This window comes from Rhizobium sp. BK418 (genome assembly GCF_004341105.1).
Lineage (GTDB): Bacteria > Pseudomonadota > Alphaproteobacteria > Rhizobiales > Rhizobiaceae > Rhizobium.
This window is the reverse complement of sequence record NZ_SLZK01000006.1, coordinates 57672-114063: the sequence shown is the minus strand read 5'-3', so window position 1 is coordinate 114063 and position 56392 is coordinate 57672. Positions and strand designations below refer to the sequence as shown.

General features: G+C 60.4%; 56 protein-coding genes (2 of these 56 only partly in view). 20 read left to right on the top strand and 36 right to left on the bottom strand.

The genetic code is table 11. The features are described 5' to 3' along the window. The 3 genes from EV281_RS22665 to EV281_RS22655 all read right to left on the bottom strand — a co-directional run. Window positions 1-957: the 5' portion of a sugar ABC transporter ATP-binding protein gene (locus tag EV281_RS22665; RefSeq protein ID WP_132656499.1), read on the bottom strand. 597 nt of this gene lie to the left of the window's left edge; the window shows 957 of its 1554 coding nt (coding positions 1-957); it begins with the start codon at window positions 955-957; the stop codon falls past the left edge of the window. A gap of 99 nt (window positions 958-1056) precedes the next feature. Beyond that, window positions 1057-2067, bottom strand: a complete 1011-nt coding sequence (locus EV281_RS22660; protein WP_132656497.1) for a substrate-binding domain-containing protein — start codon at window positions 2065-2067, stop codon at window positions 1057-1059. A gap of 31 nt (window positions 2068-2098) precedes the next feature. Next, window positions 2099-3124, bottom strand: a complete 1026-nt coding sequence (locus EV281_RS22655) for an ABC transporter permease (RefSeq protein WP_132656495.1) — start codon at window positions 3122-3124, stop codon at window positions 2099-2101. 196 nt (window positions 3125-3320) lie between these two features. Here EV281_RS22655 and EV281_RS22650 point away from each other — a divergent pair, with 196 nt between their 5' ends. Beyond that, window positions 3321-4400: a LacI family DNA-binding transcriptional regulator gene (locus EV281_RS22650; protein WP_132656493.1), complete on the top strand. Its 1080-nt coding sequence runs from the start codon at window positions 3321-3323 to the stop codon at window positions 4398-4400. A 246-nt stretch (window positions 4401-4646) separates the two neighbouring features. Further along, window positions 4647-5624 (top strand): L,D-transpeptidase, encoded by a 978-nt coding sequence (locus EV281_RS22645; protein WP_132656491.1) that lies wholly within the window; start codon window positions 4647-4649, stop codon window positions 5622-5624. A gap of 13 nt (window positions 5625-5637) precedes the next feature. Here EV281_RS22645 and EV281_RS22640 read toward each other — a convergent pair whose 3' ends face one another. After that, the gene (locus tag EV281_RS22640) at window positions 5638-6255 is read right to left on the bottom strand and encodes a TetR/AcrR family transcriptional regulator (RefSeq protein ID WP_132656489.1); all 618 of its coding nucleotides are present in this window, start codon (window positions 6253-6255) and stop codon (window positions 5638-5640) included. Between the two features lie 118 nt (window positions 6256-6373). Between EV281_RS22640 and EV281_RS22635 the strand changes: the two genes are divergently transcribed. Next, window positions 6374-7117: an SDR family oxidoreductase gene (locus EV281_RS22635; protein ID WP_132656487.1), complete on the top strand. Its 744-nt coding sequence runs from the start codon at window positions 6374-6376 to the stop codon at window positions 7115-7117. 55 nt (window positions 7118-7172) lie between these two features. Here EV281_RS22635 and EV281_RS22630 read toward each other — a convergent pair whose 3' ends face one another. The 7 genes from EV281_RS22630 to EV281_RS22600 form a co-directional block, all read right to left on the bottom strand. Then, the gene (locus EV281_RS22630; protein WP_132656836.1) at window positions 7173-9113 is read right to left on the bottom strand and encodes a nucleoside-diphosphate sugar epimerase/dehydratase; all 1941 of its coding nucleotides are present in this window, start codon (window positions 9111-9113) and stop codon (window positions 7173-7175) included. Between the two features lie 172 nt (window positions 9114-9285). Further along, window positions 9286-9846 carry a sugar transferase gene (locus EV281_RS22625; protein ID WP_132656485.1) on the bottom strand — a complete coding sequence of 187 codons (561 nt, stop codon included), beginning with the start codon at window positions 9844-9846 and terminating at the stop codon, window positions 9286-9288. Between the two features lie 371 nt (window positions 9847-10217). Then, window positions 10218-11423, bottom strand: a complete 1206-nt coding sequence (repC, locus tag EV281_RS22620; RefSeq protein ID WP_132656483.1) for a plasmid replication protein RepC — start codon at window positions 11421-11423, stop codon at window positions 10218-10220. A 206-nt stretch (window positions 11424-11629) separates the two neighbouring features. Beyond that, entirely contained in the window at window positions 11630-12622 is a 993-nt protein-coding gene (gene repB / locus EV281_RS22615; protein WP_132656481.1) for a plasmid partitioning protein RepB, read from the bottom strand. 190 nt (window positions 12623-12812) lie between these two features. Next, window positions 12813-14033 carry a plasmid partitioning protein RepA gene (gene repA, locus EV281_RS22610; protein WP_132656479.1) on the bottom strand — a complete coding sequence of 407 codons (1221 nt, stop codon included), beginning with the start codon at window positions 14031-14033 and terminating at the stop codon, window positions 12813-12815. 765 nt (window positions 14034-14798) lie between these two features. Further along, window positions 14799-16076 carry an L-fuconate dehydratase gene (locus EV281_RS22605; RefSeq protein WP_132656477.1) on the bottom strand — a complete coding sequence of 426 codons (1278 nt, stop codon included), beginning with the start codon at window positions 16074-16076 and terminating at the stop codon, window positions 14799-14801. Window positions 16077-16136: 60 nt separating this feature from the next. Beyond that, window positions 16137-16871 (bottom strand): SDR family oxidoreductase, encoded by a 735-nt coding sequence (locus EV281_RS22600; protein ID WP_132656475.1) that lies wholly within the window; start codon window positions 16869-16871, stop codon window positions 16137-16139. Window positions 16872-17236: 365 nt separating this feature from the next. On the opposite strand from EV281_RS22600, the gene EV281_RS22595 reads away from it, so the two are divergent. The 3 genes from EV281_RS22595 to EV281_RS22585 all read left to right on the top strand — a co-directional run bounded on the left by EV281_RS22595 (window position 17237) and on the right by EV281_RS22585 (window position 19648). Next, entirely contained in the window at window positions 17237-18022 is a 786-nt protein-coding gene (locus EV281_RS22595) for an IclR family transcriptional regulator (RefSeq protein ID WP_132656473.1), read from the top strand. A 163-nt stretch (window positions 18023-18185) separates the two neighbouring features. Next, complete coding sequence (locus tag EV281_RS22590; protein ID WP_132656471.1) at window positions 18186-19010, top strand: amidohydrolase; 825 nt, start codon at window positions 18186-18188, stop codon at window positions 19008-19010. Window positions 19011-19240: 230 nt separating this feature from the next. Next, window positions 19241-19648: a helix-turn-helix transcriptional regulator gene (locus EV281_RS22585; RefSeq protein WP_132656469.1), complete on the top strand. Its 408-nt coding sequence runs from the start codon at window positions 19241-19243 to the stop codon at window positions 19646-19648. 46 nt (window positions 19649-19694) lie between these two features. Here EV281_RS22585 and EV281_RS22580 read toward each other — a convergent pair whose 3' ends face one another. From EV281_RS22580 to EV281_RS22545, 9 genes are all read right to left on the bottom strand, one after another. After that, window positions 19695-19961 carry a hypothetical protein gene (locus EV281_RS22580; protein ID WP_132656467.1) on the bottom strand — a complete coding sequence of 89 codons (267 nt, stop codon included), beginning with the start codon at window positions 19959-19961 and terminating at the stop codon, window positions 19695-19697. A 60-nt stretch (window positions 19962-20021) separates the two neighbouring features. Further along, window positions 20022-20768 (bottom strand): TfuA-like protein, encoded by a 747-nt coding sequence (locus EV281_RS22575; RefSeq protein WP_132656465.1) that lies wholly within the window; start codon window positions 20766-20768, stop codon window positions 20022-20024. Beyond that, complete coding sequence (locus EV281_RS22570; protein WP_132656463.1) at window positions 20765-22027, bottom strand: YcaO-like family protein; 1263 nt, start codon at window positions 22025-22027, stop codon at window positions 20765-20767. The genes EV281_RS22575 and EV281_RS22570 overlap by 4 nt, the downstream gene beginning before the upstream one ends. A 13-nt stretch (window positions 22028-22040) precedes the next feature. Further along, a complete protein-coding gene (locus tag EV281_RS31255; protein WP_165911944.1) occupies window positions 22041-22184 on the bottom strand; it encodes a hypothetical protein in 144 nt (47 codons plus the stop codon). 102 nt (window positions 22185-22286) lie between these two features. Next, on the bottom strand, window positions 22287-24239 hold the full coding sequence (locus EV281_RS22565) for a BTAD domain-containing putative transcriptional regulator (protein WP_132656835.1): 1953 nt from the start codon (window positions 24237-24239) through the stop codon (window positions 22287-22289). Between the two features lie 319 nt (window positions 24240-24558). Further along, on the bottom strand, window positions 24559-25317 hold the full coding sequence (locus EV281_RS22560) for a sugar phosphate isomerase/epimerase (protein WP_132656461.1): 759 nt from the start codon (window positions 25315-25317) through the stop codon (window positions 24559-24561). 44 nt (window positions 25318-25361) lie between these two features. Next, window positions 25362-26381: a LacI family DNA-binding transcriptional regulator gene (locus EV281_RS22555; protein ID WP_132656459.1), complete on the bottom strand. Its 1020-nt coding sequence runs from the start codon at window positions 26379-26381 to the stop codon at window positions 25362-25364. A 104-nt stretch (window positions 26382-26485) separates the two neighbouring features. Beyond that, on the bottom strand, window positions 26486-26926 hold the full coding sequence (locus EV281_RS22550; protein WP_132656457.1) for a VOC family protein: 441 nt from the start codon (window positions 26924-26926) through the stop codon (window positions 26486-26488). 132 nt (window positions 26927-27058) lie between these two features. Beyond that, entirely contained in the window at window positions 27059-27871 is an 813-nt protein-coding gene (locus tag EV281_RS22545; protein WP_132656455.1) for an aldo/keto reductase, read from the bottom strand. A gap of 180 nt (window positions 27872-28051) precedes the next feature. Here EV281_RS22545 and EV281_RS22540 point away from each other — a divergent pair, with 180 nt between their 5' ends. The 5 genes from EV281_RS22540 to EV281_RS22520 all read left to right on the top strand — a co-directional run bounded on the left by EV281_RS22540 (window position 28052) and on the right by EV281_RS22520 (window position 32830). Next, a complete protein-coding gene (locus EV281_RS22540; RefSeq protein ID WP_132656453.1) occupies window positions 28052-28948 on the top strand; it encodes a sugar ABC transporter permease in 897 nt (298 codons plus the stop codon). Further along, window positions 28945-29883: a carbohydrate ABC transporter permease gene (locus EV281_RS22535; RefSeq protein ID WP_132656451.1), complete on the top strand. Its 939-nt coding sequence runs from the start codon at window positions 28945-28947 to the stop codon at window positions 29881-29883. Before EV281_RS22540 ends, EV281_RS22535 begins: the two co-directional genes overlap by 4 nt. A gap of 3 nt (window positions 29884-29886) precedes the next feature. Further along, a complete protein-coding gene (locus tag EV281_RS22530) occupies window positions 29887-30987 on the top strand; it encodes an ABC transporter ATP-binding protein (protein ID WP_132656449.1) in 1101 nt (366 codons plus the stop codon). 26 nt (window positions 30988-31013) lie between these two features. Then, window positions 31014-32261, top strand: coding sequence for an ABC transporter substrate-binding protein (locus tag EV281_RS22525; RefSeq protein ID WP_132656447.1), 1248 nt, complete (start codon window positions 31014-31016; stop codon window positions 32259-32261). A gap of 74 nt (window positions 32262-32335) precedes the next feature. Beyond that, window positions 32336-32830 (top strand): VOC family protein, encoded by a 495-nt coding sequence (locus EV281_RS22520; RefSeq protein WP_132656445.1) that lies wholly within the window; start codon window positions 32336-32338, stop codon window positions 32828-32830. A 20-nt stretch (window positions 32831-32850) separates the two neighbouring features. Here the strand turns inward: EV281_RS22520 and nadC are convergent, their stop codons facing one another. The 4 genes from nadC to EV281_RS22500 all read right to left on the bottom strand — a co-directional run bounded on the left by nadC (window position 32851) and on the right by EV281_RS22500 (window position 37232). Further along, window positions 32851-33750 (bottom strand): carboxylating nicotinate-nucleotide diphosphorylase, encoded by a 900-nt coding sequence (nadC, locus tag EV281_RS22515; RefSeq protein WP_132656443.1) that lies wholly within the window; start codon window positions 33748-33750, stop codon window positions 32851-32853. Between the two features lies 1 nt (window position 33751). Then, the gene (locus EV281_RS22510) at window positions 33752-35296 is read right to left on the bottom strand and encodes an L-aspartate oxidase (RefSeq protein ID WP_132656441.1); all 1545 of its coding nucleotides are present in this window, start codon (window positions 35294-35296) and stop codon (window positions 33752-33754) included. Next, complete coding sequence (nadA, locus tag EV281_RS22505) at window positions 35293-36264, bottom strand: quinolinate synthase NadA (RefSeq protein ID WP_132656439.1); 972 nt, start codon at window positions 36262-36264, stop codon at window positions 35293-35295. Before nadA ends, EV281_RS22510 begins: the two co-directional genes overlap by 4 nt. 71 nt (window positions 36265-36335) lie before the next feature. Then, complete coding sequence (locus EV281_RS22500; protein ID WP_132656437.1) at window positions 36336-37232, bottom strand: hypothetical protein; 897 nt, start codon at window positions 37230-37232, stop codon at window positions 36336-36338. Window positions 37233-37389: 157 nt separating this feature from the next. Here EV281_RS22500 and EV281_RS22495 point away from each other — a divergent pair, with 157 nt between their 5' ends. Both EV281_RS22495 and EV281_RS22490 read left to right on the top strand, forming a co-directional pair. After that, window positions 37390-37635, top strand: coding sequence for a type II toxin-antitoxin system ParD family antitoxin (locus tag EV281_RS22495; RefSeq protein WP_132656435.1), 246 nt, complete (start codon window positions 37390-37392; stop codon window positions 37633-37635). Next, window positions 37632-37805 (top strand): type II toxin-antitoxin system RelE/ParE family toxin, encoded by a 174-nt coding sequence (locus tag EV281_RS22490; RefSeq protein WP_132656433.1) that lies wholly within the window; start codon window positions 37632-37634, stop codon window positions 37803-37805. Before EV281_RS22495 ends, EV281_RS22490 begins: the two co-directional genes overlap by 4 nt. Before the next feature lie 170 nt (window positions 37806-37975). Here the strand turns inward: EV281_RS22490 and EV281_RS22485 are convergent, their stop codons facing one another. From EV281_RS22485 to EV281_RS22470, 4 genes are read right to left on the bottom strand one after another with little or no spacing between them, the layout of a single operon-like run. Then, the gene (locus EV281_RS22485; RefSeq protein WP_132656431.1) at window positions 37976-38779 is read right to left on the bottom strand and encodes a 3-methyl-2-oxobutanoate hydroxymethyltransferase; all 804 of its coding nucleotides are present in this window, start codon (window positions 38777-38779) and stop codon (window positions 37976-37978) included. A gap of 33 nt (window positions 38780-38812) precedes the next feature. After that, entirely contained in the window at window positions 38813-40039 is a 1227-nt protein-coding gene (locus EV281_RS22480; RefSeq protein WP_132656429.1) for an FAD-dependent oxidoreductase, read from the bottom strand. 8 nt (window positions 40040-40047) lie between these two features. Next, window positions 40048-40362 carry a MocE family 2Fe-2S type ferredoxin gene (locus tag EV281_RS22475; protein ID WP_132656427.1) on the bottom strand — a complete coding sequence of 105 codons (315 nt, stop codon included), beginning with the start codon at window positions 40360-40362 and terminating at the stop codon, window positions 40048-40050. 34 nt (window positions 40363-40396) lie between these two features. Beyond that, entirely contained in the window at window positions 40397-41485 is a 1089-nt protein-coding gene (locus tag EV281_RS22470) for a fatty acid desaturase family protein (protein WP_132656425.1), read from the bottom strand. A gap of 134 nt (window positions 41486-41619) precedes the next feature. Between EV281_RS22470 and EV281_RS22465 the strand changes: the two genes are divergently transcribed. Together EV281_RS22465 and EV281_RS22460 are read left to right on the top strand one after the other, a co-directional pair. Continuing rightward, entirely contained in the window at window positions 41620-42648 is a 1029-nt protein-coding gene (locus EV281_RS22465; protein ID WP_132656423.1) for a LacI family DNA-binding transcriptional regulator, read from the top strand. Window positions 42649-42804: 156 nt separating this feature from the next. Continuing rightward, entirely contained in the window at window positions 42805-43617 is an 813-nt protein-coding gene (locus tag EV281_RS22460; protein ID WP_132656421.1) for a TIM barrel protein, read from the top strand. Between the two features lie 7 nt (window positions 43618-43624). Here the strand turns inward: EV281_RS22460 and cobM are convergent, their stop codons facing one another. Continuing rightward, the gene (cobM, locus tag EV281_RS22455; protein WP_132656419.1) at window positions 43625-44383 is read right to left on the bottom strand and encodes a precorrin-4 C(11)-methyltransferase; all 759 of its coding nucleotides are present in this window, start codon (window positions 44381-44383) and stop codon (window positions 43625-43627) included. Window positions 44384-44386: 3 nt separating this feature from the next. Beyond that, window positions 44387-45616, bottom strand: a complete 1230-nt coding sequence (gene cbiE, locus EV281_RS22450; protein ID WP_132656417.1) for a precorrin-6y C5,15-methyltransferase (decarboxylating) subunit CbiE — start codon at window positions 45614-45616, stop codon at window positions 44387-44389. On the opposite strand from cbiE, the gene EV281_RS22445 reads away from it, so the two are divergent. Further along, entirely contained in the window at window positions 45615-46385 is a 771-nt protein-coding gene (locus EV281_RS22445) for a cobalt-precorrin-6A reductase (RefSeq protein WP_132656415.1), read from the top strand. The two genes, cbiE and EV281_RS22445, sit on opposite strands and share 2 nt — an antisense overlap. Here the strand turns inward: EV281_RS22445 and EV281_RS22440 are convergent. The 5 genes from EV281_RS22440 to cobF all read right to left on the bottom strand — a co-directional run bounded on the left by EV281_RS22440 (window position 46349) and on the right by cobF (window position 50670). After that, on the bottom strand, window positions 46349-47113 hold the full coding sequence (locus EV281_RS22440; RefSeq protein WP_132656413.1) for a precorrin-3B C(17)-methyltransferase: 765 nt from the start codon (window positions 47111-47113) through the stop codon (window positions 46349-46351). The genes EV281_RS22445 and EV281_RS22440 overlap by 37 nt on opposite strands. Continuing rightward, window positions 47110-47835 (bottom strand): precorrin-2 C(20)-methyltransferase, encoded by a 726-nt coding sequence (locus tag EV281_RS22435; protein ID WP_132656411.1) that lies wholly within the window; start codon window positions 47833-47835, stop codon window positions 47110-47112. Before EV281_RS22435 ends, EV281_RS22440 begins: the two co-directional genes overlap by 4 nt. Then, window positions 47832-48464, bottom strand: coding sequence for a precorrin-8X methylmutase (locus EV281_RS22430; protein WP_132656409.1), 633 nt, complete (start codon window positions 48462-48464; stop codon window positions 47832-47834). The genes EV281_RS22435 and EV281_RS22430 overlap by 4 nt, the downstream gene beginning before the upstream one ends. Window positions 48465-48466: 2 nt before the next feature. Next, the gene (gene cobG / locus EV281_RS22425; RefSeq protein ID WP_132656407.1) at window positions 48467-49828 is read right to left on the bottom strand and encodes a precorrin-3B synthase; all 1362 of its coding nucleotides are present in this window, start codon (window positions 49826-49828) and stop codon (window positions 48467-48469) included. Between the two features lie 77 nt (window positions 49829-49905). Next, window positions 49906-50670 (bottom strand): precorrin-6A synthase (deacetylating), encoded by a 765-nt coding sequence (gene cobF, locus EV281_RS22420; RefSeq protein ID WP_132656405.1) that lies wholly within the window; start codon window positions 50668-50670, stop codon window positions 49906-49908. 198 nt (window positions 50671-50868) lie between these two features. On the opposite strand from cobF, the gene repA (EV281_RS22415) reads away from it, so the two are divergent. From repA (EV281_RS22415) to EV281_RS22405, 3 genes are all read left to right on the top strand, one after another. Then, a complete protein-coding gene (gene repA, locus EV281_RS22415) occupies window positions 50869-52065 on the top strand; it encodes a plasmid partitioning protein RepA (protein WP_132656403.1) in 1197 nt (398 codons plus the stop codon). Continuing rightward, window positions 52062-53060 (top strand): plasmid partitioning protein RepB, encoded by a 999-nt coding sequence (repB, locus tag EV281_RS22410; protein ID WP_132656401.1) that lies wholly within the window; start codon window positions 52062-52064, stop codon window positions 53058-53060. Before repA (EV281_RS22415) ends, repB (EV281_RS22410) begins: the two co-directional genes overlap by 4 nt. Before the next feature lie 246 nt (window positions 53061-53306). Then, window positions 53307-54437 (top strand): RHE_PE00001 family protein, encoded by a 1131-nt coding sequence (locus EV281_RS22405; RefSeq protein WP_132656399.1) that lies wholly within the window; start codon window positions 53307-53309, stop codon window positions 54435-54437. Here the strand turns inward: EV281_RS22405 and EV281_RS22400 are convergent. Beyond that, on the bottom strand, window positions 54413-55333 hold the full coding sequence (locus tag EV281_RS22400; RefSeq protein WP_132656397.1) for a LysR family transcriptional regulator: 921 nt from the start codon (window positions 55331-55333) through the stop codon (window positions 54413-54415). The genes EV281_RS22405 and EV281_RS22400 overlap by 25 nt on opposite strands. 216 nt (window positions 55334-55549) lie before the next feature. On the opposite strand from EV281_RS22400, the gene EV281_RS22395 reads away from it, so the two are divergent. Then, window positions 55550-56392 carry the 5' portion of an ABC transporter permease gene (locus tag EV281_RS22395; protein WP_132656395.1) on the top strand. The gene runs 132 nt beyond the window's last position, so 843 of the gene's 975 nt are visible here — the first part of the coding sequence; it begins with the start codon at window positions 55550-55552; the stop codon falls past the right edge of the window.

Here is a 56392-nt window from a genome sequence, read left to right as displayed (position 1 = left end):
CTGCACGCCTGTGATGGCCATGGCGAGTTGGTTACGGCCAGAATCGGCAAGACCCGTAATGCCGAGGATCTCGCCCCTGCGAAGCGTAAGGCTGACGCCATGAAGACCGGGGGCCGCAAGACGATCGAGCTTGAAGAGTTCATCTTCTACCGGATTTGCCGTGCGATAGCGCTGCGCGTCGATCGAGCGGCCGGTCATCAGTTCGGCGAGTTGCTTCTTGCTATATGTCGCAATCGGGCCCTGAGCGACGCATTGGCCGTCGCGAAAGACGATCGCCTGGCCGCCGATGCGGTAACATTCGTCGAGCTTGTGGGTGACGAAGAGCACGGCGACATTCTCCGAGCGCAGCCGTTCGACAACGCGGATCAGATTGTCGACTTCGCGCCGGGTCAGCGAGGTCGTCGGTTCGTCCATGATGACGAGCTTGGCGCGCGTTGCGATGGCGCGCGCGATTGCCACGAGCTGGCGAGCGGCGAGCGGCAGATCGGACACGATGGTGTTCAGGAAGGCGCGGTCGGTCGGAAGACCGACGGTCGCCAGCGCCTTTTCGGCTGTCTCACGCAGCCGGGTTCTGTCGAACAGTCTGGCAAGCCTGCCGCAAGCACTGACAAGCTGCTCGTTCAGCGCAACGTTCTCGGCCACCGTGAGGTTCGGAATCAGCGACAGGTCCTGATAGACCGTCTCGATGCCGGCAGCGAGCGACTGGATTGGTGAGAGCGACGTAAGGATCTTGCCGTCGAGCACGATCTCGCCCTCACTTGGCGGATGTGCCCCGGACATGATCTTGATCACGGTACTCTTGCCGCAACCATTCTCGCCGAGCAGATGATAGGCCTCACCCAAATCAAGCGCCAGGTCGATGCCACGAAGCGCGTGCACGCCACCAAACCGCTTATGGATGTTGCGCAGCTCCAGAAATCGGCGGCCGGCGCCGCCAGTAGTCAATTCGTCCGTCATCTCGTCTGCATCCTTCCAACATCATCGTGCGCAAACGCACGGCAGTCGCGGCCGGAACAGCCCCACGCGGTGCTGTTCCGGCCGGTCCTGGGAGAATGTCTAGAAGAGGTGTTCCTTGTAGTTGGCCTTGTCAGCCAGAACCATGCCGTTACCGACCACGAGTAGTCCTGTTCCCGGACCCTTCTTGACCGACACCTTGGAATAGCCCTCGACGCCAAGATCCATGCCGTCGGTGACTTCCTTCTTTTCAAGAAGCAGCTTGGCGATCGCGTTCATCGCCATGCCGGCCTTCTGCGGATCCCAGAAGCCGATTGCCGTAATGGCGCCGGATTCCAGGAGATCGGCAGACGGGTTCGGCAGACCGGTGCCGACAAGGCACACCTTGCCGCTGAGGCCCGCTTCGTCGATTGCGCGACCGACACCGAGCACGTCGTTGCCGGCAGAGGTCTGGAAGCCCTTGATGTCGGGGTGCTTGCGCAGGATTTCCTTGGCCTTCTCATATGTGGCATTCGCATCGTCGAAAGACTCGTTGTTCGGATCGACGAGCTGCATCTCAGGATATTGCTTGGCGTTTTCTTCGCCGGCACCGACCCATTGCATATGCGTGCGGCTGCCGAGCGAGCCGACGAAAGTCGTCCATTTGCCCTTGTTGCCCATGCATTGTGCCAGGCGCGCGTTGAGAGCTTTGCCGTAATCGGCATTGTCGAAGGCTTCGACATCGACATTGGTATTCGACTGGTTATCGGCTTCGTGGGTGACCACGACGATACCGCGATCGATCGCGCGCTTTAATGTTCCTTCAAGCACGGCAGGGTCCATCGGCACGACGGCGAGTGCATTGACGCCCTTCGCGATAAGGTCCTGGATGATCTGGAGCTGCTGAGCAGCATCGGCCGTTGCCGGACCGCTCTGGGTCGCGACCACATCGGCATTCGCCTTCTGGAACGCTTCGACACCGGTGTTCATGCGATCGAACCACGGGATGCCGCTGATCTTGACGACGGTCGCGATGACCGGCTTGTCTTGCGCCGCCAACGTGCCGGCGAAAACGCCCACCAGGGATGCTGCAATCGCCGAACCGGCAAGAAGCTTCTTCACGTTGTTTGTCATGTTTTCCTCCTCAGTATTATTCCCTCAATCCTCATCTTCCGGTGCTCGAGGGAGTGGCACCCGAATTGCTGGACGCCCGCCGCCTGGGGGCGATGAAGCCTGTCAGGTCGTAGCGACCGACGGCAAGAAAGGCCAAGAGCAGCGCGCCCCAGGCGAGGTCACGCACGAAGTTGGACAGGCCACCGAAGTTCAGCAGGCTCGACATCAACTGCAGCGCAATGGCGCTGAGGACGACGCAGACGACGCGCCCATAACCGCCTTCCGGCCGCACGCCGGCCATCACCGCAATCAGGATGGCGATCAGCAGATAGGAGCTTCCATAGTCGAACTTCACATTGACGTTGCGCGCGGCAATGATGACGCCCGCAAGACCTGACAATGTGCCGCTCACTGCATAAGTGGCGATCAACACGCCGGTCTTCGGAAAACCCGCGTAAACGGCAGCCTTTTGGTTGGTGCCGAGCAACATCAGCCAAAGTCCATAAGGCGTGAATTTCAGGGCGGCTGCAATGAGCCCGGCCACGAGAATGAAGATCACGAAGCTGATCGGAACACCCGCGATCATATCGTTGCCGAGGCTCGACAGGAGGTCCGGACTGCCGACGGTCACAGCCTTGCCGCCCGACACCACGACGGCAAGACCGGTAAACGCCATCTGCGTGCCAAGCGTGCACAGGATGGGCGTGATGTTGAGCTTTGATATGAAGAGCCCGTTGACGAGGCCGCCGGCAAGGCCGGCAAGTAGCGCGACCAGGATGAAGGCGAGGCTGTAAGCTGCCTGATTGTCCGTGCTTGAAATCACCGATGAGACGATCACCGCCGAAACAACGCCCGAGAGGTTGGCGAGCGCAATGCCGGAGAGGTCGATGCCACCGTTGCCGGCGCACATCGCCAGCATGACGCCGATCGCCAGGAGACCGATCTCCGGCAACTGGCTCGCCATCGATTGAATGTTGAACAGCGAGAGGAAAGAGCCCCCCGAGATCACCGCGCCAGCAATGAGCAGTGCCGCGTTGATAACGAGCAGCATCGTCAGCTGGGCTCCAGTCCTCCGCATGGTCTCCTCCTACCACGTTTAGTAAACATAACGCCTATTCACTAAATGATTGAACGAAGCTTTTCCCGTGTCAAGGGCGTAATCGCGGTAATTTTATCGTTGCGGACACGAGATTTTTGGCATAGGCGTTGAAGATCAAAGTCCGACGTTTACTAAACGCTTTTGCTGACGCCCCTTTTGAAAGCTATCTGCAGCCATGAAGAAGAAGCTCACCATCCGGGATATTGCCGCCCAGGCGGGTGTCTCGCCGGCGACCGTCTCGCTGGTGTTAAACGGCAAGGGCGAGATTACCAGCGAGACGAGGACACGGGTTCTAGAAGCGGTCGCCCGCCTGGAATACACGCCCCGTGCGGCGAAGACCGCCACGGATGACACTGAGACCCTGCGCTTCCTCAAGATCGCCAAGCACGGACATACCGTTAACCGCGATCATAGCGTGTTCATTTCCGATTATATCGACGGAATGTCCTTGGAGGCGAGCAGGCGCAAGTACAAGCTCGAGGTGGTGAGCTTCGAGGGCCAACCCATCAGCCAGATCGCCGAAAGCCTGACCGGCTCTGCTGTAAGCGGGGTCATCGCGCTCGGGACGGAACTGTCCGAGCAGGACATTCGCCTGATCCAGGCGGTCGGTCTGCCGACGGTCTTCATCGACACCTATTACGACGTAATAGACGCCAATTTCGTCGACATGAACAACGAGGATGCGGTCTTCAAGGTCTTGTCCCGCTTCAAGCAGTCGGGATTCGAACGCATCGGCTTTGTTGCCAGCTATGTCGAAACGACGAACTTCAAGCTGCGCCGCGATGCCTATTTCAAGAATATGGCGCGCCTCGGTTTAACGCCACGTGACGAAGACGTGTTGTCGATCGAATCGACCTACGAAGGCGCTTACAGCGATATGGTGGAACTGCTGCGCTCAGGAATCGATCTGGCGCCGTGCTATTTCTGCACGAATGACGTCATAGCTTATGGCGTGATCCGTGCGCTGAGAGAATTTAATGTTCGCATCCCGCAGGAGGTTTCAGTCATCGGTTTCGACAACCTGCCGCAGAGCGCGACCATGGAACCGTCGCTGACGACGATAGAGGTTTCCAAGCGCAAGATCGGCAATCTGGCGGTTACTGTCCTCGACGACATAGTCAAATCCTCTGACCGCCAACCTCCGGTCAAAGTCCTGGTCGGCGCGGAACTGATCGTGCGCGCGAGCGACGTACCGCCTCCCGTTCCTTCAGCCAAAACCGGTTCGAAATCGAAAATCAAAGTGCCTGCAGTCTAGCCTCGAGGCAGGCCGATCTCCGCGAATGACGCGATATTCCAGAATTGACGGCCGCCGCCGCTCCACTCTTGCCTAACAGCAGGCGCACAATGCGTGCCGAGGCCGTAGCCAGATCACGAAATACATGATCGCCGGGATTCGGCGGCTGGCCGAGCGTCACGCTGTTGACGTGACTCGCGCCGGACCATATCGGCGCGTTACAAAAGGCGCCGGAGGAACTTTTTTGTCTGCCGTTATTTAATCAGCATGATCAAATCCATGCTCGTCAGCGGCTTCATATGGCTCGCAATCTACGGTGCCGGGAACGCCCAGCAACTTGCGGCCGAGACTATTAACAACGCTTCGATCGGCGACATCTCTCCGGTCCCCTCTACAGGAAAATCGGCGACGCCTGATCCGGCAATCATCCATCTTCAGGTTCTGCTTGATCGCGCCGGCTCGTCACCCGGCGTGATCGACGGCATTTACGGTGACAATGTCCTCAAGGCGATCGCTGGCTTCGAGATCATGCGGGGTCTCCCGGTCGACGGCAAAGTCGATCCGCAGATGCTGTCTCTGCTGCAGGACGACAAACAGGTGATCGGTGCCTATGTCATTACGCCGAACGATACCTCCGATCTCGTCGAGAGCATTCCAAGAGATTATGCCAAGCAAGCTAAGATGAAACATCTTGGCTACACGAGCGTTGCCGAGCGGGTGGCTGAGCGCTTTCATATGGACATAGACCTTTTGAAGACATTGAACCCACGTGCCCGGTTCTCTCCCGGCGAAACGATTGCGGTTGCGGTCGTTGGCGCGCCACAAACGGGGACGGTCAAGCGCATCGAGGCCCGCCGGAAGACCGGTCAGGTCCTGGCCTTTGCTGACGACGGATCTGTTCGCGCAGTCTATCCGGCGACCATCGGCAGCGAGGACAACCCTTCGCCGACAGGTCAGCACAAGGTCAACGGCGTCGCACGTAATCCCAAATACATCTACAACCCCAGGATCAATTTTCAGCAGGGCCATAACAAAAAGCTACTGAAGCTGCCGAGCGGCCCCAACAACCCCGTTGGCACCGTCTGGATAGATCTCTCAGAGCCCACCTACGGTATCCACGGAACACCGGAACCTTCGCTGATCGACAAGGCTGGTTCCCATGGCTGCGTACGGCTGACCAATTGGGATGTCGAGGAACTTGCCGGCATGGTGAAGCCCGGCGTTATCGTCGATTTCGTCGACTAACCGATGCTACAGTTCAACCGCGGCGATGGCTGCCGATCATGCCTTCAAGGGCAGGGCCTCCTGCACGGGCAACTGCCATCAGAGCCGCTTCTCCGCCGCCGTCGCGGGCAAGCAGCGACATGCCGTTCTGCAGTGTGGCGAAGAAGACGGCAGCGGCCTCGCAGTCGAAGGCGGCAGCGAGCTCGCCTTCGCTGACGGCCCGCTCGAATCTTTTCTTAAGCTGGCTGATATTCTCGGCCCGGCGAAGGCGCAGATCCTCGCCGATTGCTTCGATTTCGCTGGCGGCCGGATTGGAGCCGAGCACGATCATGCAGCCAGCCGGCTGATCCGGACGGCTATAGGCGCGGGCGGTATTGAGGAGGAAGCCTTCGATCGCTGCGGCAATCGTCTCACCCTCATCGAGCGCGGCCCAGATCTCGTTGTTGACCGTCGCCTGATAGAGGTCGAGTGCTTCGGTAAAGAGCGCCTCCTTGGAGCCGAAGGCGGCATAGAGGCTGGGCGGCGCGATGCCCATGGCCTGCGTCAGATCGCTCATCGAGGTCTCTTCGAAACCCTTTTGCCAGAAGAGATGCATGGCGCGCGACAGCGCCTGCTGCCGGTCGAAGCTTCTCGGGCGTCCGCGTTCGCTCATCTGGGGCCTTCCTTTTGCGGTCGGATCTAAATTCTGTATCGGTCAATACATAAATCGCTTGACGGTTCATTTCAATCGCAGCATGAATTCTATATCAATCGCTACAGAAAGGAATGTCATGTCTGTTCTCAATGGAAAAGTGGCTTTCGTGACCGGCGGTAGCCGCGGCATTGGTGCGGCGATCGCCAAGAGGCTCGCAGCCGATGGCGCGAGGGTCGTGCTGACTTATGTGAATGGGGTAGAAGCGGCCGCCGGCGTGGTCAGAGCGATCGAGGCTGCAGGCGGGATGGCGCTTGCCGTCAGGGCCGACGCATCTGACGCTGTCGATGTCGAGGCGGCTGTTGCGACCGCGGCCGAGACCTTCGGCCGCATCGATATCCTCGTCAACAATGCCGGGATCTTTCAGGCAGCACCGATCGAGACCCTGTCGCTTGACGATTTCGATGCGACCTTCTCGATCAATGTCCGCTCGGCCTTCGTAGCGTCGAAAGCCGCCTTGGCCTTCATGCCGGATGGCGGGCGCATCATTTCGATCGGCAGCAATCTCGCCGTGCGCGCCACCTCCCCCGGCCTCAGCCTCTATACGGCGAGCAAGGCGGCGATTGCCGGCCTGTCGCAGGCGCTCGCCCGCGAGCTCGGCCCGCGCCGCATCACGGTCAATACAGTGCATCCCGGCTCGACCGATACCGACATGAACCCGGCAGATGGCCCGCATGCGGGTGAACAGAAGGGGCGCATGTCCAATCCGGCAGGTTTTGCGGATCCCGGCGAGATTGCCGATGTCGTCGCCTATCTCGCCTCGCCGGCTGCGCGCTCGGTCACCGGTGCGGCCTGGACGGTCGACAATGGCGCCAATGCCTGAAGGGGCAAATGTCCGAAACACAAAGAGAAAAGCCCGGCGCAAAACCGGGCTTTGATCAGGCGGCCGTATTGGCCTCGGCAGCGCTCAGCGCCAGATCGGTCACCTCGCCGGTCGAGGCATAGCCGGAGACGAGTTCGGCGAGCAACAGGCGGGCGGCCGGTATGTCGTTGCGGTCGAGCGCGGCATCGAGAACCTTCAGGCGCTTGGAGAGCTCCGGCCAAAAGAGGAAATCCTCGCGCGCCTTCATGATGCGCGGATGCTGCGTCGTCTCGGGATTGTCGCCGATCAACAGCTCTTCGTAGAGCTTTTCACCGGGGCGGAGGCCCGTGACCGAAAGCTCGATATCGCCCTCGGGGTTGTCGTCGCTGCGCAGCGTCAGACCGGAAAGATCGATCATCCGGCGGGCCAGATCGGCAATACGCACCGGCTCGCCCATATCGAGCAGGAAGACATCGCCGCCGTCGGCCATGGCACCAGCTTGGATGACGAGCTGCGAGGCCTCGGAGATCGTCATGAAATAGCGGGTGATATCGGGATGAGTCAGCGTCACCGGGCCGCCATCCTTGATCTGCTGGCGAAACAGCGGCACGACTGATCCGGAGGATCCGAGCACATTGCCGAAGCGGACCATGGAGAAATTGGTGTGCGCGCGGCCGGCCGTACGTTCCGAAGCGAGCGCCTGCAGCACCATTTCGGCAAGCCGCTTGCTGGCGCCCATGACATTGGTCGGACGGACAGCCTTGTCGGTGCTGATCAGCACGAAATTCGATACGCCGTATTTTTCGGCCGCCTGCGCTGTGATCAGCGTGCCCATCACATTGTTCTTGATGCCTTCGACGGCATTCTGCTCGACGAGTGGCACATGCTTGTAGGCCGCAGCATGGTAAAGCGCCTGCGGCCGCCAGCTCTTGATGATATGTTCCATGCGGTCGCGGTCGCGCACCGAACAGAGGATCGGCACGATCTGCACGGTCGGCTGTTCATAAAGTTCCGACAGCTTCAGCAGCTCGCCATGGATCGCATAAAGGGCGTATTCGTTCTGCTCGACGAGGATGAGATGCGTCGGGCCGCTGCGCAGGATCTGGCGGCAGAGCTCGCTGCCGATCGAGCCACCCGCACCTGTCACCATCACCACCTTGCCAAGCGTCGCCTTATCGAGCAACTCCTGGCGCGGCGCCACGGCCTCGCGGCCGAGCAGGTCTTCGATTTCGAGTTCGCGGATATCGGAAACGGCGATGCGACCCTGCGCGAGCGCCGTCATATCCGGCAGCGTGCGGACATTGACCCTGGACTTGCGGATCTGTTCTAGGATCTCGTTGCGACGCTGGCGCGATGCCGATGGCAGGGCAAGAAGCACGTGATGGACATCAAGCGTCTGTACGAGCATCGTCAGATCGGAAGGATCATAGATCGGCAGGCCGCCCATGATGCCGCCCTTGAGCTTCGGATCGTCATCGAGATAACCGACGACGTTGAGTTCAGCGCTGTTTGTTAGCGCGGCGGCAAGCTGCCGGCCGGAACTACCTGCGCCATAGATCAACACCTTTGCCAGCGTCCCCTTATGGAGGATGCGCTGATAGGTGTCACCCAGCCAGTAACGGATGCCGAGGCGTGAAAGACCGATCGCGATCAACAGAAGGAAGGGCTGCAGGATGCCGACCGTGCGCGGGATACCGGGAACGCTGAGCGCTGTGAAGATCGTGGCGAAGGCAACGCCGTAGATCGCAATCGCCTTCAGCACCGCGAGGAAGGCGGCAATGCCGGCATAGCGGAAGATCGCCCGGTACATGCCCATGACGATGAAGATCGGCAGCGCCAGACACAACGACACCAGAACGGCAAGCCACTGCACGCCCGTCAGCACAGTCCATTCATTGAGACGGAAACAATAGGCAAGCCAGATGGTAAGGACACAGAAGCTCGAATCGACGATCAGCGCAAGAATACGTTTGGCCGGACGCGGCATCGCCAAAAGCGGTCCGACCCATGCCTGCATCGACATCCAGGACCGGCTGGCCTTTGATCCGTCACTGGAGGGATCATCATGCATTTTTATAGTGTCCACCCATCATTCCAGCCTGACTTCTTCTTGTCCTTTTCGATCTCAAGTGCAACCGAAATAATCGGCGGTCGCGTCAGCAATCTGTTCATAACCTTGGGTGGTAGCCTCAATGGGTGATGCCCTTGCTGCCCAATACCTTGCCGACGGTCATTGCCAGAATGCGCATATCCATGAAAAAAGAGCGGCGCTTGAGATATTCAACGTCGAACTTCACCTTCTCCGGGATCGGCAGCTCGTCGCGACCGTTGATCTGCGCCCAGCCCGTCAACCCCGGCAGCAGCGCGTCGACGCCTTCGGCCGTGCGTAGAGCGATCAGGTCGTCCTGATTATAGAGGGCCGGGCGCGGACCGACGAAGCTCATCTCGCCCTTCAGGATGCACCAGAGCTGCGGCAGTTCATCGAGGCTCGACTTGCGCAGGAAGCCACCGATCGGCGTCAGGTAACGGGAGGGCTCGTCGAGCAGATGTGTGGCGACCGTCGGTGTGTCGATGCGCATGCTGCGGAATTTCGGCATCCGGAAGATCGCGTTGCGCCGCCCCACACGGTTCGACCAATAGAGCGCGGGGCCAGGTGACGTCAGGCGCACACAGAGAGCCACGATTGCGATCGGTATGATCAGTATCAGGGATGCCACCAGAGCCAGGAAAATATCCACTGCCCGCTTCACGTCCGTCCTCGCCTTTCGCCCACACTTCCCGGCCGTCTAAGCCTGCCTTGCCCTATCGTCTCCGGCCAATTCACGTCAATGACCCTTTCCCGCTTCCGGTCGCTTTATGCCTTGTTTCTCAGGGATTTGCGGCAATTCAGCCACCACCTTTTGAAACGATGCGTCAATCAAACCATTGAATTAAATCGGCTTCTATGTCATTACGGAAACTAATAGCCATTTCGTTTCCGACAGCAGTCCTCCTCGGCAAGAAGGCGGGTCTTCCTATTCACTTAATTAGGCGATGAAAAACGTTGCTTATAGTCAGCAACCGCTCATCTTCGCTCAGATGAAGGCTCATCGTACCGATTATCGACCTCGCCTGAGCGTTTTCAGACCCTGCGCGCGACCGGACTGTTTTGCCTTACGAGTGCCATCAGCATCGGCCCCAGCGAAAACTCTCCATGCGCCCCCTTGTGGGTCAGGTGACGCAGATAGCCGCCCGGTGAGTTAATATGCGTTGCCCGCTCCAGCATGCAGGCGATGACGACCGCGGCATGTTCCCGGCCGAGAATGTCGCAAGCAGCCTGATAAGTCTCAGGTGTAATACCAAGCATGGAACGTACGGTGACGGCTGCGGCCAGGAGATCTCGCCATCCCTTCACTGATCCTCCCTGAGCATAGTCGGCAATTTGAGGGCAAGCCTGGAGGATCAGGGCGAGCGGGAAGATTTTGTTGGCGCCGTTAGTCCGGCTTGCTTCGTCAGTCGTCGAAGACGCTTCCGCTGTCGCTGAAGATTCTAATTCAAGATAATCTGTATCTGAATTCTGTATGTGCGGTTCATTTTGAACCACACTGGCGCTCGTTTTTCTTAAATTATCGAAGCTGGTCAACAGATTAACGATATCAGCGCGGAGGTGTTCGAGCTTCAGACGCACGCCGTCCAGATCGCGAGCCTCGGGATTGCGCGGCAGGCCTGCGAGATGATGCATATAGGCAGCCTCGATATCGTCCCAGTTGCCGGGAACGCCTTCGTCGATGGCGGCATCGATCAGCTTGCGCACATCGCGGCGGCAGATCGTCAGACGCTCACGGGCACGCCGAAGTGCTAACCTATCGGCTTCGATCTTTTGCGCCATGGCGGCCAGCTCCTCGCTGCGGGCAAGAAGTGGTACCAGGCTGAAGCCATAGGCGTCCTCCAGTTCGCCGGAAGTCTTGCGGCGGGCAAAGCGTTTGCCGTTGGCGCTGTCCTTGCGGATGATCAGTCCGACCTCCACCAGAGCCGCCAGATGCCGGCGCAGCGTGGTGACTGCGATACCGTGCGCCCGCACCATGAGCTGCCGGTTGGACGGAAAGACAACCATGTTCGCCTGACTGGAGAGATGGTTCTCGGGATAGAAGGAGAGAAGGGCATTCAACACCGCAAGTGTGCGGTCGGAGATGTCGAGCAGCGGACGTGCTTCGCAGACATCGCGAAACACCTTCCATTTGTCGACTGACTTGTCTGGCTTAACTGATTCGGCCTGAAGCTGACCTCTCATCAAGGCAAGCGACATCGGCCGGCGCCCGAAAGGCGTCGTTACGAGTCCCGTATCCATTGTGGTTCACCTTATACAAAGGCAAATCATCAGCGCCCGCCAAAACGGCGTTCAAAAACCTTGACAGTGATTCCGGGAAGTGCGATTCTCTGGGTGCTAAACGAGAGAAGAGGGCTTCCGGATGTTTTGTTCGGGGGCCTTTTTCTTTGCCTATTGGCTCCTTTTCCTAACGGTCAAATCCTCGTCGACGGCTAACGCGCCAACAGTTATCGTTGTGACCTGACGGCGTCGAACTCGTCGAAGAGCTCATCCAGCCGGGTCGTGAGATAATCGGCAAATTCAGGCACGAAACGCTCATCGAAGGTGATGCGCGTCTTGTTGCCGGCGTGCTCGATCTGAGCCGCCTTCTGACCCTGTCGTGTTCTCCAGGTTGTTCCTGTTACCTTCCTTGCGTCGCGTAACGCCATTTTTGACAATATGCATTGCAGGCGCTGATCGCTGTCGAGGTCGGTAAAGGCATCATCCTCGATGATCGCCTCCACCTTCTTCGGCGAAGAAGAGACGGCATCGACGAGTGCCAGCCATCGTGTGCGTCCTGCTTTCGGGGCTGGACCGATCGCCATGATCACCGTCTGCGGAACGCCACGGGCGACGGAAATATAGCGGCTGAGATCGGCCTTATCGGTCGAAAGTGCTGCCATGATGACATCACGCGGATAATCGGCCTCTTCCAGACGATAGGCAAAGAGTGCTTTCTCGATGAAGGAAAGGTCTTGGCGATCGAGATTTTCCTTGCCCTGGGCGATCACCAGCTCGTTGTCATCAAGGTTCTGGACGATTGCCTTGACCTTGAGCCCGAGCTTTGCCGCAGCCCGCAGGCGGCGACGGCCATAGGCGATCTGGTACTGCCCTTCTCGTTCAGGGGCAGGACGCACCAGGATCGGCACCTTTTGGCCATGCTCGGCGATGCTTGCCACCAGCGCGTCGAACTCGGCATCGCGCGCGACTGGGATACGATCGCTGATGGAGGAATTGGAGATATCCGAGGGGTCGATTTCCAGAACGGAAAAGCCAGAGGAAATCTGCGCCTGCAGCCTGCCAGCCGCACGCGCTGCTTCCGTCATCTCCTGCAGAGATGCGCCCATTGCCGAGACCGCACCGGTGCGTACACGGTCGGGGTTCTTCTCTACACCGGCGGGAGGCGCCGGCGTTTCTGCCTTGCGCATGAAGATCGAATTGACAGTATCGCGTCTGCTCATCAATTCTCTCCTTTCCAGCCAGATATGGGCAAGCGAAAAGAGCGCAGTTGGGAGCTCCCAACACGCTCAGGATCTGCGGATAGACGGACGAATTTTCGCCCGCAGCTGAGAAGACGACCTTTGTTGGGAGCTCCCAACAGATCGGCCAGCCGGCTGAAGCCAGACAAATCGGTCTTGATCAGCGGGAACGTCATGTGCGCCCCCATGACTGCCGGATCAGCGTCTCGATCTCTCCGTTGACGGCATCGAGCGCTTCCATCGCCCGGTCATAGGTCGAGCGGGTCAGGTTCTCGCGGCCAATCTCGTAGAGTGTCTGCTTGGTGAGGCCGGCATCGGAGACCGCCGCCGATTTCACCATCGCATTGATCATCACGTGATCGTCGAACAGATTGCGCAAAAGCGCCGCGACCTTCGTCTGCGGCGCATCCTGCGGCTCGTAGCGGGTGAGCAGATAGCGAATGAAATCGTAATTAAGTTCGCCGCCCGCTTCGCGAACGACGGAAAGGAGATCATGCGTCATCAGCAGGAACTGGCTCATGGAGGCCACGTCCAGCATTTGCGGATGGACGGTGACGATCATCGAGGTTGCGGCACAAAGGCCGCTCAGCGTCAGGTATCCGAGCTGCGGCGGGCAGTCGAGAACGACAACGTCGTAGTTCTCGGCGACGTCGTCGAGCGACTTGGCGACTCGCATGAAGAACACGCCCTCGCCGTCCCGGGAGCCCCGCATCAGGGCGCGTGGCGTCGTATGCTCGAACTCCATGAGTTCGAGATTGCCGGGGATGAGATCCAGGCCGTCGAAATAAGTCTTGCGCACGACTTCGGAAAGCGGACGGCGCTCATCGTCGTAGCGGATAGCCGCGTAGAGCGTTTCATTGGAGCGGACGTCGGTTTCCGGCATGACGCCCAGCATGGCCGACATGCTGGCCTGCGGATCGAGATCGAGCGCAAGCACGCGGTAGCCTTGCAGGGCAAGATATTGCGCAAGATGGACTGATGTCGTGGTCTTGCCCGACCCGCCCTTGAAGTTGGTGACGGCAATGACCTGAAGATGTTCGTTCTCCCGCCGCCGCGGCAGGAAGTCATGCGCCTCGCGACCCCTGGCAGAAGCGGCAAGCAAGGCGCGCAATTCGTTGAGCTGGCGCAGTGAATAGAGCCGCCGGCCGTTGGTGCCGACATCGGGCTGCGGGCCTTCGCCGGCGAGCGTCATCTTTCGCAGGGTCGAATCCGATACGCCGATCAGTTTGGCGGCCTCGCCCGACGTGAAGCGGCGCAGCGTCTTGCTCGCGGTCGGCGGGAAAAGGGCTTCGCTGATTGCCTGCAACTGCGAACTGATCGTCGACGCATGGGCGCCGATCGTCTCGTCGACGCTACGCTGAAGGGTCCGAGAAGTCCTTTGTGGCTTGCTCACGGTCTAATCTTTCATCACGGAAAAACGCCGGAAACGGCTGTTTATCCGTGACGATTACCGATCGCAGCGATTCTGGCAAGGTATTCCTATGAAACAAGGCCTTAGCGGCATCGGTCAAGATCATGAGTTTACGACAGCACGATTACAATTTCGCCTGTCATCTCCGCCGGTTAACAGAATTTCGCGCAAGTCTGCAAAGCCGGGCCAGCCTCATCTAATTTTTCCGTAGCTGTTGGGCGACGCCGTCGTTTTGATCGCTCAGAGGTGGTCGGGCGCATTCCATTGAGAAGAATCAGTTATTAACGATTCCTAAACTTTGCCGGCAAAGGACCGCGGGGCGACTCGGATGTGAGATGAGGCGGACTGCTGCAACCTGTTGCGAGGCTGGAGGTTGTTGCCGAGATCCACAGTTATCGCCGTTCTTCGAACTGGGGATAAAATGGAAATCCGCCTGACCTGAAGATCGGCTACCTTGCGCCGAAAGCGTCAGCCCGCCAAACGTGATGGACATCGCCAAAAAATCGGGCGCCGATGTGACGGAATCAATCCGCCGGATCGATTCCGTTTCGCTCAAAGAGCTAAGAAAAAACAGCGCATTAGCAATACGCCAAGCCAGCCATTCAAGGCTTATTGAAACGGCTCTTTCGAGCCCGCGTCCAAGGCTTATTCTTATAGAATATCCCGGATCTTTTCGCAATGACCGGCATGCTTCTATCGCGAGCAGGCACAGCTCGGGAATAGCCGTCCGTCTCGCAAGGCTGAGTCCTAACCCCGGAATGTGTAACCGGCAATCGAGGCCGGCTTCATCTCGATCGAGAAACCCGGCCGGGCCGGCGGCATATAGGCGGCGTCCTTGATGATGCAGGGATCGAGAAAGTGTTCGTGCAGGTGGTCGACATATTCGATGACGCGGCCATCCTTGGTGCCTGACACTGCCACATAATCGATCATCGACAGGTGCTGTACATATTCGCAGAGTCCGACGCCACCGGCATGCGGCCAGACCGGCAGGCCGAATTTGGTGGCGACCAGGAGCACGGCGAGAACCTCGTTCAGTCCGCCCATGCGGCAGGAATCGATCTGTACGATATCGATCGCGCCTTCGGCGATGAACTGCTTAAACATGATACGGTTCTGGCACATCTCGCCGGTCGCGACCTTCACTGGGGAAATGGCCTGCCGAATCTTGCGGTGACCGGCGACATCGTCGGGGCTGGTCGGCTCCTCGATGAAGAAGGGTTTTGCGAAGGAAAGCTGCTTGACCCAGTCAATCGCCTGCCCGACTTCCCAAACCTGGTTGGCGTCGATCATCAGATAGCGGTCGGGGCCGATCACCTCACGGGCGATCCTCAAGCGGCGAATATCGTCCGCAAGGTCGCGTCCGACCTTCATCTTGATATGGTTGAAACCGGCATCGATCGCCTCCTGGCAGAGGCGTCGCAGTTTTTCGTCCTCGTAGCCGAGCCAGCCGGCCGAGGTCGTGTAGCAGGCGTAACCTTCCCTCTCGAGCGTGGCGATGCGCTCGGCCTTGCCAGCTTCCGCCTTTTTCAGGATGGCGATTGCCTCATCGCGCGTCAGCGCATCGGTGAGATAACGGTAATCGACGATATCGGCGATCTTCTCGGCCGGCATCTCCGCAACGAGGCGCCAGACCGGCTTGCCGGCCTCCTTGGCTATGAGATCCCAGACGGCATTGACGATGGCACCGGTCGCAAGGTGGATCGCCCCCTTTTCAGGACCGATCCATCGCAGCTGGCTGTCGCTTGTCAGATGTCTCCAGTATTTGCCAGGGCTGGCCTTCACCTCGGAAAGCTCGGTGCCGACGACCAGATGCCGCATCGCCTCGATCGCGGCGCAGCAGATATCGTTGCCGCGGCCGATGGTGAAGGTCAGGCCGTGGCCGGAAAGGCCGTCGCTGTCGGTTTCGAGGATCACATAGGCGGCGGAATAATCCGGGTCGGGGTTCATTGCATCGGAACCGTCGAGGTTCTGCGAGGTCGGAAAGCGAAGATCGTAGACGCGGATATCGGTGATGCGGGTCATGGCTTCTTCCCGTTGGGTGGGCCGGCACCTTGTCGTCGAGTGCGCCGACCGTGCGAAAGGTCAGATCGTCCAGCCGCCGTCGATGGCGTAGGCCTGGCCGGAGGTATAGGTAGCGCCGGCGAGGTAGACGGCGAGATCGGCGATCTCCTCCGGCGTACCGAGGCGGCCCATCGGCTGGCGGGCGATGAAGGCGGCGCGCGCCGTATTATAATCGCCCTGGGCGCGCATACGGTCCTGCAGTGAGGGGCTTTCCACCGTGCCCGGGCAGATGCAGTTGCAGCGGATGCCCTGCGTCACGTAATCGGCGGCTACGGATTTGGTGAGGCCGATCACGGCTGCCTTGGTCACGCCATAGGCAAAGCGGTTCGGCACGCCCTTGATGCTGGATGCGACCGAGGACATGTTGATGATCGAGCCGTCCTTGCGCTCCAGCATGCCCGGCAACACGGCGCGGATGGTGCGGATCATCGCCTTGACGTTGAGATCGAAGGCAAACTCCAGATCGGTATCCTTCATATCCAGCACCGAGCCGTTATGAACGATGCCGGCGCAGTTGAAAAGCACGTCGACCGCGCCGATCTCGGCGACTAAAGCCTTGACCGCCTCATCTTCGAGCACGTTCAGCTTATGGGTGGAAACCTCGGCTTCTGCTGCCAGGCTCGCCAGTGCGTCGGTGTTGATGTCGGTGGCGTGCACCTTGGCGCCGGTAGCGGCGAAGGCGAGCGCGGTCGCGCGGCCGATGCCCTGACCGGCTGCAGTGATGAGAACGGTTTTGCCGGAAAGATTGCTTGTCATGTCATGGCCTCCCAGGAGATTTTCGCGCGCTGGCGGTGGTGCTGAAATCTATTTCAAAAGGATCGGTCGGGATGAAGGCCTCGTCGGCCATCTTCCCCGCAGATCTATGCCCTTTTTATAAAGGTGATCACGATATTTGCGCTGCCGGCTTTCCTCCCTCTCCCGTTATCTTGCTTTTTCTCGCCTTGGCGAGCCTTTCCGGGAATTTCGGTCGTCCCTGCTGAGAACCATGCCGGACAATGTCCTCAGATTTGATTTGTCTGTTTATAGACAAACAGACGATAGCTCCCTGGTCAAGCGCGAACTTTTTCTTTTCCGCCTGCCTGTCTGCGTATATGCAGAATGATATTCACAGGAGGGGAAGAATGGAGACCGAAGAGTCAGAACGCTATCGCGCTCCAGCGCTCGACAAGGGACTAGACATTCTCGAACTTCTGGCCGCTGTCGATAGCGGCCTGACGCAGGCGGAAATCGCCAAGCGGCTGGAGCGCAGCCCGAACGAATTCTACCGCATGCTCGACCGTCTCGTGAAGCGCGGTTACGTGACGCGGATCGATGGCGACCGTTATTCGCTCACCCTGAAGCTTTTCGGCCTGGCGCAGCTGCATCCGCCGGTGCGTCGCCTCGCCTCCTATGCGACGCCGCTGATGCGCGATCTCGCACAGCGCTCCCGCCAGGCAAATCATCTGGCCGTCTTCGACCGGGGAGCAGCCGTCGTCATTGCCCAGCAGGAGGCGCCTGACTATTGGGGGCTGTCGATCCGCGTCGGTTCCCATATCAGCCTTTTCGATACCGGCTCCGGCCATGTCCTGCTTGCCTTCCGCAGTGACGAGGAACGCGAGATGATGATCTCAGAGCATGTACGCAGCCGCGAGGAGGTCAATCTCGGCCAGGACTTCTACCACCGGCTGAACCAGATCCGCGAGCGCGGCTACGAGATGATGGCAAGCGCCCAGACGGCAGGTGTCTACAATCTCTCGGCACCGGTGCTCGGGCCGGACGGGCGCGGCATTGCTGCGTTGACCTGCCCTTACATAGCGCTCGTCAATGCGCCGGCGGCGCCCGATATCACCCAGGCAATCGGCATGGTGCAGAAGACGGCGGCCGAGCTTTCCGCGCTCGCCGGAGCGACACTCGCCGCGCCGGATTAGGATTGCGCAGGCTCCCAAAGGACGCTCCAACTCCTTGAACCGACGCATCAGGGCTTTCCAAAATCGATTCCGATTTTCCGACCGTGCTGCTGCAGAATTTCTATTTGAACAATCCATTCACCAAAGATAGGTTGCTGCCAGCCACTCTTTGGAGGAAAAGAGCGTGTTCATCGATACCCATCTGCACGTCATCGACCGGTCGGCCCTGAGTTATCCTTGGCTTGCCAATGTGCCAGCACTCGACCGCGATTTTCTCTACGAGACCTATGCGCGCGAGGCCAAACGCTGCGGCATCACAAAAGTGCTGCATATGGAGGTGGATGTCGATCCGGTCATCATGCAGGCCGAGACTGATTATGTCAGCCGCCTCGGCGATCTGGTTGCCGGTGCGATCGTTTCCTGTCGGCCGGAAGAGGATGGCTTTGCCGCCTATCTGGATCGCCAGATGGCCGATCCCTTCGTCAAGGGTTTTCGGCGCGTGCTGCATGTCGTGCCCGACGATGTCTCGGAAGGTGAGCTCTTTCGCGAGAATGTCAGAAGGCTTTCCGGCACCGGCCTGACCTTCGACCTCTGCACGCTGCCGCATCAGGTGAGCAAGGTCGTGGCGCTTGCCGATGCCGCGCCCGACGTGCAGTTCGTACTCGATCATTGCGGCAATCCGGATATTAAAACGAACGCCTTCGAGCCGTGGAGCCGCGGCATAACCGAAATCGCTCGCCGGCCGAATGTTGTCGCCAAGATTTCCGGCATTGTCACCAACGCCGATCCGGCCAGCTGGACGGCGGAAAACCTGCGTCCCTATATCGAGCATGTTATCTCGAGCTTCGGCTGGGGTCGTGTGGTCTGGGGCAGCGACTGGCCGGTCTGCACGCTGGCGAACGGGCTTTCCACCTGGGTCGCGGCCACCCAGGCCGTATTGTCGGGCACTGCGCAATCGGAGCGTTCGCAGCTGCTTTACGGCAATGCGCAGCGCCTCTGGAACCTCTGAGTTGCCTCCCTCGGGCGACACAGGTTCGCTCTTTCAAAGTTTAACTCCGCCGAATTTTTGACTGAAGTGATCTGTTCCGACGTGCAATCCGTAGGGGCTCTCGGATGGCGTGATGTTTTGGCTCAGGCAAACTACATCCAAGCAATTGCTAGGTTGAGCTAACTCGGCTAAAAGTTGTTATTACCGGCCATGTAAGTTGTTGGCCCGGTTTTCGCAGGAGGGAATATCAGATGAAAGAAGAACCGCATTCCGTTGACGTTCACGTCGGCAAGACGATCCGCATACAGCGACTGCTGAGAAAGGTTTCTCAGACGGAACTGGGCGATCGTGTTGGCGTGACCTTCCAGCAGATCCAGAAATACGAAAAAGGCTCCAACCGCGTCTCCGCCAGCATGCTCGTTGAAATTGCCGGCGCGCTCAACGTCGATGTCAGAACCTTCTTCGACGATCTGACGGCTCCGGCCGCCAACGCAAACGATAATCCCGCTCCGAGCGAAGAATTTGTCATTTCGCGTGAAGGCGTCCAGCTCAATGCTGCCTTCTTCTCGATCAAGAACGAGCAGGTTCGCAAGAAAATCCTCAAGCTCGTCCAGGCAATCGCCAGCACCGAGCAGATGGAAGCCGACGCTGCGGAATAGCACGTCGGCCTGATTCTATTGCGGTCAGTCGCACCCCGCAGCGGGATTAATGGCGGTCAATCACGATCAGATTTTCGCCAGCGTCCTTCATTGCGATCTTGGCTTTGCTGCCGACCAGTTTTTCGAGGTTCGCATCGAGTTCCCTGTCCGGATCGATGCCGTCCCAATCGATGACGACCTGCAGCAGCGCCATGTTTGTCAGGTGCATGAGATTGCGCAGCTGAAGTTTTTCAGCCTCGTCCTTGGCTGCCGACAGCAGCCGGAAGAGTCTTGCGTATTCTCTGCCTTCACCTTCATCCCTATTCTCAAACATTGTTTCCGCCCTCGACGGTGAACGTCAAATCCCCACGACGGCTATATTCGACCCTGACCGTTATTCGAGCGTTACAGGCCCGCTCTTCTGCGTGACTTCGGCCTGCAGCAGTTCAAAATGCGAGGTTGCGGCAAAGCTCCAGTCACGCTTTGCTGACGCAAATTCTCCCTTTTCCAGCCATTCCAGCACTTTGATCGCGTCGGCGCGCTTGCGCTCGACGCGATTGGCACGGATCACTGCCAGGATCTGCTCACGTCGAGGCTTGCGGGCGAAGTGAGCCTCTTCGACGACCTTGGCGTAGGTCCGCTCGGAAAAGTGCAGGAAGCGTCCGGCCAAAAGCAGCTTCTTGCGCTCGCTGACGGTAATCTCGCCCCTGGCATGAAGCCCCTCGATCGTCGGCTCGAAATCGACCCAGGGAACGGAAAGCGGCAGCCAGCCGAGTTCCTGCGGCGCATGGACCAACGCCACCGCCTCGTCGTCCAGCAGCTCGCCGGATTCGTAGTCCTGGTAGATCGAGCCGATTCCGATCATGCCGAAGGCCGAACATTCGGCGGCCCGCAGCGCACCCATGCTGGAGCCGCCGGCAACGGCAACGCCCCGTTCCAGCGCAAAGAGGATCTCCTTGTGCCAGACCGAGGGCAGATCGCCGAAATAACCGTCGATCAGGCCGATCGCGGTTGCCCCTTCATGCACGGCCTTCAGAATGTCGCCGCAGGCGGCAGGCGCACGGAAATCGATGTTGGGATGCTGCTTGCGCGCCTCCGTTATGCCGCTTGCAAGGCTCGGGCCGACGAACAGGACCTTCATGCCGCGGCCTCCCGGATCACATTGACGGCGCGCAGGCCGAGCTGGATGTATTGGCCGCTGATATCGACCTCGAGGCCGGGCACGATCACGCGGATGACGGAAACCGGAAGGGTGGGATGCGACAGAGGGACGGCGATGATCTGGCCGATGCCGGCAGCCCTCAGCCGGCCGGAAATATGACGGATCGTATCCTGGATCGTCGCTGGACGATGCTGTCGCATGGGAAATGGCTTCAGCGCCGCATCGTTGTTGCAGAGATCGACGACCTGGCGCATGCCGGCGCTGCGATCGATGCGTTGGTAGATCTTCGGCGAAAAATCGTCTCTGCTGCCGGCAATCGCCGTCAATCGGCTCTGGGCAGCCTCGGTAATGGCGCGAAGTGCTGCGCGCACCGGATCGGGATGGCAGCCGCAACCGCCGCAGACCTGGGCCCAACGGGCATCGACGCGGTCAGAGAGATTGCCGGGAATGATGACGGCGAGAAAGGCCGGGACACCGATATCGGTGGTCATGTCGATCAGCAGCAGGCGCATACCGGCCTGGCGGATGCGATCGACCATGATGTCAATAACGGCATCGCCGAAGGCGAGTGGATCGACCCTTGCCTGCTTGAGCTGTTCTGGGGATTTGAGCTGGGTGAGCGCAAAGGCATCGCGCTCAACCAGTTCGCAAAGCCCGTGCAAGACGGCTTCGGCCGGCGTATTGCCCGATGCAAGGCCATCGCTCGATTGTTCGAAGCCCGGCGGGCGTTCGCCGCGATGGTCGAGGCCGACCAGCCACCAGGGCACGAAGGCCGTACTGTTAGAAAGAAGGTCGAAGCCGGAACACCAGGGGATAAGGCCATTGCCGATCTCGTCGGGCGCGCAGCGTGCCACGCTGTCGAGGTCGATCATCGCCGCCCGTTCAGCCCTCATGGCCTCAAGGCTGGCGAGCGTCAGGTCGGCAGGCGCAATCTCGGCAATTCGGGTCTCGATCGCCTCCATGGCGGCCGAGGTCATCGCCGCTTCCTTGTCGATGCCCTTTCCCTGGAAGACCGACAGCGTGTGACTGTTCGGCCGGGTAGCAAAGGCAACCGGAATGTTCAGCACGTCGAGCCCGGTCAGCAGCCCGACGCGGGTAATCCCAAAATCGCGCAGGTGCGGTTTGATCGCCGCAAAGGTCTGCGCCGGGGTCATCGACCGGTCGTGGTAGCTGTTGACGCCTGCCGATGACCGCTGAAGGTCTTCGGCAAGCAAAGCAAGTTCGGTGAATGCTGACATCAGCTGCTATTCCTTACCGGAATTTCAGGGCGTGCGTCAGGTTTTCAAGGCCGTTCGGCGAAACGCTGAGTTCGTCCTGCTTCATGGCAGCCTTGGCGGCAGCGGAGAAACGGAGCGTTGGGGTCTGGATTGCGGCGTTGGTTTCAATGGTCTTCATGATCTCTCTCCAGAAGGTAGGCGGCTGGGCCGCCGTTAACCATTGGAAGAGAGCATTGCCTGCGTCATTCAAGCGTTACAGGCATTGTTAAAATGCGAGCTATCAGGGCAATCCAGCCAGCTGAAGAGCATGAATCAGCCTGTTCGTGTGAACCTGCTCGCGGTCAGGGATAAAGTGTCGGATGTCCTCGCTGCGGAAATCCGGAAAATTCTCGAGCACGACTTGCGCATATTTCTGCGCCTTCTTGAGGTCGCCGGCCATGGCATGCGAGGCGGCGAGCAGCCGGGCCGTGGCCTGCTTGGTCTTCACCGGCTCCAGTGCCTCGATCGCTTCCTCATATTCTTCGCGGTCGAAATGAATGCCCCCGAGGTTCCAGTAATAATAATCCGGCGGCAGCGGATTGAGCTTGAAGGCTGCCTTGCTCAATTCCAGTGCCTTGTCGAATTCGGCATTGTGCAGCAGCGCGTCGGCATAATCGGCAAGGATGTCGGCATCGTTGGGATTGAGCTCACGCGCCTGCTCGAACATTTCGAGGCTTTCCTCGAAGCGGCGACGATACAGTGCCACGAAGCCAAGCTCGCGATAGGCCCGGCCGCTGTTCGGGTCTGTCTGCCGTGCCATCCTTGCGGAGGCGTAGGCTTCATCCAGCAGGTCACGGTCGTGCATGCCGCGGATCAGCCATTCCATGCCGAGCGCGCGCGACAGGCCTGCATGGGCAGGCGAGAAATGTTCATAACGGCTGAGCGACGATTTGAACCATTTGCGCGCCTGGCGCAGATGCTGCAGGTCGGTCTGGGAAATCAGCCGCTTTCCTTCGAGATAGAGGCGATAGGCCGAAGCCGGCACGTCACCGAGCGGCATTGCCAGTTCGTAGCGTTCGATCGTATCGGCAAGCGTCATGACGATGCGTCGGGTGAGCTGGCTGAAGGCTTCGCTGATTCTCTGCATCGCGAAGGGAATTTCGACCGCCCACAGTACTTCGGACGTGGCTGTGCGCGTCAGCCGGCAGGTGGCATAGACATCCTCGTCCCGGCCCTGGATCGTCACATAGACCGCATAGTCGAACGAAAGGTCGATTGGGCCGACTGTTTGGCGTGTCGGATCGAGCGCGCGGCTCAGCATTTCCAGGCTCGTATGGGCGGCGATCACCTTGAAGCCGCGCTGCTGGCTGAGGCCGATCGTGACGTCTTCGAGCAGTGCGCGGCCGACCCGGTCCATCAGAGGATCGGTGAAGATGCTTTCGGGCGGCAGGATGACGATGCGTGGCTGGCCCGCCGGATCGATCAAAAGATCGGAGGTGGGACGGGGACGGTCTGTCGCCGGCTGTGCGGCCGCCAATATGCCGAGCTCGCGGGCAAGCGCCGTCGTCGCCTCGTCCGGCTCGACGTCGAAATCGTCCCTGAGTTGCGTGCGGCACTTCAGATAGGCCTGACGCGCTGCCGGCAGGTCGTTCATGCGGGCAAGGGCGCGCATCAGCGCCCGGCAGGCGATTTCATTGGCGGGATCGAGCTCGATCAGGCGCTTGGCAAAGCCGATCTGTTCCTCGTCCGTGCGCTCGTTTTCGTTTTCCAGCAGGCGGACAAGATGGGCCGAGCGCAATTCGTCGATCCGCTGGCGCTCGAAGGTCAGCCAGTCTTCCGCACCCTGTGTGGGAGACTTGACGCTTTCGAGCAGTTCGCCAAGCAGGATGTCGCTTTCTTCTCGCCTCAGCATCTCCTTCCGCTTGAGGATCTTGAGGTCGATCTCCCAGCCGGGTGCGAGGCCGAGATGGGTGCGCGTGGCAATGAGCAAGGGCGGCAAGCCCTCGGGAATGCTCTGTTCTATGCGAGACAGGAGCTGACGCAGGCTGCCGGCACGTTTTTCAGGAAGTTCGGATTGCCAGAGCTGGCACCGGATGGTTTCGCGGTCGACCAGCGGTTCCTGGGATAGCGCCAGCAACGCCAGCAGGAAATAGGATTTTTCGGGCAAGGGGAGTTCGGTCCCGGCGGCCAATAATCGCGGCCTGCCGAGCAGACATAGTCTGTTCGCTTTTACTTCCCCGGTTGACCCGTCCATCACGGTTCTCACCTTCAAAAGCCGGAACGCTTGGGACGAACCGACTGGTTGCACAATGTTAGATCGATTAGCATGCAACGGGAAGCACTTTTACCTGTCTGGATTGAGATTTTCATCGATTATTTACGGTCTTGGGCGGTATTTGCTACCAGTATAATTTACAAATACTGCATGTAGGCGCGAGACGCCGCCTTATTCCGGAACATCATCCCGTAATACGGACCGGGCGCAGCCGCAGCTTACGGGCTGAAAGACAACTATCATGCGCGTTACGGCCGTAAATTACGAGGCGATTTAGACGAGGGGGTAAGGGGTACAATCAGAGCCCGAGCGCCTTGATATGCTCGATCGAGCGTTTGGCGAAACGCCGCCAGTCGGACGGGTTATCGTGTTCGGTGACGATGTGTTCGGCCTTCGTCATCCGGAAGAGTGGTACGAGCTTTGCCCAGCCGATGATGCCGTCGCCGGTCGCCGCCCAGCCATCATCTTCCTTCGTGCCCTCAGGGGCCATGTCCTTCATCTGAATGGCGATGATGCGATCTTCGAATTTTTGAAGTTCGGCCGCCGGATCGGCCCCGGCCCGGGTGATCCAGCCACAATCGATCTCGAACCAGACGTCGGCACCCGCACCCTCGAAAATCAGGTCAATGGGACGCAAACCACTCGCCAGCGGCCAGAACTCGAAATCGTGGTTGTGCCAGGCGACCTTGAGCCCGTCGGATGCGACACGATCGGCGCCTTCGGCGAGCTTCTTCCCAAGGTCCTTCCAGTCATCATCCCTCGTGCCGCGCTCTTCCGGCGTTACATAAGGCGGGATCATTACCGTCGCACCCATGGTCAGCGCGATGTCAACGAAACGCTGCGGCTCTTCGATCAGCCCCTTCAGCGGCATGTGGAAGCAATGGCATTTGAGCCCCGCATCGTCGAGCGCCTTGCGAAAGGCCTTGGCATCGGCCTCATAGGCCGGAAGCCAGGGTTCGATCGCATCATAACCGAAGGCCTTCAGTTCCGGGAACTGGGCAAGGAGGGGCGGAAAATTGCGCGACGAATAGAGCTGATAGGAAATCGGATAGGCCATTCTTCCTCCCTTTTTGCCTGGCCACTGAGCCCGGCTTGCCGGTTCTAGCTGCGGCCGATGGTGCTTTCCCGGATCACCAGATCCGGTTCGATCTGTGTGATGCGCGGCTCCGGCAGCCCGTCCTTGGCCGCGACCAGCTTCATGAGCCGCTCGACGGCAAGCTCGGTCACCATGTCGACGGCATAGTTGACGCTGGAGATGGGCGTTGCCGCATGTTCGGCAAATTCGATATTGTCGAAGCCGATGATGGCGACATCCTTCGGCACCTGCACGTCATTCTTCTGGCACCAGCGAAGCGCGCCGATGGCAAGCGAATCATTGGCGGTGAAAACCCCCGTCGGCCGGTTCGGTACGTTCATCAGTGCGTCCATCGCCCAATAGCCCTTGATCACCGAATGGCCATGCGGGTCGGCGGCCAGTTTGGGATCGAAAGCGATGCCGGCATCGGCAAGGGCCTGCCTATAACCATCGCTCTTTTCGACATTGCCGAGCGGATTGGCGCTGTCGATGATGCCGATGCGCTTGTGCCCGGTATCGATCAGATGGCGTGTCGCCTTGTAGGCGCCGCGCCGTTCATCGACACAGACGGCGTCGATACCGGCATCGGGATCGCCGACCAGAAGCACGATCGGATAGTTCGATTGCCGGATTTTCCGGATGTGGTCGAGGCGCCGGTGGCTGCGCGGGTAGATGAGCATGCCATCCACCTGGCGCGAGCGGAACATTTCGAGCGCCTTGATTTCCTCCTCGGGATCATTATTGGAGGTGGCAAAAAGCGTGCCGTAGCCGCGCTCGGCCAGCGCCAGCTCGATCGCCTGCGCCGTGCGCGTCAGCGTCGGGTTGGTGATGTCGGTGAGGATGAGTCCGATCGTCTTCGTCTCGCGGCTGACGAGCGACTTGGCGATATGGTTCGGCAGGTAGTTCAGTGCATCGGCCGTCCGGCGGATGAGTTGGCGCGTCTCGTCGGGAATACGCGGGCTGTCGCGCAGTGCCAGCGACACTGTATTGACCGAAAATCCGGTCTTGTCGGCAATGTCTTTGAGGCGAACGCTCGATCTGCTCATGGTCGTCAGTGCTATATTCCGTAGTGCTTATCTTCGTTTCCATAACGCCGGGCTGCGGAAAGCGAAAGGGCAGCCGCGTCGTAGAAGACGGCTGCCCGGCCTCATCATTTTCCCTCGGCATGCAGCCGCTTGATGCCCTGATATTGCAGGCAGTCCGGATGCATTTCCATGAGTTCGATGCGGTTGCCATCGGGATCCTCGATCCAGGCCTGGCGGTTGCCGTCAAGGCCCTGCTTGATCTCGGCTGTCAGCTTGATGCCGGCTGCCTTGATGCGCTCGGCTGTCGCATCGAGATCGTCAATGGTGAAGCACATGTGGTTGACGCCATTGGCATTCCAGCCCGGCGCCCGGTCATTTTCGGCCCCGGGGAAGATTTCGAGATAATGGTCATCGGTGATACGCAGATATACGAGCCATGTGGAGCCGTCGTCGTTCTTCAGGCGCAGCATTTCCGGAAAGCCAAGCCGTTCACGGTAGAACTCGAGCGATGCGTCGAGATCCCTCACTTTGATCGCGACATGGCCGTAGCCGGTAATTCCAAGCATGCTTCCTCCTCTCGTCGGCTCCGAGGGAACCGCCGTTCAATTATTCCATACCGGTAACCCGGATTTAGTTTAACGATAATACACGATCACAATTGATCTGAATGCGGCCGATTGTCAACTGCCCGCATTGGCTCAGTCCCACTTCGGCCCCCAGTCGGGATCGACGACCCGGTGATCGCGGTCGATGGTTTCGATTGCAGCAATCTCGTCAGGCGAAAGCGTGATCGAACTTGCCTTGAAGTTCGAGCGGATGCGCTCCGGCCGGCCCGATGTCGGGATGGTGCAATAGCCCTTGGCAAGCTCGAAGGCGATTGCCACCTGCTCCGGCGTCTCGCCGTGTTTTTCACCGATCGAGCGCAGCACCGGCTCGTCGGAAAGCATACCGCGGGCAATCGGCAGATAGCATGTGACGAGAATTTCCTTTTCCTGGCAATAGTTTGCGAGTTTCTTGTTCTGCAGGATCGGGTTCAGCTCGAACTGGTTGTTGGCGATCTTGCCTTTGCCAAGCAGTGCTTCCGTCTGTTCCAGAAGGGCAATCGTGAAGTTCGACACGCCGATCAGCCTGGTCAGGCCGCGGGCCTGCGCCTCGGCGATCTGGGTCATATAGACCTCCAGCGGAATGCGCCCGTAAGGCGCCGGCCAATGGATCAGCGTCAGGTCCACCTGGTCGATCCTCAGCGCTTCCAGGCTTTTTTCCAGTGAAGGAACGAGCGCGCCAGGGCCGAAATTATCGGTCGAGATCTTCGTCGTCAGAAAGACCTCGTCGCGTTTCAGACCGGAGCGGCGAAGTGCCTCGCCGACTTCGAATTCGGTGTCATAGGTTTGCGCCGTATCGAGATGCCGGTAGCCGGTCTCCAGCGCGCATAGGATCGCATCGATGCCCTCCTTGCCGTTGCGTCCGAACGTCCCAAATCCCATACGCGGAATAACATCCTGTTTTTCCAAGTCTATTTCCTCCCTTTCGCCTCATTCCACCAGGTATTTCCAGAGCTTTGCAACAGCTTGGGGCTGTGTCCAGCGAAAACGCCTGTTGACCTCACGTAAATTTTGATCATAGTTTAACGATAATACAAGCCCGATTTCGGGTGGTGGCCGGTGTGGGAGCGTCGGTCTCGGGAGGAAGTGATGCAGTTACGCTGGAGCCGAATGGCGCCCCAGCTGGCTCTCGCGCCGGCTGTTGCCGTCACCCTTGTCGCATTTGTCGGTGCCATAGGCTGGACCGGCTGGTTGTCGCTGACGCGAAGCCGGCGTCTTCCGGAATATGAGATCGACTGGAGCGAATGGACCCGGCAGTACGAGCGGCTCTTCAACGACGCCGGCTGGACGATTTCGCTGCAGAACCTCGTCATCCTCGGTCTCGGCAGCGCGCTCGCCATCGTCTTCGGCTTCGTTCTGGCGGCGATGATCGACCGCGAATGGCGCGGCGAGAGCTTCTTTCGCACCGTGTTCCTCTATCCTCTGGCAGTGTCGCTGATCGTCACCGGCGCTGCCTGGCGGTGGATCTTCAATCCGCAGCTCGGGCTCGAGAACTTCCTGCATGGGCTGGGCTTCACTTCGGTCAGCTTCAACTGGCTGGCAAGTCCGGATACGGCGATGTACGCCATCATCCTTGCCACGATCTGGCAGAGCTCCGGTTTCTACATGGCTCTGATGCTGTCGGGCCTGAAATCCATCAATACCGAGATCTGGAGTGCGGCGCGTCTCGATGGTGTCAGCTTCTGGCGGCTCTACCTCGAAATCATCATTCCGATGATGAAATTCACCTTCATCACCTGCGCCATCCTGCTCTCGCTCGGCGTCATCAAGGCGTATGACGTTGTTGTCGCCATGACCAATGGGGGGCCAGGCAATTCCACCTGGGTGCCGGCCTATTTCACCATCAACGCGCTCTCGGCCAAAAGCAATATCGGCTACGCCTCGGCAGCGGCCATCACCATGCTCGTCATCACCGCGGCGATCTTCCTGCCGCTAGTGCTGATCACCGCCTGGCAGCAGCGCCGGGCGAACGGAGGCGGACGATGAATATGCTCACCCAGGCGGCCGCGCTCGAAGACGCCGTCAATGCCTCGCCGCAGCCTGCCGGCCCCTTCTTTCCGCGCAAGAAGAAGCGCATCCCCGGACGTTCAATCGCCATTCTCATGTTTCTGACGATCTGCGCGCTGTTTTTCTGCGTGCCGCTTTATGTCGTCGTCGTCACTTCCTTCAAGACCATGGACCAGATCCGCGAAGGCGCAATCTTCTCGCTGCCGCAGGTCTGGACGCTGGAGGCCTGGGATCACGCCTGGAACAAGGCCTGCTCGGGCATCAACTGCAACGGACTGAAGGTCGGCTTCTGGAATTCGGTGCTGATCCTCTTTCCCTCGCTTGCCCTCTCCATCGCGCTGTCGATCGTGACCGGTTATGCGCTGGCGCTCTGGAACGTGCGCTGGGCCAACGCCTTCCTGTTCCTGCTATTCATCTGCGCCTTCGTGCCTTTCCAGGTGATCATGTATCCGTTGATCCGGATTACCGCGACGATCGGCATCTATGGCACGCTCTGGGGGATCGCGGCCGTCCATGCGGTCCTTGCCATGCCGGTGCTGACGCTGATCTTCCGCAATTATTACAAGGATATTCCCCAAGAGATCATGCGGGCGGCGATCATCGATTCCGGCTCCTTCTGGCGGATCTTCTTCGAGATCATCCTGCCGATGTCCGGCAATATCCTGATCGTCGTTCTGATCCTGCAGATCACCTCGATCTGGAACGACTATCTGATCGGTGTCACCTTCGGCGGTCTCGGCACGCAGCCGATGACGGTCATACTCGCCAATCTCATCACCGTCTCGACCGGCGTCGTTGCCTATAACGACAATATGGCGGCTGCACTTCTGACCGCCATTCCGCCCCTCGTCATCTATTTCCTCGTCGGCAAATTCTTCGTTCAGGGAATTACAGCCGGCGCGATCAAGGGTTGAGCCATGCCGCGCGTCTCCTTCGAACACATCGTCAAGTCCTTCGGCGCCGTGACGATCCTGAACGACCTCAATCTTTCGGTCGATGACGGCGATTTCCTCGTGCTGCTCGGGCCGTCCGGCTGCGGCAAGACCACGCTGCTGAACCTGCTTGCCGGGCTTCTGGAAGTCAGTGACGGCCGCATCATGATCGGCGAACGCGACGTGACCGACCTCGATCCGCGCGACCGCGGGCTTGCCATGGTCTTTCAATCCTATGCGCTCTATCCGACCAAGACCGTCTACGGGAATCTGAAATTCGGGCTCGCCGCAAGCAAGCTCGACCGGGCCGAGATCGAGCGCCGCATCACTGTCGCCGCCAAACTGCTGCAGATCGAGCCGCTGCTCAAGCGCAAACCCGGCCAGCTTTCCGGCGGCCAGCGCCAGCGCGTTGCGATCGGCCGTGCGCTGGTCAAGCAGGCGGGCGTCATCCTCTTCGACGAGCCATTGTCGAACCTCGATGCCAAGCTGCGTACCGAAATGCGCCTCGAGATCAAGAAGCTGCACGACACGCTGAAGCCGACCGTCGTCTATGTGACCCACGACCAGATCGAAGCGATGACGATGGCAACCCGGATCGCCGTCATGGATGGCGGCGTCATCCAGCAGTTCGGCACGCCCGACGAAATCTACGGCCGGCCGGCCAATCTCTTCGTCGCAGGCTTTATCGGCGCACCGGCCATGAACCTACGCAAGGCACGGCTGACGGTGAACGGCAGCAGCATCAGGGCCGCATTCGACACCGGCGATGCCATCGATCTCGGCGATTATGCCTTTTCGAAGAGGCCGGAAAGCGGTGCAGAAGTCATCGTCGGCTTGCGGCCCGAACATTTCGTCGTCGCCGAACAGCCGATTGCCAATGCGGCGGCACGTTTCGAACTGCCTTTGCGTCAGGCCGAACGCACCGGCTCGGATGCGACGGCCTATCTCGGTTTCGGAGAACAGCTTCTGGCACTGCGCGTCGATCCGGATCGCGCCGCCGGTTTTGCGTCCGGCCAGACCGTGCGGGCCGAATTTCCGCGCGGCAAGGCGAATGTCTTTAATGCCCAGACCGGGCAGCGGATGTGAATGAAGAACCGATGGGAGGAATGGAAATGATGAACAGGATTATTGCCGGCATCACAGCCGCATTGCTTGCAGGCGCCGCTCCCGTGGCCGCGCACGCGACGGAACTAGTAATCTACCATACCTGGTCCGCGCCTCCGGAAGTGGCGGCGCTGAATGTCCTGAAGAAGAATCTCGAGGCTAAGGGCCACACATGGACCGATATCGCCATCCCGCACGACACCGGCTCAAACGTCAACCTGATGAACCTCGTTGCCGGCGGCAATCCGCCGAACCTCTTCATGGAATCCAATCCCGGCGTCTATCGGGATCTCACGAAACAGGGTTTCGGAAGGCCGCTCACCGATTTCTTCAAGGACCATGGCTATCCTAACAAATATCCTGACGCGGTTGCCCATTCGATGGTCGTCGATGACCAAGTCATGAAAGTGCCGACCGCGCTGCACATTGACGGCATGGTCTATTACAATATGGACGTCGCCAAGAAAGTCGGCGTCGACCCGGCCGCCTGGACGTCGCTCGATCAGATGTTTGCCGACTTCGACAAGATCAAAGCCGCCGGCATCATTCCGCTCGCCGTCGGCGGCCAGCAGTGGCAGGTTGGCTACCTCACCCACGCACTGGCGGCGACGATCGGCGGACCGGAATTCTTCAACAGGATCTATGGCGAGAAGCCCGATCCGGCCGTTTTCGACACGCCGGAATTCAAGCAGATCTTCGAATATCTGCGCAAGTTCCAGCAGGCAGCCGATAGTGGTTCGGCCAACCGCGAATGGAACCTGACGACCAATCTCGTCATCACCGGCAAGGCGCTGATGCAGATCCATGGCGACTGGATGAAGGGCGAGTGGCTGGCAGCCGGCAAGACGGCCGGAAAGGATTTCGGCTGCATCCAGATCCCTGGCGCCAAGGCCGTGGTTGCGACCGTCGACAGCTGGGGTCTGCTCGGCGGCCAGCCAGCGGACAAGGACAAGGCCGAACTCGACTTTGCCTCCATCGTCGTCGATCCCAGCGTGCAGGCTGAATTTGCCAAGGCGAAGGGCTCCACGCCTGTGCGCCTCGACGCGCCGCAGGATAGCCTCGATGCCTGCTCGAAGGAGGTGCTGAAGATCGTCGCCGATCCGAAGCATCAGGTGCAGAACCCGCATGCGATCAGCGATGCCGACTGGGAAAATTCGATCTGGGACGTCGTGTTCAATTTCTGGAGCGATCCCAACATGAGCGTCGAAGACGCGATATCCAAGATCAAGGAAAATTACCAAACCATCCTTGGTTGAAAGCCCTTCCTCCCGGAGGGCGGTCCGTTTCAGATTGGCGGGCCGTCCTCCCGTTGCCCAAAATGGAGAGTTTGATGGACAAGCGTTTGCTTGATGAAGACGCCGTGATGCAGATCTGCTTTGTCACCGACGATGTGGAAAAATCAGCCCGCTGGTTTTCCGACCTGACGGGCAAGCCCGTTCCCCCCGAGGGCAAGGCTGCCGATCCCGAGGAGGCCAAGGCAATCTATAATGGCAAGCCTGCCGAGGTTGGCTGCCGCATCATCATGTTCAAGTTCGGCAATATCGATGTGGAATTCCTGCAGCCGGGTCCGGAAAAGAGTGCCTGGCGCGACCTTCTGGAAGAGAAAGGCCCCGGCTGCCACCACATCGCCTTCAAGACGAAGAACCTGACCAACCGCAATCGCTACCTCGAAGACAAGGGGCACCGCCTGCTGCAGCGGGGCGAATTCGACGGCAGCCACGGACGCTACGCCTATTACGACACCGTGAAGGATCTTGGCGTCATGATCGAGCTTCTGGAATTCAACTCGGACATGGAGCCTCAACCCCAGCACCAGCCGGCTTGAACCTTTGCCGGCCGGCTTGGTCAGAAGGCCTGAGCAAGCCGGCGCAAAGGTGTTGCCGCGCCCTCTGCGGCTTCGACGAAGTCGAGGCCGATATCGAGCACCGGGGCGCTATGCGTCAGCCAGCCGACGGAGATCAGGTCGACGCCCGAGGCGGCAATGGCAGGGGCCGTTGCCGGCGTCACGCGGCCCGAAGCCTCGGTGATCGCGCGCCCGGCGACGATACCGACGGCCTCGCGCAGCTGGTCGGGCGTCATGTTGTCGAGGAGGACGGCATCGACCCCCTCGCCCATCGCCTCGTGCAGCTGGTCGAGCGTGTCGACCTCGACCTCGATCTTGACCATATGGCCGACGCCGGCCTTTGCGCGGCGGATCGCTTCCGCCACGCCGCCGGCAATGGCGACGTGATTATCCTTGATCAGTACGGCGTCGTTGAGCGCGAAGCGGTGGTTCATGCCGCCGCCGGCGCGCACGGCGTATTTTTCGAGCGCCCGGAGGCCAGGCGTTGTCTTGCGGGTGCAGACGACGGAAGCTTTGGTGTTGCGGATCGCCTCGACGATGCCTGAGGTCACCGTGGCGATGCCCGAGAGATGGCCGAGGAAATTCAGCGCGGTGCGCTCAGCCGTCAGCAACCCGCGTGAGGGGCCTTCAATGGTGGCGATGACAGCGCCCGGCTGAACAGCGGCACCATCGGGCAGATGCCGTTTCAAGGTGATAGCGGGATCGACGAGCTGAAAGGCAAGCTCGGCCGCATCGAGACCGGCCACCACACCCGGCTGGCGGGCGGCCATGACGACCGTCGATCGATGTTCCCCTGGGATGACGGCGGCGGAGGTGATATCGCCGGCAAGGCCAAGATCCTCGGCAAGGGCCGCGCGCACGAGCGGTTCGACAATGACGCGCGGAAGGGAAGCGAGGCTCATCTCAGGCACTCCTTGCAAGGGGATGGGAAGCGGTGACGCGGGCGATCTCCAGCGCCTCGGCCAGCGTCATTTTCCGTCGGGCGGCTTCGGCCCGTTTCAACGGGAAATCAGTGCGGGCATGGGCGCCGCGCGATTCCGCTCGCAGGCTTGCGAAAACTGCAATCAGCAGCGCCACGATGGCGGGATCGGAAGCAGGACTGTTGCCTTCTGCGAGCGGCAGCAGGCTTGCCACGGCGCCATGGATGGCGCCTGCATTGCGCAACACACCCAGATGACGCGAGACGATCGGCCGGATGGACGAAGGATCGGCCGCCACCGGCAGCGTAAAGTTTGCCCCAGGCGTCGGCGGTTTTGCAGTCGGTCGCGAAAGAATATCGCGCGCGGCGCGCACGCCCATGACGGCTGCCTCCAGGAGCGAATTGCTGGCAAGCCGGTTTGCGCCATGCAGGCCGGTGGAGGCTGCTTCGCCGGCAACCCATAGCCCGGCAACGGAGCTGCGGCCATGCGCATCGGTTGCGACCCCGCCCATATGATAGTGGACGGCGGGGCGCACTGGGATGAGCTGGCGGCTGGCATCGATGCCCGCTTCCCGGCAGAGCGCATCGATGACGGGGAAGCGAGCGGCAAAACGATCGCCAAGTGCCTCTCGGGCGTCCAGGAAGACCCTGCCGCCACGCGCCAGTTCGGCGCTTATGGCGCGCGCCACCACATCGCGCGGGGCAAGTTCTGCGCCTGCCACGCTAGCCATGAAACGATCACCGCTCTCATTGACGAGAACGGCGCCTTCACCACGCACCGCCTCGCTGACGAGCGCCAGGGGCCGGCGGCGGGAGTCGAGCGCGGTCGGGTGAAACTGCACGAATTCCAAATCGGCGAGCTCGGCTCCGGCGCGGGCCGCAAGCATGATCCCTTGCCCGAAATTGCCGGTCGGATTGGTGGTCGCTTCATAGAGCCCGCCGATGCCGCCGGTTGCAAGCACGATCCGCCGCGTCGGCAGGATGACCGCACCGTGATTACCGGCGCAGGCAAGGCCGGTGACACCCGCTTCGTCCGTCAGGATGCGACGGGCTTCCAGTCCTTCGAGCACAGTGACGGAGGGCGTCGCGACAACGGCAGAAACGAGCGCACGTATAATCTCCGCACCCGATCCATCACCTTGCGCATGCACGATGCGATGGCGGCTATGGGCCGCTTCCAGGCCCAGCGACAGAGTACCGTCAGCTGTCCGGTCGAACTGGACACCGGCACGTTCGAGCGCGGCAATGGCGGCCGGCGCCTCGGTGACGATGCCGGCAGCGATCGCCGGATCGCAAAGCCCATCGCCGGCAGCAAGTGTGTCTGCAAGATGCAGTTCGGCGCTGTCATCGGCGCCCAAAGCGGCGGCGATGCCGCCCTGCGCCCATGCGCTCGACGTCTCTGCACCTAGGCCGGCGCGGGTGACGATGACAACGGGTTCGGGCGCCAGGGTCAACGCCGCCATCAATCCCGCAAGACCGCTGCCGACGATGACAGTGCGGCCGGCAAATTGCTCCAATATGGCGCTCATATCGCAAGCATCCTCTCGACAGCCCGCCGAGCCGCTGCGGCGATCGAGGGGTCGACGGTCACTTCGTGGCGGTTTTCCTCGAGCGCCGTGCGAATGTTGGAAAGCGTGATGCGCTTCATATGCGGGCAGAGATTGCAGGGGCGGATGAATTCGACATCAGGGTGATGCACGGCGACATTGTCGCTCATCGAGCATTCGGTGAGCAGCACGACGCGGGCCGGCTTCTTCTGCCCGACATAATCGGACATGACGGCGGTGGAGCCGGCGAAATCCGCCTCGGCGACGACGTCGGGCGGGCATTCGGGATGGGCAAGCACCGTCACGCCCGGATGGTTTTCGCGCAACTGCCGCACATCATCGGCGGTAAAGAGTTCATGCACCTCGCAATGTCCGTGCCAGGCGATGATCTCCACATCGGTTTCCTTGGCGACATTGCGCGCGAGATATTCGTCCGGAATCATCAGCACGCGCGGCACGCCGAGAGATTCGACCGCCTTCCTGGCATTGCCTGAGGTGCAGCAGATATCCGAGGCAGCTTTGACGGCAGCCGAGGTGTTGACATAGGTGATGACAGGCACGCCCGGATGGGCCTGGCGCAGCAACGCGACATCCTCGGGCGTGATGGATTCGGCGAGCGAACAGCCGGCGCCGAGATCAGGGATCAGCACCGTCTTTTCCGGGTTCAGGAGCTTTGCCGTCTCGGCCATGAAATGCACGCCGGCCAGCACGATCACGTCGGCATCGACCTCGATCGCCTTGCGCGCCAAAGCCAGGCTATCGCCGACGATATCGGCGACGCCATGGAAGATTTCCGGCGTCTGATAGTTGTGCGCGAGGATGACCGCATTGCGTTTGCGCTTCAGCTCGAGGATCGCTTCGACATCGTCCTGAAACGTCAGCCATTCGGCTTTGGGAATGACGCGGCTGACGCGGTCATAGAGGGAAGACGCGGATACGAGGTGGTTCATTGCCGGCTCCATCAATTATGCTCGATCTGAGTATATCCTGAGCAAAGAGATATTCTCACTATGAGCATATGTCAATTGCGGGAGAGCGGTAATTTCGTTCCGGCGAGCGCGCGCTCTTCGAGAATGGTCTGGCGGAAGCGGAAGAGCTTCGCCGGCCGGCCGCCGGTTTCGCTTGTTGCCTCGCCGGTCTCCTCCACCAGTTCCTGCTGTTCGATCAGGCGGCGGAAGTTTTGCTTGTGCAGCGTCAGGCCGGCCAGAGCCTCGACGGCGCGCTGCAATTGCAGCAGGGTGAAGCTTTCGGGCATGAGCTCGAAAACGACCGGGCGATATTTGATCTTGGCGCGAAGCCTGGCGATGCCGGTTGCCAGAATCCGTCGGTGATCGGCAAACATCGGCCGGCCGAGATTGTCGTCCTTGCCGCAACCGGCCTCGGCAACAAGACCTGCCTCGTAGAGCAGCTCATAGCGCTGCAGCGTCAAATCCTCATTCCATCTGGCGCCATCGAGCCCGAAGGTGAAATCGGCGCGGCGATGCCTGTATTCGCGCTTGGCAGGCTCGGCATCGGCCCAGCCCCGCAGCCGCGCGATGAGTTCATCGAGAATTTCCGGACGCCCGTCGCGATGATCCTCCCAGGGGAAATATTCATACCAGCCGTGCCAGCCCGGCCGCCCGGCTCCCGACTGTTCGTTGACGAGGCCGAGATAGCTGATCGAGATGGTGCGACCGCCCTGGATATCATTATTCCGGTCGCGGTCGGCAAAGGTGTAGAGCTGCTCCAGAAAGCCGACCGGATGGGCAGTCTGTTCCTGGATCCATTCGCGAAGGCCCGACTGCAGCGTGCGATGGCCCATTTCGAAAGGGCCTGATGGAAGCGCATCGCCATTGCGGATCGTCATGACGCGCGGCTCGTCGCCCGTCACAGCGACGAGAACCGCAATCAGTTCCGCATGTGCAAAGCCTATCGTCATCGGCGCCTGAGAATCTGTTCCTGATGGATCTATTCTCTGACATAGGGCCGTATCAATGCCAATGAGGGCTCGCCTGCTCCCCGGTAAAGAAGCGGCGCCGAATTGAGGGTAGGGTTACCAAAAATTGGTATATATTGGTAACATTCAGGAGGCTCTCATGTCGAAAAATACATCGATTGCGTTGGGCGATCATTTTGCAGGTTTCGTCGAACGACAAATCATTGAAGGCCGCTATGGCTCGGCGAGCGAAGTCATCAGGGCCGGTCTGCGGCTTCTGGAGGAGCATGAGGCCAAGGTGAAGGCGCTACGCGATGCAATCGGTATCGGCATCGATAGCGGCGGTGCCGAGGATTTCGATTTCGACACATTCCTCGACCGAAAGCGTCGGAAGCGAGCAAGATGAAAGGCTACATCCTTTCAAGGGCCGCCGTCGCCGATCTCGACAATATCTGGGATTATACTTTTGAGAATTGGGGCGAAGAGCAGGCGGATCGCTATGTCAACGATATCCGAAAGGCTTGCGAAGACTTGAGTGCGGGTGCCCGGACAGGACGGCCGATTGACGATATTTAGCCGGGCCTATTTAAGCTCAATGTGAACTCACATTCCTATTTTATCGCGCGATTGAAAATGGCCGGACCGAAATCGTTCCTATCCTGCATAAGCGAATGAATGTGGAGGCACGGCTCGGCGAAACGCCTCTGCACTGAGTGCGTCTCGCCGAAGAACCGGCCAGGCGGGCCTCACGGTTCCCCTTCCAGCCGATGCAGGAAATTGCGCAACTCGGCCTCGTCGATGCCGACGAGGTGGCGTTTTTCCGGATAGGCGCCGGAGCGGATATCTTCGGCGAGTTCACTGAAGGCGGCGACGCGTTCGCGCTGCAGCCGGTCATATTCGGCCGCAAAGTTACGATAGATCTTCGCATGGCGCGGAGTGTGGTCGCGGTTGGAGCCGAGCACGTCGTCGGCAAAGAGATATTGCGCATCGCAGCCACGGCCTGCACCCATCGATATCATCAGCATCGACGTGTTGTCGGAAATCGCCTCGGCGACATCGCCGGGAACCACTTCGATCTCGGCTGCGAAAGCGCCTGCCTCTTCCAATGCCTTCGTTTGGCGCCAGACTTCGAAGGCGCTCGCCGCCGTCTTGCCGACGGCACGGAAACCGCCGGTCCAGGTGGCTTTCGATGGAATGAGGCCGACATGGCCGCAGACGGGAATGCCCTCGTCGCGCATGCGGCGGATGGTCTGCAGGCTCGCGGCGCAATAGACGGCATCGCCGCCCGTCTTCAATGCCTTGAAAGCCTCGCGCATGTAGTCTTCAGCGGAGACATGGTCGCCATATTCAAGGCCGGGAATGGCAAAAGGCGACGGTGCTGCCTCGCGAAAAGCCGGACCAAGCAGGGCAGGCGGCACCGAGACCATATCGATGCCGGCCTTTTCGGCGGCCTCTGCCTCCTCGAGCGAGGTAATGCGCAGCATGGTCAGCTGGCGCTTTCCCTTGAGTGCAAGCAGATCTGCGACCGTCGCGCGATTATGTTTCTTCATCGCAATGTCCTTTTGGGCCGATATGGGGAATTCTCAGGCGGCGAGCAGCGTCTTCAGCTTGACGTTGCTGGCGGTGAGCGCGGCAGGATCGGGATAGGCGCGTGCTGATATCAGCATTTCGGCCAGCCGGATGTCGCGCGCTACCGCATTGCCCGGCCCAATGCCGCTTGCGGCAAGGAGCCGGCCTTCGGCATTGAGATGGAAGAGAATGAAGGCGCCCTCGCCGAGATCGCGGCGCAGATGCGTGACCGCGCCATCGGCAAGTCCCGCGATCTGCAGCGTCATGTCATATTGATCCGACCAGAACCACGGCACCGCGGAGATCGGCATGTCGGCGCCAAGCATGTTGGCGGCAGCAAGGGTGCCCTGCTCCTGCGCGTTGCGCCAGGATTCCAGCCGCACCCGCCGACCGCCATAGATATCAAGCGGAAAGGAGCAGCAGTCACCGGCGGCAAAGATATCAAGCGCCGACGTACGCAGCCGGTCATCGACGGCAATCCCGTTGTCGATCTCAAGCCCTGCAGCTTCCGCGAGTTCGATATTCGGCCGCGCGCCGATGCCGATCAGCGCGAGATCCGCCTCGATCGTCTCGCCGGACGAAAGTCGGATAACGGCCTTGCCTTCCCGTTCCGAGAGCGTCTCGATGGAAGCGCTGCAACGCAGATCGACGCCTTCGGCACGATGGCGTTCGCTGATCAGATGCGCGATATCTTCGGGAACGCCCCGCTTCAGCACCCGCTCCAGCCCTTCGATGAGAACCACATCCGCGCCGAGCTGGCGGGCGGTAGCCGCAACCTCCAGACCGATGAAACCGCCGCCGATGACGGCAAGCCGCCTACCTGGCTGCAGTATTGCACGCAAGGTGATCGCATCATGATGGGTGCGCAGCGAGCGGATATGGCTGCTGTTTGCCGGAGCATTCGGGAAATTGCGGGCGCTGGCGCCCGTCGCAAGTAGCAGCCGATCATAAGCAAGATGACCGCCATCCGACAGGGTGACGGTGTGGGCCTCGGCATCGAGACCCGTTGCCGTTACGTCGGTCAGCAGCCGGATGTTGCCCGCGGCATAGGTTTCGTGCGTCGCGATGAATTTTGGATCGACGCTGCCCGACAAACCGGCCTTGGAAAGCGGCGGTCGCTCATAGGGCGGGTGCGGTTCCGAGCCGACGAGCGTGATCTTGCCGTCAAACCCCTTTTCCCGGAGCGCGAAGGCGGCGCGTGCACCGCATTCTCCCGCCCCTATGATGACGAAATGGGCCATGGCGCACCTCAGATCGCAATGAAGATGGCGCCGTCTTTGACCTTGACGGGATAGGTCTTCAGATTGACGCAGACCGGCGCCCCCTTGGCTTCGCCAGTCCTGTAGTTGAAGCGGCCATTGTGCTTGGGACACTCGATGATATCGTCCATGACAAGCCCGTCGGCGAGATGGATCTGCTCATGGGTGCAGAGCCCGTCGGTGGCAAAGAATTCATCATCCGGGCTGCGATAGACCGCGAACGTGCGGCCGCCATGATCGAAACGGATGACGTCCTCCTCGTCGATCTCGTCCTTACCGCAAACCTCGATCCAGTTTCCGCTCATCTCGTTTCCTCCCTTGATCCTGTTCTTGAACTGTTTATTGGGCTGCGGCCGCAAGTTCGGCGTGGAATTCCTCGCGATAGGGGCGCGCTGTCGGCGGCAGTTCCCGCTTCAGGAAATAGTCCTCGTTGCGAAGCTGACGCAGGAAGGCCGGAATCATCTCCTTGTAGCCGGACCAGATCGACTGGTTGGCCGCCGGCAGGTCGTGTTTGATCATCGCATGTAGCTTCGGCAGCGCGTGGTACGGCACCATCGGAAACATGTGATGCTCGACGTGATAGTTCATATTCCAGTAGATGAAGCGGCTGATCGGGTTCATGTAGACGGTGCGGCTGTTCAGCCGGTGGTCGATGACGTTGTCGGCAAGCCCTCCATGCTGCAAAAGGCCGGTCAGAACGTGATGCCAGGCGCCGTAGAGGCGCGGCAGGCCGATCAGCATCAGCGGCAGGATCGAGCCCGTGTAGATGGCGAGCGCTATTGTGACGACGTAGATCGCAAGCCAAATGCGGGCGATGCGGATCGCCTTCGGCTGCTCCATTTCCGGAATGAAGGTCTTCTCCTCGGCGCTGATAATACCGGCTGCATTGCGCAGCATGTCGACCATCGCGTGCCAGACGTCGTGGATGCCGAAAAAGTTCAGGATCAGCCGCAGCAGGTCCGGCGGTCGCATGACGGCGATTTCCGGATCACGGCCGACGATGACGGTGTCGGTATGGTGGCGCGTATGGCTCCACCGCCAGGTCACCGGATTGCGCATGATCATGAAGCAGGCGATCTGGTAGACGGCATCGTTCATCCAGCGCGTCTTGAAGGCCGTGCCGTGGCCGCATTCATGCCAGCGGCTGTCGGAGGCCGAGCCGTAGAGCACGCCGTAAGCCATGAAGAAAGGTAGGACGATCCAGGAGCCCCAGAAATAGATTCCGAATCCGGCGAAAACCGCCATTGCGCCGAACCACAGCGCCGTATCGCGGATAGCCGGCGCGTCCGAACGCTGCATCAGCGCCTTCATCTCCTTGCGAGGGATGTCGGTGTGGTACCATTCGGCAGCCGCCAGTCCGGTTTCGACCGCCGTGCGTCCGCTCTCGCCCAAAAGGCTGTAATCGCGCCTTCTTGCCTCGCCAGCCATGCCTTCCTCCCTGCCAAGCTCCATGCCAGGAGAATAAGTTGACTTCCGAATGCGCTCAATGCAGGCTTGATATATTCTATCAGAAGCCATCAAGATTGGCTTTCATCTGTGATTGAAAACTATCAGGAAAGACTATGCGCCGTCCGACCATTTCCGATCTCGCCCAGGCCTCCGGTGTCAGTGTCGCGACCGTCGATCGTGTGCTGAACGGCCGCCATCGGGTGCGCGAGGAAACGGCTCGACGCGTCTATGATGCGGCCCAATCGATCGGCTATCATGCGGTGGGATTGATCCGCCAACGCGTCTTCGAGGATCTGCCGCAATATCGTCTGGCCTTCCTGCTGCAGAAGCCGACGCAGCCATTCTACCAGGCCTTCGCCCGCGAGATCGAAACGGCTGCCCGCAACGTCACGACCGCGCGTATCCAGACACAGGTGGAATATCCGGCGACCGCAACGCCAGCGGCAATCGTCGAGAAGATCAGGCTGCTTGGCACGAGAAACCAGGCCGTTGCCCTCGTCGGGCCGGATTATCCGGCGGTAACGGCAGCAGTCGAGGAGTTGAAGGAGCGCGGCATTCCGGTTTTCTCGCTGCTTTCGGATCTCGCGACCGGTGTGCGCGATGCCTATGTTGGGGTCAACAACCGCAAGGTCGGCCGTACCGCCGCCTGGATGATCGCAAAGACATCGCGCCGACCCGGGAAGGTCGCCTGTTTCGTCGGTAGTCATCGATTCCACGGTCATGAGCTGCGCGAGATGGGCTTCCGCTCCTATTTCCGCGAAGAGGCCCCCGACTTCGAGGTGGTCGAAACGCTGATCAATCTGGAAACGCCTGAGATCACCCATGAGGCGACGCTGACGCTTTTGCAGAAACATCCCGATCTCGTCGGCCTCTATGTCTGCGGCGGCGGCATGGAGGGGGCGATCTCGGCATTTCGCGAGGAAGGAATCGGCGGCGGCATTGTGCTCATCGTCAACGAACTGACATCAGACAGCAAGGCGGGTCTTGCCGACGGTATCGTCACCATGGCGATCGGCACGCCGCTGCCGGCGCTCTGCAAGGAGGTGGTCTCCCTGATGACGGGCGCACTGGAGAACGGCGAGATAGCCGTTCCCGGCCAGTCTTTCCTGCCCTTCGAGGTCTTCCTGCCTGAAAATATCTAGAAATGATGGAATCCCATCATATCAACTGAAATTCTATCAGCAATGATAGGCTTTCAATCTCGTCGCCGATGGACGATTGGCCAAATTGCAGTAGACATTCCTCGACCATTCAAAATGTCCTCGTCCAAAAGCGGGGAATCGAGGAGGAGACTTCGCATGGCATCCATTCGTTTCGCGCTGAACCACATGGCGGCGCCCGCGCTTTCGATCGAAGATTTCTTCGCGCTTGCCGTTTCGCTCGGCATTGACGCCGTGGAGATCCGCAACGACCTCGCCGGCAATGCCATCCTCGATGGTACGCGGCCGGAGGTGATCAGGCAGGCCGCGGCCCGCCACGGCGTCGGCATCATCTCTATCAATGCGCTGCAGCGCTTCAACGAATGGAACGCCACCCGCGAGAGGGAAGCCCGCGAGCTGATCGACTATGCCAAGGCCGTTGGCTCGCAGGCTTTGGTTCTCGTTCCGAAGAATGATGGCACGGGCCGCGCCGATGGTGAACGTCAGGCCAATCTGCGCCAGTCGCTCGAAGCTCTTCGGCCGATGCTCGATGCCGCCGGCATCGTTGGCCTTGTCGAGCCGCTCGGCTTCGAGATCTGCTCGTTGCGCTCCAAGGCGGAAGCGGCCGATGTGATCGAGACATTGGGCGCGCAGCCGACCTTCCGGCTGGTGCATGACACGTTCCACCACCATCTTGCCGGTGAGGCGCTGATGTTCCCGCATCTGACGGGGCTCGTGCATATTTCCGGTGCCAGCGATCCCGCCGTTTCCGTCTCCGACATGCGTGACCCGCATCGCGTACTCGTGGCTGCCGACGACCGGCTCGGCAATGCTGCCCAGATCCGCGCGCTGCTGCAGGCAAGCTACAAAGGCCCATTCTCCTTCGAGCCTTTCGCAGCCGAAGTCCATGCGCTGAAGGATCCCGCTTCCGCGCTGAAGGCCAGCATGGATTACCTGTCATCCCAGGTCTGAGCCAAGCTTATTCGCGGCCGCGGAAACGGCGCTGATAGGCAGGGTCATAAAGCGAGCTCTCGCGGAAATCCTCAGCCGCAAGTGAGCGACCGACGAAGATGATCGCTGTGCGTTCGACTGGCTCGGCCGCCACCTTCCCCTCGATATCGGCGAGCGTGCCGCGCAGGATGCGCTCGTCCGGCCAGCTGGCTTTCACCACGACGGCCACGGGGCAGGCTGCGCCATAAAGCGGCGTCAGCTCCGCGACGACGTGGGGCAGCGCGTGAATGGCGAGATGAATCGCCAGCGTCGCGCCAGTCGCGCCGAATTTCGCTAGCGTCTCCTCATTTGGCATCGGCGAGGCGCGGCCGGATACACGCGTCAGCACGAGGCTCTGCGCCACCGCCGGGATCGTCAGCTCGCGGCCGAGTGCGGAGGCGGCTGCCGCGAAGGCGGGAACGCCCGGCGTCATCGTGTAGTCGAGCCCATGCTTTTCCAGCCGTCGGATCTGCTCGGCGACCGCGCTCCAGACCGAGAGATCGCCCGAATGCAGCCGCGCCACATCTTCGCTGGCCGCTGCGGCGCGCAGATATTCCGCTTCGATCTCATCGAGCGACATTGGCGCCGTATCGATGATGCGCGCGCCCGGTGGGCAATATTGCAGCAGTTCAGGCGAGACGATCGATCCGGCATAGAGGCAGACCGGGCATTTGCCGATCAGATCACGCCCACGCACTGTGATGAGATCGGCAGCGCCTGGCCCGGCGCCGATGAAATGAACCGTCATTTTCTATTCCTTGATCCAACGCCATTGCGTCACCGGCAAGGCCGGCCGCCAGCCGCTCATGCCGCCGACGGATGCTGCGCGTGATATTTCGATTTTGGTAAGTGAGCCGCCGCGTGCCGCATATTGAGCCAGCAGTACCGCTTCCATTTCAAGCGTCACGGCGTTGGCGACGAGACGTCCGCCCGGCTTTAGCGCTGCGATTGCCGCATCCATCACGCCAGCCTCGCTGCCGCCGCCGCCAATGAAGATCGTATCCGGTGCCGGCAGTCCCATCAGGGCCGCAGGGGCGATGCCCTCGACGAGGGCAAGCTGGGGCACGCCGAACGCAGCCGCATTGCGGGCAATGCGGGCTGCCCGCTCCGGCGACTGCTCGACAGCGATTGCCCTCAGCGACGGATCGGCAAGCATCCACTCGATACCAACAGATCCCGAGCCGGCGCCGATGTCCCAGAGCAGCTCGCCATGACGCGGCGCAAGCGCCGATAGGGTGACGGCGCGGATTTCCCGCTTGGTGATCTGTCCGTCATGTTCGAAGAGTTCGTCTTCGAGGCCGCTAATATAAGGCAGGATACGAGCTCCCGGCCCCCCGACGACATCGAGCGCACAGACATTCAAGGGGTCGATATCGGCAAGGTCGAAATGACCTGCCGTCGTGCTCCGGATTCTCTCCCGCCTGCCGCCGAGCGCTTCCAGAATCGTCAGCCGCGTGTCGGCAAAGCCGTTGGCAGCAAGTAGCGCGGCAAGCGCCCGTGGTCCGTTTTCGTCTGATGTCAGTGCCAGAATGCGCCTGTCGGCATGCAGATGCGGGCGGATGAGATCGAGCGGCCGTCCATGCAGTGAAACACAGGCCGTCTCCTGCAGCGGCCAGCCGAGGCGCGAGGCGGCAAGGCTGAAAGCGGAGGGCGCGGGAATGGTGCGGATTTCCTCTGCCGCAACATGCCGCGAAAGCGTCGCGCCGACGCCATAGAGGAACGGATCGCCCGAAGCCAGGACGACGACAGGCGTTCCACGCCGCGCCAGGATTTCTTCAACCGATTTTTCGAAAGGGCTCTGCCAGGTCAATCGCTCTCCGGAAATCAGTGTTTTGACCAGGTCATGGTGACGTGTCCCGCCGAACACAACGGTGGCGGCTGCGATCAGGCCCTTTGCTTCATCGCCAAGGCCTTCTGGACCATTCTCGCCGATGCCGATAAGAGTGAGCCAGCGCGGGCCGGTGGGAGACAAATCAGACATGGACAAGACCCGCATTCTCATCCTCGGCGGCACGAGGGAAGCGCGCAGGCTTGCCGCCGAACTCGCCAAGCGAGACGATCTCGATATCCTTCTGTCGCTGGCCGGTCGAACGGAAACTCCTGTCCGACAGCCCGTTCCCGTCCGTATCGGCGGCTTCGGCGGTGCGCAAGGCCTTGCCGATTTTCTGACGGCCGAACGCTACGACCTTTTGATCGATGCTACCCATCCCTTCGCCGAACGCATTTCGGCCAATGCTGCAGCTGCAGCCGCACGCAGCGGCGTTGCCGCGATCGTCCTGGTCCGTCCCGAATGGGTCCCGGAACCCGGCGACCATTGGCATATCGTGTCTGACATCCCTGCTGCAATCGCAGCACTTGGCCCCGCCCCTCGCCGCGTCTTTCTTGCGACCGGACGCCAGGGCGCTCATCATGCCGAGGTCGCCCCGCAGCATTTTTATCTGGTGCGCAGTGTCGATCCCGTCGAACCGCCGCTCCTTCTGACGGACGTCGCATATGTGCTCGACCGCGGCCCCTTCACGCTTGAGGGCGAGATCGAACTCATGCGGAAACATCGCATCGATGCTGTCGTCACCAAGAATAGCGGCGGTTCGGCCGCCTATGCCAAGATTGAGGCCGCCCGTCTCCTCGGCGCCAAGCTCATCGTGATTGCCCGCGCGCCGGCGGTCGCCATGACTTCGGTGGAAACGGTCGAAGCGGCGCTCGAAGCGATCGATCATCTTTTGTCCTCGCCCATGAAGCGCGGCGTATAGATGAGATCCTCTTTCCCTTCGCGGCTTATCACCCGCGTCTCGGGCGATCCGATGATGACACAGGTCGCCATGTCGGCGACGCTGGCATCGGCTTTCTCAAGCAACTGCACGATGATCCGCTCGTCGGGCCGCCCGGCCGCCCGTCCGAAGACAACTGGTGTCGTTGCCGGCAGATGCTGGCGCAGAAGCTCGAAGGCCTTGCCGAGCTGCCAGGGCCGCGCCTTGCTGATCGGATTATAAAGGGCGATGACGAAGCCGGCGCGTGCCGCAAGTTCCAGGCGGTTCTCGATGACGGGCCAGGGCTTCAAATTGTCCGAGAGCGATATGGCGCAGAAATCGTGACCGAGCGGGGCCCCGACGCGGGCTGCGACCGCCAGCATGGCGGTGATGCCGGGCAGGATCACGAGATCGACGCCCCGCCATTCGGCCGGTCCCTTGTCGATCGCCTCGCAGACGGCAGCGGCCATGGCGAAAACACCGGGATCGCCGCCAGAGACGACGCAGACATCCGCACCCTTGGCGGCCATCGTCAATGCGGCCCCTGCCCTGTCCAGCTCCTCGCGATTGTCGGAGACATGCCGCGTCTGGCCGGCGCGCAACTTCAACCGATCGAGATAGGGGCCATAGCCGAAGAAGTCGCTCGCGGCCTCGACGGCTGCACTGGCTTCCGGCGTCATCTGCTCCGGATTGCCGGGACCGGTGCCGATCACGAAAAGCCGGCCGCTCATCGGCGGGCCTCCCAGCCGGGCACCAGCACGAGCGAGAAATAGGGCGCTTCGGTCTCGTCGCGTTCGGACAGCTTAACCATGGCGGCATTGGCCATCGTGCCGCGCTCGACATAGAGGGCGTCGTCAAGGCGGCCGGCAGCCTGCAGCGCGCGGCGGATCTTCGGCAGGTTGCGGCCGACCTTCATGATGACGGCAGCCTCGGTGTCCGTCAGCCGGCGGGTCAGCTCCTGTTCCGCCATCGTTCCTGGCAGTACTGAGAGCACGTCATCGCCCTGCACGATCGGCATGCCCGCCGATGACCAGCAGCCGGACATGGCGCTGATGCCGGGGATCACTTGGGTCGGATAGCGCTGCGACAGGCGCACATGCAGATGCATGTAGGAGCCGTAGAAGAGTGGATCGCCTTCGCTGAGCACCGCGACCCTCCGGCCGGCATCGAGATGACGGGCGACGGCTTCGGCGGAAGCGTTGTAGAAGTCGGTGATCCGGCGCTGGTAGAGCGGGTCGTTCTTGTCGATCTCGGTGGTGACCGGATAATAGAGCGGCAGCAGCTCGACGCCAGGCTTCAGCAGATTTTCAACGATCGCCTTGCCGTTCCCGCCCCTTCCCCGCTTGGCGAAATAGGCGATGACATCGGCGCTCTCGATGGCGCGCACGGCCTTGAGGGTTAGAAGTTCGGGATCGCCGGGTCCGGTGCCGACGCCGATCAGAGAACCGCTCATAGGCCGGGCCTCGAAAGCGCATTGATGGCCGCCGCCGTCATGGCGCTACCGCCGAGACGTCCGCGCACAATGGCAAAGGGAACGCCGTAGGATTGCTCGGCAAGCGCATCCTTGGATTCGGCGGCCCCGACAAAGCCAACCGGCATGCCGATGATTGCTGCCGGTTTCGGTGCGCCATCGCGCAGGAGTTCAAGAAGATGAAAGAGCGCGGTCGGCGCATTGCCGATCGCAACGATGCTGCCGCCGAGCCGGTCGAGCCAGAGGTTAATGGCGGCAGCAGAGCGGGTATTGCCGCTCTCGTGGGCAAGTTCGTGCGTGCGGGGATCATGCAGCGTGCAGATCACCTCGTTCTTCGCCGGCAGGCGGGCGCGTGTCACGCCATGGGCCACCATCTCCGCATCGCAGAAGATCGGCGCACCATCCTGGAGAGCGACCCGCGCGGCGTGCACGAAGCCGGGCGAGAAGACGAAATTCTGTGCTGCTTCGACCAGGCCGCAGGCGTGGATCATGCGAACAGCGATTTCGGCCTCCTCGGGCGAGAAATGCGAGAGGTCGGCTTCGCTGCGAATGATCGCGAAGGAGCGCTCATAGATCGCGTCTCCGCTGCGGATATAGTCGTAGTCTGGCATTTTTATTCCTGTTGCAGCGCTTCGGCGAGGCCGATAGGCCCGAGCCTCTTCAGGCAATCGGCACTCGACTCGCCCGCACCTCTTTTGTCTTCGATCAGACGGGCGAGCTTCTCTATAGCGAAATCGATCCGTCCGCCAGCAATCCTTGCTGCCGGGCTGTTGGCGGCGAGCCCATCAAGGACAAAACCGTAGCCCTCAGTCGAGCCGGCAATCACGAGATCGGCACGCCGATGCGCACAGCCCTTGGCGCAGCCGGAGAGATGGAGCTTCAACGACCCGTCGAAGAGATCGGGAACCCGGTCGATCAATTGACTGGCAAGTGCTCTGGTATCATAGAAGGCGGAGGCACAGGCCCCTGCCCCGGCGCAGGCGGCAATCTGCTCGGCCGGCTCCTTAGCCGTGACGCTGAAGCCGTGATCGACGGCTGCTTGTTGCATAGCCGGCATTTCGCTCTCGGGCAGTCCGATCAGGAAGAAGCCGCGATCAGGAGCCAATCGGATCTCGCGCGCGCCTGCACTTTCGGCTGACGCCAGGAAAGAGATCAGATCGGCAGCCCGGGCCTGCCCGAATTTCAGCCGCACGCCAAGCACGGCGATGCCGGTCCTCAGTCTTGTCACGCCGACATAGGACGATCTGCTGGGCGCCGGCGGAATGGATCGAATGCTATCGATCTGCGGAAAATGTGCATACAACGTTGTTGCGGCGATGTCGCGGGGGCGTGTTTGCCTGCCGCGCGCTGTCAGCAACTCAAGCAGGTCACCTGCGGCAGCTGCCACGGCCTCGGGCCCACCGATCGCGAGCGGTGTCGCAGTCTCTTCATCGCCGGCTATGGACAGGAGCCATTGTCCCGGTTGCTGCGCGACGATGCGGATATCGGCAATGAGGGCAGAAAGCGAAAATCGTCCGCCGCCGTCGACCAAGATGGAGAGTTTCGGGGCAAGATGCGGGGAGTTGAGAAGGACGCCGAGCTTGCTGCGCACAGCCGCTTCCATGACTGCCGCATCGCCGATCGCATCGCCATCGATGCCATGCAGCGGCGAGATCTCGATCGTCACCCCATCAGGCACGACGATGCCGGCAGCATCGATCTCTGCTGCCAGCGGCCTGACGGTATCGGTGCTAAGACCGCGGATCTGCAGATTGCCGCGGGCGGTGATTTCCAGAATGCCGTTTCCGTGTCGCGCAGCCGCCGAGGCCAGTTCCCGTAACTGGGCGATCGTGAGCGCACCCCCAGCCGGGCGCAGACGCACGAGCAGGCCGTCGCCGGTCTGCATGGGTGCGGCAAGCGTCGGGCAGGCACCACGCTGCATGCCTGCTATATAGGCTTTCTCTGCGTTCGAAATTTTGCCGTGAGCGCTGCGCATTCATCCATCCTTGAGCTCATGTTTTATAGGATCGCGCCGGATGCAGCAAAGCGAGATCGGCTCCGTGAGCGGGACATTCAGTCTTCGAAATCCCGTCCCTTGCGCAGGAGATAGATGTCCATGATCCAGCCATGCCGCGCGCGTTCTTCTGCACGGAGCTGGACTATCTCCTCGGCCACATCGCCGAGGCGGCCAGAGCGGATGATCTCGTCCTTCGTGCCGAGATAAGCGCCCCAGAAGATTTCAGCATCGGGATCATCGATCTTCGAGAAGGCCTGCTCGCCATCAAGCATCACGATCGTGCTCTCATGCGTCAGCCCTTCCCCAATCACTCTTCGCCCGGTGGTAATCTCGACCGGCTTGCCGACGAGATTGACGGGAATGCGATGGCTTGCAGCCAGCGCCTGGATGCTGGTGATGCCGGGCACGACGCTGTAGTCGAACGGGATGGCGCCGGCCGCGCGGACCCGCTCCACGATGCGGATCGTGCTATCATAGAGGCTCGGGTCGCCCCAGACGAGAAAAGCTCCGGCTCCAGCCTCCGGCAGATCGGCGATCAGGCCTCCGTAGATCCGGGCGATTGCCGCGTGCCAGTCGTCCACGCTCCCACCATAGCTTCGATCCTTAGTCGCCCGTTTCGGCATCTCGAATTCGACAATGTGAATGTCTTCGCGGGTCAGATATCGGTCGCAGATCTCTCGGCGGACTTCGGCGAGATCGGCCTTCGCGGCTCCCTTGGTCGGGATGAAAATAACGTCTGACGCATTCATGGCGTTGATCGCCTGTACGGTCAGATGCTCGGGATTTCCCGTGCCGATGCCAATGATATGGATGTGCCTCACGTTCTCAGTCCTATGATTTCCAGCGGGTTGTGCCGCTAAAGCGGGTTTTTCGCAAGTGGGGCGGCGAGTTGGCCGCGGCCAACTTTCTTTCTGTGTGGTAGCGAAGCGTTTATTGTTGAGAGTTCCGAATCATGTCATCTAGGATACGCTTTTTGACGCTATGTTGACGGAAAAGCGCTTTAAGAAGGGGCAAGTGTTTTGGACAACATTAGCGTATCGACGACAGACGTCCGCATCGAACGGCACGCCACCCAGCTCTCTCGCCAGCTGAAGCTGCTGCGCGAAAAACTCTTTCCGCCGCTTTCCCAGAAGACGCTCAGGACGTTCACGTCAGGCGAAGCCGCGCAGATGATCGGTGTGTCCGACGGTTATCTTCGCCAGCTTTCGCTCGATGGCAAGGGCCCGCAGCCAGATGTCTCGCACAATGGGCGCCGCTCCTACACGCTCCGCCAGATCAACGAACTGCGCCAGCACATGGCGAAGATCAAACCGAAGGACGCGCTCTCCTATTTGCCCTGCCGGCGGGATGGAGAAAAGCTGCAGACAATCGCCATCACCAATTTCAAGGGCGGTTCGGCCAAGACTACGACCACCCTTTATTTGGCGCAGCATCTGGCGCTAGAGGGATACCGTGTGCTGGCGATCGATCTCGATCCGCAGGCCTCGCTCTCTTCGTTGCTTGGCGTCCAGCCGGAATTCGACCTTTTGGACGGTGACACGCTTTACGGCGCCATCCGCTACGATGCGCAGCGGCGCCCGCTGAAGGATATCGTGCGCAAGACCTATTTCGACGGTCTGGATCTGGTTCCCGGCAATCTCGAACTGATGGAGTTCGAGCATGAAACACCGCGCGCTCTCAACGAACGGCTGAAGCCGGAAGAACTGTTCTTCCGCCGCGTCGGCAATGCTATTGCCGAGGTCGAGGCTAATTACGATATCGTCGTCATCGACTGTCCGCCGCAGCTCGGCTATCTGACACTGGGTGCGGTCTGCGCTGCGACGTCGCTGCTGATCACCATTCATCCGCAGATGGTCGATGTCGCCTCCATGTCGCAATTCCTGTTGATGACCTCCGATCTCCTTTCTGTCGTGCGCAAGGCGGGCGGCGATCTGCAGCATGATTTCATCAAATATGTCGTGACTCGCCATGAGCCCTTCGATGCACCACAGTCGCAGATCGTTGCGCTCCTGCGCAGCCTCTTTGGGGATGACGTGCTGACAGCGACCATTTTGAAGTCGACAGCGATTGCCGATGCGGGCCTGACCAAGCAGACCCTCTATGAAATCGAGAAGGGGCAGGTTCGCCGCTCCACCTATGACCGGGCACTGGAATCGGTTAACGCCGCCAATGGCGAGATTCTTGCCAGCATCCATAAAGCATGGGGCCGCACATGAGCAGACGAGATCGACTGAAAGGATTGTTCACCGACACGGCACAGGAGTTGGCCGCGGCCAACTTTGAGGAGACGAATGCGCGTGGCGCTGCCGGTCCGGTGCGCACTATGGCGTTGACGCTCGGCCGCATGGAGGAAGAGAGCAGGGCGATGGAAGAAGCCCTGCTGTCCGGCGAACATATTGTCGAGCTCGATCCCGAGTTGATCGACTCCTCCTTCGTTCGCGATCGTATTGCCGACGAGCCGCTCGATATGGAAGACGAGCTCGTGCAATCGATTGCCGAGAACGGCCAGGAAGTGCCGATCCTGGTGCGGCGCAATCCGCATCATGACGGACGCTATCAGATCGCTTACGGTCATCGCCGCCTGCAGGCGGTCAAACTGCTCGGCCGCAAGGTGCAGGCGGTTATCCGCAAGCTGGACGATACGGACCTCGTGATCGCGCAGGGTATCGAGAACTCGGCGCGGCGCAATCTCTCCTATATCGAGCGGGCCGTCTTCGCGCTCAATCTCGAACTGAAGAAATTCGATCGTCCCGTCATCATGAAGGCGCTCTCGACCGACAAGACGGAACTGTCGAAGCTGATCTCCGTGGCGAAGGCGATCCCTGCCGATATCATTCAGGCTGTCGGTGCAGCTCCGGGCATCGGCCGCAGACGATGGATGGCGCTGGCTCAGGACTGGACCGATGCCGCTGCCGCACGTTTGAGCAAGCTCATTCAATCCTCCACCTTCAACGCGGTGGAGAGCGACCGTCGTTTCGAACTCGTGATCGCCGAGCTTGCCAAGAAAGAAGAAGCCAAGCCTGAGAGCGTGGAATATGACTGGAAGCCGGCCAGCGGCGGCAAGATTGCCGGCCGCATCAAAAGCTCCGGCACATCGTTTACGATTGCTTTGAGGACCGGTGATGCGCCGGACTTTGGCGCCTATCTTTCAGGCCGCCTTGACGAACTCTATGAAGACTTTAAAGCGAGCAAGCTGCAAACTGGAAAATAGATTCCAAAGGCGAACGGCCAAGCGTGGCTGGGATCGCTGGCGTGATCCCGCCTTGCGGGTGGGAGTGGATGGCTGAATGGCTGTCCACCGGTGTGACCAAGTGAACAATCATCGCTAATCCGAAAAACCAGGTGAAAACCATCGTCGTCTCGAGCACGGCATTGTCGGTCCATTTCGGCCATGCGATAACTGGCGGAAGCAAATGAGGGTTTCGCTTCCCTTTGAAGGATTCCATTAAGCCTAACAATGCGCTACGATATTGATGCCGCAACGCTCCAGACGCTGCTTCCAACCATTGCCGGGGCGGAGGATGCCTTGGCCCGGCTCGATGAGCGTGTGGCGCGCTCGCCGGTCGGGCAGGGCTTTGCCGAACGCAGCCATTTCTTTGACGCGGTTGGTGCTTTGTGGGTGGCGGGCGAGCTTGTTCATGTCGAGGATCTCGTCCTGCACGACGCCCATATGGATAGCCGTGCGCCGAGCCACGAGCTGACGATCGCCCACTCGGTTCTCAGGACCCGGCGGCGGATCGAGACGGCTGACCCGGCCTGGGCCTTGAGCCCCGTCGGGCTTGGCGTACTCACCGCGAACGCGCTGGAAGAGAAAGGGAGGGAGCAGGAGGCGAATGACCCTGCGCCTGCCGAGAGCAGACTTGACGATCAGGATGACGACGCCCCGCTCGCCGCCGAAATCGCCGAGCTCGATGCGCTGCTTGCCCGCTCGCAGAGGCTTCTCGATCGCCATGCCGGAAGGGCCGTTTCAGACGGGCCGTTCACGGAAGCCGCTGCGAGGCGCGATGATGATCCGCTCGGCCTCTTCGATGACGACGAATGGAACGAGGAGGAACGGCTTCAGGAATGGCGCGGACTGATCCCGCTCGCCGAGGAGCTGCCGCCAAGCCTCGCTGCCGCCCTTCTCTTCGATGCCTGGGAGAGGATCGAGCCGCTGCGCCGCCAGCATTGGCTTGGCGGCCTCCTCATCGCCAGCAGCCTGCGCGCGAGAGGCAAGCTTGCCTCGCATCTCTTCTCCTTTCATGCCGGGCTGAAACAGATCCGCCACGAGCGCCGTCGCGCGCGCGATCGGGTCACACGTCTCCGGGCCTTTCTCGATGCGATGCGCGAGAGTGCAGCAACGGGTCTCAAGGAAATCGACCGCCTGACGCTGGCGCGTGCGCAGATGGAGCTGCGCTTTCGCGGCCGCCGGTCCACCAGCAGCCTGCCGCAGCTTGCCGATTTCGTCCTGGCGCGTCCCATGGTGTCGGCGGCCATGGTCGCCAGGCAGCTCGGCGTGACACAGCGCGGTGCGCTCAATCTGATCAACGAGATCGGTATCAGGGAAATCACTGGCCGCGGCCGCTACCGAGCCTGGGGTATCATCTGACTTGGCGTTATCCTGCCGCCGCCGTTCTTCAAGATGTTTATAAATGCCTCCGCCGGCCAGGAGAGCGGGGCGCCGAGTAGAGAGATGATGCCATATTCGGAGACCTTGTCCGGCAGGAAAGGACGCATGGCGATCGCCTCGTTTCGGAAAAACTCGGCGATCAACGACGGGACGATGGCGATTCCAAGCCCTTGAGCCGCGCAGGCGCATGCTGTTTCCACGGAATGAACTTCGAGGCTGCAGCGATAGGACGGCACCATTCGTCGCAATTCGTGCTCGAGTTCGTTGCGGTTGATCCGTTGCCGGCCAAGCAGAATGAGATCATTGCGCGCAAGGTCGTTTACATCGATCGCCGCCTTACCCGTGAGTGGATGGTTCGCCGGCATGACACAGGTCGTGCCGCTTACGAAAAGCGGGCGCGTATCGAAGGAATGGCTTTCTGCAGGCAGCCGCACGAAACCGAGATCGGCCACGCGATTATGCACCAGCCGTTCGATCGCGTCATAGGGACCACTCAGAATTTCGACCGTCACCCGTGGATGATCCGCCTTGAACTGCGCAATAAGCGGCGGCAGCATCGTGGTCGAAAGGCTGTGGGGAAAGGCCACGCGAACCAAGGCCTCTCCGAAGACTCCGGATCTCACATCGCCGATCTTGACGCGAAGGCGCGACACGCTTTGGGCGATCTCATCGACTTCGTCGACGAGCAGATGTGCTTCAGGCCGGGGTATCAGGCGACCCTTGTCCCGAAGGAAAAGCTCGCGGCCGACCTCTTCCTCCAACGATGCAAGTTGTCGGCTGATCGCCGATTGCGACAGGCCGAGCTGTGCGGCTGCCGCCATGGTGGAGCCGGTGTCCATGATCGTCTTGAAGATTTCGAGCTGCCGGAAATTCATGGCGCGATCCTATGGGTAAGTTCATGCAAAGCACAAGGCCAGACAGGCAGCCAGCTTTTGCGCGCGCGCGAAACGCATAGGTCAATGCGTTCCGCTCATAATATTGCACATCTTTTCGGTCTCGTTATCGTCGTCATCAACAAACAGAAAAAGGGAACGTCGGTTCATGAAATGGATCTGTCCTTGGCGGGCGAAATGTAAGCCGGAGCGAACGGTATGACGGTGTTCGTTATTCGCCGCTTCCTTCAGAGCATCGCCGTGCTTCTGGTGACCGCGGTCATCGTCTTCATCGGCATCTACGCGATCGGTGATCCGGCCGAAATGCTGATCGCCCCGGATGCGAGCCCCGCCGAGCGCGCTCAGGTCGTAGCCTCGCTGGGCCTCGACAAGCCGCTTTGGGAACAGTTCTTCACCTTCGGCTGGAACGCCCTGCACGGCGACCTTGGGCGCTCTTTCGTTTTCAACCGCCCCTCGATCAGCCTGATTTTCGAACGCCTGCCAGCGACGCTGGAACTGACGCTGGTCGGTCTCGCCTTTGCGCTCATCATCGGGATTCCGCTGGGTCTGCTGTCCGGCCTGAAGCCGAATTCGGCGACGGACGAAGTCATAATGACGGGATCGATCTTCGGCTTTTCGCTGCCGAGCTTCTGGCAGGGCATGATGCTGATCATGATCTTCTCGGTCTGGCTCGGCTGGCTGCCATCGACGGGCCGCGGACAAACAGGCGAATTTCTCGGAATCCATTCCAGTCTCTTCACGTTGGACGGCCTGAAACACCTCATTTTGCCGGCGATCAATCTGTCACTCTTCAAGCTGTCTTTGGTGATCCGCCTGACGCGCACCGGCGTTCGCGAAACCATGCCGCTCGATTTCGTCAAGTTCGCCCGCGCCAAAGGTCTCTCCGGAAAGCGCATCGTCTTCGTGCATGTCTTCAAGAACATTTTGATCCCGTTGATCACGGTGATCGGGCTCGAGCTCGGAAGCATGCTCGCGTTTGCCGTTGTTACCGAGACGATCTTTGCATGGCCAGGCATCGGCAAGCTGCTGATCGACAGCATC

Coding starts and splice junctions, on each gene's coding strand:
- repB (WP_132656401.1), top strand. CDS start 52,062: ATGAGCAGACGAGATCGACTGAAAGGATTGTTCACCGACACGGCACAG.
- EV281_RS22550 (WP_132656457.1), bottom strand. CDS start 26,926: ATGCTTGGAATTACCGGCTACGGCCATGTCGCGATCAAAGTGAGGGAT.
- cobG (WP_132656407.1), bottom strand. CDS start 49,828: ATGCGCAGCGCTCACGGCAAAATTTCGAACGCAGAGAAAGCCTATATA.
- EV281_RS22475 (WP_132656427.1), bottom strand. CDS start 40,362: ATGAGCGGAAACTGGATCGAGGTTTGCGGTAAGGACGAGATCGACGAG.
- EV281_RS22570 (WP_132656463.1), bottom strand. CDS start 22,027: ATGTCAGCATTCACCGAACTTGCTTTGCTTGCCGAAGACCTTCAGCGG.
- EV281_RS22540 (WP_132656453.1), top strand. CDS start 28,052: ATGCAGTTACGCTGGAGCCGAATGGCGCCCCAGCTGGCTCTCGCGCCG.
- EV281_RS22600 (WP_132656475.1), bottom strand. CDS start 16,871: ATGACAAGCAATCTTTCCGGCAAAACCGTTCTCATCACTGCAGCCGGT.
- EV281_RS22445 (WP_132656415.1), top strand. CDS start 45,615: ATGGACAAGACCCGCATTCTCATCCTCGGCGGCACGAGGGAAGCGCGC.
- EV281_RS22435 (WP_132656411.1), bottom strand. CDS start 47,835: ATGAGCGGTTCTCTGATCGGCGTCGGCACCGGACCCGGCGATCCCGAA.
- EV281_RS22655 (WP_132656495.1), bottom strand. CDS start 3,124: ATGCGGAGGACTGGAGCCCAGCTGACGATGCTGCTCGTTATCAACGCG.
- EV281_RS22555 (WP_132656459.1), bottom strand. CDS start 26,381: ATGAGCAGATCGAGCGTTCGCCTCAAAGACATTGCCGACAAGACCGGA.
- EV281_RS22535 (WP_132656451.1), top strand. CDS start 28,945: ATGAATATGCTCACCCAGGCGGCCGCGCTCGAAGACGCCGTCAATGCC.
- EV281_RS22645 (WP_132656491.1), top strand. CDS start 4,647: ATGATCAAATCCATGCTCGTCAGCGGCTTCATATGGCTCGCAATCTAC.
- EV281_RS22480 (WP_132656429.1), bottom strand. CDS start 40,039: ATGGCCCATTTCGTCATCATAGGGGCGGGAGAATGCGGTGCACGCGCC.
- EV281_RS22635 (WP_132656487.1), top strand. CDS start 6,374: ATGTCTGTTCTCAATGGAAAAGTGGCTTTCGTGACCGGCGGTAGCCGC.
- nadA (WP_132656439.1), bottom strand. CDS start 36,264: ATGAACCACCTCGTATCCGCGTCTTCCCTCTATGACCGCGTCAGCCGC.
- EV281_RS22405 (WP_132656399.1), top strand. CDS start 53,307: ATGCGCTACGATATTGATGCCGCAACGCTCCAGACGCTGCTTCCAACC.
- EV281_RS22565 (WP_132656835.1), bottom strand. CDS start 24,239: ATGGACGGGTCAACCGGGGAAGTAAAAGCGAACAGACTATGTCTGCTC.
- EV281_RS22595 (WP_132656473.1), top strand. CDS start 17,237: ATGGAGACCGAAGAGTCAGAACGCTATCGCGCTCCAGCGCTCGACAAG.
- EV281_RS22650 (WP_132656493.1), top strand. CDS start 3,321: ATGAAGAAGAAGCTCACCATCCGGGATATTGCCGCCCAGGCGGGTGTC.
- EV281_RS22580 (WP_132656467.1), bottom strand. CDS start 19,961: ATGTTTGAGAATAGGGATGAAGGTGAAGGCAGAGAATACGCAAGACTC.
- EV281_RS22530 (WP_132656449.1), top strand. CDS start 29,887: ATGCCGCGCGTCTCCTTCGAACACATCGTCAAGTCCTTCGGCGCCGTG.
- EV281_RS22465 (WP_132656423.1), top strand. CDS start 41,620: ATGCGCCGTCCGACCATTTCCGATCTCGCCCAGGCCTCCGGTGTCAGT.
- nadC (WP_132656443.1), bottom strand. CDS start 33,750: ATGAGCCTCGCTTCCCTTCCGCGCGTCATTGTCGAACCGCTCGTGCGC.
- EV281_RS22520 (WP_132656445.1), top strand. CDS start 32,336: ATGGACAAGCGTTTGCTTGATGAAGACGCCGTGATGCAGATCTGCTTT.
- EV281_RS22630 (WP_132656836.1), bottom strand. CDS start 9,113: ATGCAGGCATGGGTCGGACCGCTTTTGGCGATGCCGCGTCCGGCCAAA.
- EV281_RS22605 (WP_132656477.1), bottom strand. CDS start 16,076: ATGACCCGCATCACCGATATCCGCGTCTACGATCTTCGCTTTCCGACC.
- EV281_RS22560 (WP_132656461.1), bottom strand. CDS start 25,317: ATGGCCTATCCGATTTCCTATCAGCTCTATTCGTCGCGCAATTTTCCG.
- EV281_RS22585 (WP_132656469.1), top strand. CDS start 19,241: ATGAAAGAAGAACCGCATTCCGTTGACGTTCACGTCGGCAAGACGATC.
- EV281_RS22495 (WP_132656435.1), top strand. CDS start 37,390: ATGTCGAAAAATACATCGATTGCGTTGGGCGATCATTTTGCAGGTTTC.
- EV281_RS22575 (WP_132656465.1), bottom strand. CDS start 20,768: ATGAAGGTCCTGTTCGTCGGCCCGAGCCTTGCAAGCGGCATAACGGAG.
- cbiE (WP_132656417.1), bottom strand. CDS start 45,616: ATGTCTGATTTGTCTCCCACCGGCCCGCGCTGGCTCACTCTTATCGGC.
- EV281_RS22430 (WP_132656409.1), bottom strand. CDS start 48,464: ATGCCAGACTACGACTATATCCGCAGCGGAGACGCGATCTATGAGCGC.
- EV281_RS31255 (WP_165911944.1), bottom strand. CDS start 22,184: ATGAAGACCATTGAAACCAACGCCGCAATCCAGACCCCAACGCTCCGT.
- EV281_RS22470 (WP_132656425.1), bottom strand. CDS start 41,485: ATGGCTGGCGAGGCAAGAAGGCGCGATTACAGCCTTTTGGGCGAGAGC.
- repC (WP_132656483.1), bottom strand. CDS start 11,423: ATGGATACGGGACTCGTAACGACGCCTTTCGGGCGCCGGCCGATGTCG.
- EV281_RS22500 (WP_132656437.1), bottom strand. CDS start 37,232: ATGACGATAGGCTTTGCACATGCGGAACTGATTGCGGTTCTCGTCGCT.
- repB (WP_132656481.1), bottom strand. CDS start 12,622: ATGAGCAGACGCGATACTGTCAATTCGATCTTCATGCGCAAGGCAGAA.
- EV281_RS22640 (WP_132656489.1), bottom strand. CDS start 6,255: ATGAGCGAACGCGGACGCCCGAGAAGCTTCGACCGGCAGCAGGCGCTG.
- EV281_RS22525 (WP_132656447.1), top strand. CDS start 31,014: ATGATGAACAGGATTATTGCCGGCATCACAGCCGCATTGCTTGCAGGC.
- EV281_RS22440 (WP_132656413.1), bottom strand. CDS start 47,113: ATGAGCGGCCGGCTTTTCGTGATCGGCACCGGTCCCGGCAATCCGGAG.
- EV281_RS22490 (WP_132656433.1), top strand. CDS start 37,632: ATGAAAGGCTACATCCTTTCAAGGGCCGCCGTCGCCGATCTCGACAAT.
- EV281_RS22460 (WP_132656421.1), top strand. CDS start 42,805: ATGGCATCCATTCGTTTCGCGCTGAACCACATGGCGGCGCCCGCGCTT.
- cobM (WP_132656419.1), bottom strand. CDS start 44,383: ATGACGGTTCATTTCATCGGCGCCGGGCCAGGCGCTGCCGATCTCATC.
- EV281_RS22510 (WP_132656441.1), bottom strand. CDS start 35,296: ATGAGCGCCATATTGGAGCAATTTGCCGGCCGCACTGTCATCGTCGGC.
- EV281_RS22485 (WP_132656431.1), bottom strand. CDS start 38,779: ATGAAGAAACATAATCGCGCGACGGTCGCAGATCTGCTTGCACTCAAG.
- EV281_RS22400 (WP_132656397.1), bottom strand. CDS start 55,333: ATGAATTTCCGGCAGCTCGAAATCTTCAAGACGATCATGGACACCGGC.
- EV281_RS22660 (WP_132656497.1), bottom strand. CDS start 2,067: ATGACAAACAACGTGAAGAAGCTTCTTGCCGGTTCGGCGATTGCAGCA.